The 57,671-nt window shown below is 47.2% G+C and carries 55 protein-coding genes (2 of these 55 only partly in view); 42 read left to right on the forward strand and 13 right to left on the reverse strand.

All coding sequences use genetic code 11. The annotated features are described in order from the left end of the window. Positions 1 to 48: the beginning of a bifunctional tRNA (5-methylaminomethyl-2-thiouridine)(34)-methyltransferase MnmC2/FAD-dependent 5-carboxymethylaminomethyl-2-thiouridine(34) oxidoreductase MnmC1 gene (mnmC, locus tag R4537_RS09405; protein WP_071177867.1), read on the reverse strand. The gene continues 1,968 nt to the left of window position 1, outside the view; the window shows 48 of its 2,016 coding nt (coding positions 1–48); it begins with the start codon at positions 46 to 48; its stop codon lies beyond the left edge, outside the window. A 126-nt stretch (positions 49 to 174) separates the two neighbouring features. On the opposite strand from mnmC, the gene fabB reads away from it, so the two are divergent. From fabB to R4537_RS09420, 3 genes are all read left to right on the forward strand, one after another. Further along, positions 175 to 1,386: a beta-ketoacyl-ACP synthase I gene (gene fabB / locus R4537_RS09410; protein ID WP_000832701.1), complete on the forward strand. Its 1,212-nt coding sequence runs from the start codon at positions 175 to 177 to the stop codon at positions 1,384 to 1,386. 203 nt (positions 1,387 to 1,589) lie between these two features. Continuing rightward, the gene (locus tag R4537_RS09415; RefSeq protein ID WP_000697490.1) at positions 1,590 to 2,735 is read left to right on the forward strand and encodes a 4-phosphoerythronate dehydrogenase; all 1,146 of its coding nucleotides are present in this window, start codon (positions 1,590 to 1,592) and stop codon (positions 2,733 to 2,735) included. Beyond that, positions 2,719 to 3,732, forward strand: a complete 1,014-nt coding sequence (locus R4537_RS09420; protein WP_000082624.1) for an aspartate-semialdehyde dehydrogenase — start codon at positions 2,719 to 2,721, stop codon at positions 3,730 to 3,732. Before R4537_RS09415 ends, R4537_RS09420 begins: the two co-directional genes overlap by 17 nt. Before the next feature lie 81 nt (positions 3,733 to 3,813). Here the strand turns inward: R4537_RS09420 and fcrX are convergent, their stop codons facing one another. Beyond that, positions 3,814 to 4,266, reverse strand: coding sequence for a ferric iron uptake transcriptional regulator FcrX (gene fcrX / locus R4537_RS09425; protein ID WP_001282827.1), 453 nt, complete (start codon positions 4,264 to 4,266; stop codon positions 3,814 to 3,816). A 365-nt stretch (positions 4,267 to 4,631) separates the two neighbouring features. On the opposite strand from fcrX, the gene R4537_RS09430 reads away from it, so the two are divergent. Further along, on the forward strand, positions 4,632 to 5,132 hold the full coding sequence (locus R4537_RS09430; RefSeq protein ID WP_071177866.1) for a DUF4442 domain-containing protein: 501 nt from the start codon (positions 4,632 to 4,634) through the stop codon (positions 5,130 to 5,132). 3 nt (positions 5,133 to 5,135) lie between these two features. Here the strand turns inward: R4537_RS09430 and R4537_RS09435 are convergent, their stop codons facing one another. Further along, on the reverse strand, positions 5,136 to 6,014 hold the full coding sequence (locus tag R4537_RS09435) for a LysR family transcriptional regulator (RefSeq protein ID WP_002156896.1): 879 nt from the start codon (positions 6,012 to 6,014) through the stop codon (positions 5,136 to 5,138). 115 nt (positions 6,015 to 6,129) lie between these two features. Between R4537_RS09435 and R4537_RS09440 the strand changes: the two genes are divergently transcribed. Both R4537_RS09440 and R4537_RS09445 read left to right on the forward strand, forming a co-directional pair. After that, the gene (locus tag R4537_RS09440) at positions 6,130 to 6,570 is read left to right on the forward strand and encodes a CidA/LrgA family protein (protein WP_060780298.1); all 441 of its coding nucleotides are present in this window, start codon (positions 6,130 to 6,132) and stop codon (positions 6,568 to 6,570) included. 5 nt (positions 6,571 to 6,575) lie between these two features. Next, positions 6,576 to 7,265, forward strand: a complete 690-nt coding sequence (locus R4537_RS09445; protein ID WP_071177865.1) for an LrgB family protein — start codon at positions 6,576 to 6,578, stop codon at positions 7,263 to 7,265. A 73-nt stretch (positions 7,266 to 7,338) separates the two neighbouring features. On the opposite strand, the gene fldA is transcribed toward R4537_RS09445, so the two are convergent. The 3 genes from fldA to R4537_RS09460 form a co-directional block, all read right to left on the reverse strand. Beyond that, positions 7,339 to 7,866 (reverse strand): flavodoxin FldA, encoded by a 528-nt coding sequence (gene fldA, locus R4537_RS09450; RefSeq protein ID WP_000179037.1) that lies wholly within the window; start codon positions 7,864 to 7,866, stop codon positions 7,339 to 7,341. Positions 7,867 to 7,914: 48 nt separating this feature from the next. After that, the gene (locus R4537_RS09455) at positions 7,915 to 8,136 is read right to left on the reverse strand and encodes a DUF2788 domain-containing protein (protein WP_000965050.1); all 222 of its coding nucleotides are present in this window, start codon (positions 8,134 to 8,136) and stop codon (positions 7,915 to 7,917) included. Positions 8,137 to 8,231: 95 nt separating this feature from the next. Further along, the gene (locus tag R4537_RS09460; protein ID WP_071177864.1) at positions 8,232 to 9,005 is read right to left on the reverse strand and encodes an alpha/beta fold hydrolase; all 774 of its coding nucleotides are present in this window, start codon (positions 9,003 to 9,005) and stop codon (positions 8,232 to 8,234) included. Between the two features lie 92 nt (positions 9,006 to 9,097). Between R4537_RS09460 and seqA the strand changes: the two genes are divergently transcribed. Both seqA and pgm read left to right on the forward strand, forming a co-directional pair. Continuing rightward, positions 9,098 to 9,631, forward strand: a complete 534-nt coding sequence (gene seqA / locus R4537_RS09465) for a replication initiation negative regulator SeqA (RefSeq protein ID WP_000848402.1) — start codon at positions 9,098 to 9,100, stop codon at positions 9,629 to 9,631. A 108-nt stretch (positions 9,632 to 9,739) separates the two neighbouring features. Continuing rightward, positions 9,740 to 11,386, forward strand: a complete 1,647-nt coding sequence (pgm, locus tag R4537_RS09470; protein ID WP_001240731.1) for a phosphoglucomutase (alpha-D-glucose-1,6-bisphosphate-dependent) — start codon at positions 9,740 to 9,742, stop codon at positions 11,384 to 11,386. 49 nt (positions 11,387 to 11,435) lie between these two features. On the opposite strand, the gene R4537_RS09475 is transcribed toward pgm, so the two are convergent. Further along, a complete protein-coding gene (locus R4537_RS09475; RefSeq protein WP_029627414.1) occupies positions 11,436 to 12,209 on the reverse strand; it encodes a DUF1853 family protein in 774 nt (257 codons plus the stop codon). Between the two features lie 64 nt (positions 12,210 to 12,273). On the opposite strand from R4537_RS09475, the gene R4537_RS09480 reads away from it, so the two are divergent. Next, positions 12,274 to 13,032 carry a Nif3-like dinuclear metal center hexameric protein gene (locus tag R4537_RS09480; RefSeq protein ID WP_057643397.1) on the forward strand — a complete coding sequence of 253 codons (759 nt, stop codon included), beginning with the start codon at positions 12,274 to 12,276 and terminating at the stop codon, positions 13,030 to 13,032. Between the two features lie 51 nt (positions 13,033 to 13,083). Here R4537_RS09480 and R4537_RS09485 read toward each other — a convergent pair whose 3' ends face one another. Continuing rightward, the gene (locus R4537_RS09485; RefSeq protein ID WP_000763927.1) at positions 13,084 to 14,373 is read right to left on the reverse strand and encodes a citrate synthase; all 1,290 of its coding nucleotides are present in this window, start codon (positions 14,371 to 14,373) and stop codon (positions 13,084 to 13,086) included. Between the two features lie 395 nt (positions 14,374 to 14,768). On the opposite strand from R4537_RS09485, the gene sdhC reads away from it, so the two are divergent. The 8 genes from sdhC (at position 14,769) to sucD (ending at position 24,339) form a co-directional block, all read left to right on the forward strand. After that, the gene (gene sdhC / locus R4537_RS09490; protein WP_000043019.1) at positions 14,769 to 15,161 is read left to right on the forward strand and encodes a succinate dehydrogenase cytochrome b556 subunit; all 393 of its coding nucleotides are present in this window, start codon (positions 14,769 to 14,771) and stop codon (positions 15,159 to 15,161) included. After that, complete coding sequence (sdhD, locus tag R4537_RS09495; RefSeq protein WP_000238620.1) at positions 15,155 to 15,499, forward strand: succinate dehydrogenase, hydrophobic membrane anchor protein; 345 nt, start codon at positions 15,155 to 15,157, stop codon at positions 15,497 to 15,499. Before sdhC ends, sdhD begins: the two co-directional genes overlap by 7 nt. After that, positions 15,500 to 17,266: a succinate dehydrogenase flavoprotein subunit gene (sdhA, locus tag R4537_RS09500; RefSeq protein ID WP_071177863.1), complete on the forward strand. Its 1,767-nt coding sequence runs from the start codon at positions 15,500 to 15,502 to the stop codon at positions 17,264 to 17,266. It abuts the gene before it with no gap. Positions 17,267 to 17,280: 14 nt separating this feature from the next. Then, positions 17,281 to 17,991, forward strand: a complete 711-nt coding sequence (locus tag R4537_RS09505) for a succinate dehydrogenase iron-sulfur subunit (protein WP_000772966.1) — start codon at positions 17,281 to 17,283, stop codon at positions 17,989 to 17,991. 88 nt (positions 17,992 to 18,079) lie between these two features. After that, entirely contained in the window at positions 18,080 to 20,890 is a 2,811-nt protein-coding gene (sucA, locus tag R4537_RS09510; RefSeq protein WP_071177862.1) for a 2-oxoglutarate dehydrogenase E1 component, read from the forward strand. Positions 20,891 to 20,918: 28 nt separating this feature from the next. Next, complete coding sequence (gene odhB / locus R4537_RS09515; protein WP_000151226.1) at positions 20,919 to 22,133, forward strand: 2-oxoglutarate dehydrogenase complex dihydrolipoyllysine-residue succinyltransferase; 1,215 nt, start codon at positions 20,919 to 20,921, stop codon at positions 22,131 to 22,133. Between the two features lie 167 nt (positions 22,134 to 22,300). Next, the gene (gene sucC / locus R4537_RS09520) at positions 22,301 to 23,467 is read left to right on the forward strand and encodes an ADP-forming succinate--CoA ligase subunit beta (protein WP_001048578.1); all 1,167 of its coding nucleotides are present in this window, start codon (positions 22,301 to 22,303) and stop codon (positions 23,465 to 23,467) included. Then, positions 23,467 to 24,339: a succinate--CoA ligase subunit alpha gene (gene sucD / locus R4537_RS09525; protein ID WP_071177861.1), complete on the forward strand. Its 873-nt coding sequence runs from the start codon at positions 23,467 to 23,469 to the stop codon at positions 24,337 to 24,339. The genes sucC and sucD overlap by 1 nt, the downstream gene beginning before the upstream one ends. Before the next feature lie 103 nt (positions 24,340 to 24,442). Here the strand turns inward: sucD and znuB are convergent, their stop codons facing one another. Both znuB and znuC read right to left on the reverse strand, forming a co-directional pair. Continuing rightward, complete coding sequence (gene znuB, locus R4537_RS09530; RefSeq protein ID WP_000571527.1) at positions 24,443 to 25,225, reverse strand: zinc ABC transporter permease subunit ZnuB; 783 nt, start codon at positions 25,223 to 25,225, stop codon at positions 24,443 to 24,445. After that, positions 25,218 to 26,006, reverse strand: coding sequence for a zinc ABC transporter ATP-binding protein ZnuC (gene znuC, locus R4537_RS09535; protein WP_000996146.1), 789 nt, complete (start codon positions 26,004 to 26,006; stop codon positions 25,218 to 25,220). Before znuC ends, znuB begins: the two co-directional genes overlap by 8 nt. Before the next feature lie 83 nt (positions 26,007 to 26,089). Here znuC and znuA point away from each other — a divergent pair, with 83 nt between their 5' ends. From znuA to R4537_RS09560, 5 genes are all read left to right on the forward strand, one after another. Next, the gene (znuA, locus tag R4537_RS09540; RefSeq protein WP_071177860.1) at positions 26,090 to 26,974 is read left to right on the forward strand and encodes a zinc ABC transporter substrate-binding protein ZnuA; all 885 of its coding nucleotides are present in this window, start codon (positions 26,090 to 26,092) and stop codon (positions 26,972 to 26,974) included. Between the two features lie 202 nt (positions 26,975 to 27,176). Beyond that, entirely contained in the window at positions 27,177 to 30,524 is a 3,348-nt protein-coding gene (locus R4537_RS09545) for an AraC family transcriptional regulator (RefSeq protein ID WP_071177859.1), read from the forward strand. A gap of 774 nt (positions 30,525 to 31,298) precedes the next feature. Further along, positions 31,299 to 31,529 (forward strand): FeoA family protein, encoded by a 231-nt coding sequence (locus tag R4537_RS09550; protein WP_000777870.1) that lies wholly within the window; start codon positions 31,299 to 31,301, stop codon positions 31,527 to 31,529. Next, the gene (gene feoB / locus R4537_RS09555) at positions 31,526 to 33,802 is read left to right on the forward strand and encodes a Fe(2+) transporter permease subunit FeoB (RefSeq protein WP_071177858.1); all 2,277 of its coding nucleotides are present in this window, start codon (positions 31,526 to 31,528) and stop codon (positions 33,800 to 33,802) included. The genes R4537_RS09550 and feoB overlap by 4 nt, the downstream gene beginning before the upstream one ends. Continuing rightward, positions 33,799 to 34,029: a FeoC-like transcriptional regulator gene (locus R4537_RS09560; RefSeq protein ID WP_000602537.1), complete on the forward strand. Its 231-nt coding sequence runs from the start codon at positions 33,799 to 33,801 to the stop codon at positions 34,027 to 34,029. The genes feoB and R4537_RS09560 overlap by 4 nt, the downstream gene beginning before the upstream one ends. Positions 34,030 to 34,290: 261 nt before the next feature. Here the strand turns inward: R4537_RS09560 and R4537_RS09565 are convergent, their stop codons facing one another. Further along, entirely contained in the window at positions 34,291 to 34,719 is a 429-nt protein-coding gene (locus R4537_RS09565) for an HIT family protein (protein ID WP_002044396.1), read from the reverse strand. 123 nt (positions 34,720 to 34,842) lie between these two features. Then, on the reverse strand, positions 34,843 to 36,576 hold the full coding sequence (gene argS, locus R4537_RS09570) for an arginine--tRNA ligase (RefSeq protein WP_071177857.1): 1,734 nt from the start codon (positions 36,574 to 36,576) through the stop codon (positions 34,843 to 34,845). A 199-nt stretch (positions 36,577 to 36,775) separates the two neighbouring features. Between argS and R4537_RS09575 the strand changes: the two genes are divergently transcribed. Continuing rightward, the gene (locus R4537_RS09575) at positions 36,776 to 37,372 is read left to right on the forward strand and encodes a VOC family protein (protein WP_071177856.1); all 597 of its coding nucleotides are present in this window, start codon (positions 36,776 to 36,778) and stop codon (positions 37,370 to 37,372) included. On the opposite strand, the gene R4537_RS09580 is transcribed toward R4537_RS09575, so the two are convergent. Beyond that, a complete protein-coding gene (locus R4537_RS09580) occupies positions 37,369 to 40,140 on the reverse strand; it encodes an insulinase family protein (protein WP_071177855.1) in 2,772 nt (923 codons plus the stop codon). The two genes, R4537_RS09575 and R4537_RS09580, sit on opposite strands and share 4 nt — an antisense overlap. A gap of 197 nt (positions 40,141 to 40,337) precedes the next feature. Between R4537_RS09580 and sixA the strand changes: the two genes are divergently transcribed. The 19 genes from sixA to R4537_RS09675 form a co-directional block, all read left to right on the forward strand. Further along, positions 40,338 to 40,805 carry a phosphohistidine phosphatase SixA gene (sixA, locus tag R4537_RS09585; protein ID WP_071177854.1) on the forward strand — a complete coding sequence of 156 codons (468 nt, stop codon included), beginning with the start codon at positions 40,338 to 40,340 and terminating at the stop codon, positions 40,803 to 40,805. 332 nt (positions 40,806 to 41,137) lie between these two features. Next, a complete protein-coding gene (flhA, locus tag R4537_RS09590) occupies positions 41,138 to 43,231 on the forward strand; it encodes a flagellar biosynthesis protein FlhA (RefSeq protein ID WP_071177853.1) in 2,094 nt (697 codons plus the stop codon). Between the two features lie 34 nt (positions 43,232 to 43,265). Next, positions 43,266 to 44,753 carry a flagellar biosynthesis GTPase FlhF gene (flhF, locus tag R4537_RS09595; protein WP_071177852.1) on the forward strand — a complete coding sequence of 496 codons (1,488 nt, stop codon included), beginning with the start codon at positions 43,266 to 43,268 and terminating at the stop codon, positions 44,751 to 44,753. 13 nt (positions 44,754 to 44,766) lie between these two features. Further along, positions 44,767 to 45,654: a MinD/ParA family protein gene (locus tag R4537_RS09600; RefSeq protein WP_000182546.1), complete on the forward strand. Its 888-nt coding sequence runs from the start codon at positions 44,767 to 44,769 to the stop codon at positions 45,652 to 45,654. Continuing rightward, positions 45,647 to 46,381: an RNA polymerase sigma factor FliA gene (locus R4537_RS09605; RefSeq protein WP_071177851.1), complete on the forward strand. Its 735-nt coding sequence runs from the start codon at positions 45,647 to 45,649 to the stop codon at positions 46,379 to 46,381. The genes R4537_RS09600 and R4537_RS09605 overlap by 8 nt, the downstream gene beginning before the upstream one ends. A gap of 45 nt (positions 46,382 to 46,426) precedes the next feature. After that, positions 46,427 to 46,795, forward strand: coding sequence for a chemotaxis response regulator CheY (cheY, locus tag R4537_RS09610; RefSeq protein WP_033197405.1), 369 nt, complete (start codon positions 46,427 to 46,429; stop codon positions 46,793 to 46,795). Positions 46,796 to 46,850: 55 nt separating this feature from the next. Further along, positions 46,851 to 47,570 (forward strand): protein phosphatase CheZ, encoded by a 720-nt coding sequence (locus R4537_RS09615; protein ID WP_071177850.1) that lies wholly within the window; start codon positions 46,851 to 46,853, stop codon positions 47,568 to 47,570. 9 nt (positions 47,571 to 47,579) lie between these two features. Continuing rightward, on the forward strand, positions 47,580 to 49,943 hold the full coding sequence (locus tag R4537_RS09620; protein WP_071177849.1) for a chemotaxis protein CheA: 2,364 nt from the start codon (positions 47,580 to 47,582) through the stop codon (positions 49,941 to 49,943). Positions 49,944 to 49,968: 25 nt separating this feature from the next. Further along, positions 49,969 to 51,102, forward strand: coding sequence for a protein-glutamate methylesterase/protein-glutamine glutaminase (locus tag R4537_RS09625; RefSeq protein WP_071177848.1), 1,134 nt, complete (start codon positions 49,969 to 49,971; stop codon positions 51,100 to 51,102). Between the two features lie 9 nt (positions 51,103 to 51,111). Then, positions 51,112 to 51,888, forward strand: coding sequence for a ParA family protein (locus R4537_RS09630; RefSeq protein ID WP_032476421.1), 777 nt, complete (start codon positions 51,112 to 51,114; stop codon positions 51,886 to 51,888). Next, entirely contained in the window at positions 51,881 to 52,897 is a 1,017-nt protein-coding gene (locus tag R4537_RS09635) for a chemotaxis protein CheW (RefSeq protein ID WP_071177847.1), read from the forward strand. Before R4537_RS09630 ends, R4537_RS09635 begins: the two co-directional genes overlap by 8 nt. A 38-nt stretch (positions 52,898 to 52,935) precedes the next feature. After that, a complete protein-coding gene (locus R4537_RS09640; protein WP_071177846.1) occupies positions 52,936 to 53,430 on the forward strand; it encodes a chemotaxis protein CheW in 495 nt (164 codons plus the stop codon). Further along, positions 53,406 to 53,909, forward strand: a complete 504-nt coding sequence (gene flrD, locus R4537_RS09645) for a flagellar transcriptional regulator FlrD (protein WP_080483200.1) — start codon at positions 53,406 to 53,408, stop codon at positions 53,907 to 53,909. The genes R4537_RS09640 and flrD overlap by 25 nt, the downstream gene beginning before the upstream one ends. Positions 53,910 to 54,282: 373 nt before the next feature. Further along, positions 54,283 to 54,906: a cytochrome c biogenesis heme-transporting ATPase CcmA gene (gene ccmA / locus R4537_RS09650; protein ID WP_000895173.1), complete on the forward strand. Its 624-nt coding sequence runs from the start codon at positions 54,283 to 54,285 to the stop codon at positions 54,904 to 54,906. Beyond that, the gene (gene ccmB / locus R4537_RS09655) at positions 54,903 to 55,571 is read left to right on the forward strand and encodes a heme exporter protein CcmB (RefSeq protein WP_000986584.1); all 669 of its coding nucleotides are present in this window, start codon (positions 54,903 to 54,905) and stop codon (positions 55,569 to 55,571) included. Before ccmA ends, ccmB begins: the two co-directional genes overlap by 4 nt. A gap of 90 nt (positions 55,572 to 55,661) precedes the next feature. Continuing rightward, positions 55,662 to 56,414, forward strand: coding sequence for a heme ABC transporter permease (locus R4537_RS09660; protein ID WP_071177844.1), 753 nt, complete (start codon positions 55,662 to 55,664; stop codon positions 56,412 to 56,414). Further along, the gene (ccmD, locus tag R4537_RS09665; protein ID WP_000545343.1) at positions 56,414 to 56,620 is read left to right on the forward strand and encodes a heme exporter protein CcmD; all 207 of its coding nucleotides are present in this window, start codon (positions 56,414 to 56,416) and stop codon (positions 56,618 to 56,620) included. Before R4537_RS09660 ends, ccmD begins: the two co-directional genes overlap by 1 nt. Then, entirely contained in the window at positions 56,617 to 57,099 is a 483-nt protein-coding gene (gene ccmE, locus R4537_RS09670; protein ID WP_001069622.1) for a cytochrome c maturation protein CcmE, read from the forward strand. Before ccmD ends, ccmE begins: the two co-directional genes overlap by 4 nt. Then, positions 57,096 to 57,671 carry the 5' portion of a heme lyase CcmF/NrfE family subunit gene (locus tag R4537_RS09675; protein WP_029627399.1) on the forward strand. The gene runs 1,380 nt beyond the window's last position, so 576 of the gene's 1,956 nt are visible here — the first part of the coding sequence; the start codon lies at positions 57,096 to 57,098; its stop codon lies off the right edge, out of view. The genes ccmE and R4537_RS09675 overlap by 4 nt, the downstream gene beginning before the upstream one ends.

Here is a 57,671-nt window from a genome sequence, read left to right on the forward strand (position 1 = left end):
GGTTCCTGCGTCGTTCCAGCCAAGCTGGGCGTGTGAAATGGATGACATAATGAACAAATTCTATGAAATCAGGCTGAATATGGCTCGAGATTGTACGAATTTATGGGAAAGCTGACCACTTCTGTTATCCTTCTTCGATATCATCTAGCCAAATTTACATAATAGGAATGTTACATGAAACGAGTCGTCATCACCGGTATGGGTATTATTTCGAGTATCGGTAACAACGTCGAAGAAGTTTTGGCCTCACTAAAAGCTGGCAAGTCAGGCATCACCGCCTCTGAACAGTTTAAAGAGCATGGTTTGCGTTCACAGGTTTGGGGCGATTTAAAAATCAATCCAGAAGAACATATCGATCGTAAGCAGATGCGCTTTATGGGTGATGCGGCTGCGTATGCATACCTATCTCTTGAACAAGCGATTGCTGATGCGGGTTTAACCCCTGAGCAAGTGTCGAACGACCGTACGGGTATCGTTGCTGGCTCTGGTGGCGCGTCTTCTGAAAACCAAGTTATCGCAGTCGATACTCAGCGTGAAAAAGGCGTCAAACGCGTGGGTCCTTATATGGTGCCTCGTACCATGTCTTCTACCGTTTCTGCGTGTTTGGCTACGCCATTTAAAATTCGCGGTGTGAACTACTCAATCAGCTCAGCTTGCGCGACTTCGGCGCACTGTATTGGTAACGCGGTTGAGCTTATCCAACTGGGTAAGCAAGACATCGTGTTTGCCGGTGGTGGTGAAGAGCTGTACTGGTCACAAACCATGATGTTTGATGCGATGGGCGCACTATCCACCAAATACAACGAAACACCAGAAAAAGCGTCACGCACTTACGATGCCGATCGTGATGGTTTCGTGATCTCTGGCGGCGGCGGCATGGTGGTGGTTGAAGAGTTGGAACACGCTCTGGCGCGCGGCGCAAAAATTTACGGTGAAATCGTCGGTTATGGCGCGACTTCCGATGGCTACGACATGGTTGCTCCATCGGGTGAAGGCGCAATTCGTTGTATGAAAATGGCGATGCAAGGCGTGGATAAGATTGATTACATCAACACCCACGGCACATCAACCCCTGTCGGCGATGTGAAAGAGCTGGGTGCAATCCAAGAAGTGTTTGGCGGTAATAGCCCAGCGATTTCTGCAACCAAAGCGATGACCGGTCACGCATTGGGCGCTGCGGGGGTGCATGAAGCCATTTACTCAACACTGATGCTGCACCACGGCTTTATCGCTCCAAGTATTAACATTGATACCTTGGATGAAGCGGCGCAAGGTCTGGATATTGTGACGGAACTGCGTGAGCAAGAGCTGACGACTGTGATGTCTAACAGTTTTGGTTTTGGTGGCACGAACGCCACTTTGGTTATCAAAAAATACCAAGGTTAAGCGCACCAGATCCAACACAGTTTCCAGAACAGATTAGTTTCGCTAATCGAACAGACGCAGACTCTGTCCCATGGAGAGCGGGATAGGATCCTTTTGTTCTGGATGTTTGCCCGGCGGCTTAGGTCGTCGGGTATTTTTATTCTCGACAGCCTCCGTGCTTTTCTGCACAATGCCTGCAACTTTGATTGCCGCAAATTCCCACTATGAAAATTCTGATTGATGAGAACATGCCTTACGCTCAAGCGCTGTTTAGTCAGCTTGGCGAAGTGATCTTAAAACCCGGCCGTACCTTAACCGCAGATGATCTGATTGATGTCGATGCTTTAATGATTCGCTCAGTCACTAAAGTCAATGAAGCTCTCCTTGCTAAAGCGAATCGCTTGAAGTTCGTGGGTACCGCGACTGCGGGTATGGACCATGTTGACCAAGCTCTGTTAAGAGAGCGTGGCATCTTCTTCACGGCGGCTCCTGGCTGTAACAAAGTCGGTGTTGCGGAATACGTGTTCAGCGTTCTCATGGTGCTTGCGCAGCAGCAAGGGTTCTCGGTTTTCGATAAAACGGTAGGCATCATCGGTGCTGGCCAAGTGGGTAGCTATCTTGCGAAGTGTCTTTCTGGCATTGGCATGAAAGTGCTGCTCAATGATCCGCCTAAGCAAGCGCAAGGTGATGAGCGAGAATTTACCGAGCTGGAAACCTTACTTAAACAAGCGGATGTCATCACCCTGCATACGCCGATTACCCGTGGCGGTGAGTGGCCAACCCATCATCTGATTGATGCGGCAATTCTTGAGCAACTGCGCAGTGACCAGATTTTAATTAATGCGGCGCGTGGTCCTGTGGTGGATAACGCGGCGCTGAAAGCGCGTTTACAGAAAGGCGATGGTTTTACCGCCGTGTTAGACGTGTTTGAGTTTGAACCGCAAGTGGATATGGAATTGCTACCGCTGCTCGCATTTGCCACTCCGCATATTGCAGGTTATGGCCTAGAAGGTAAGGCTCGTGGTACCACCATGATTTTCAATAGCTACTGCGAGTTTCTTGGCAGTGCACACTGTGCAAACCCTGCAAGCTTGTTACCCAAAGCGCCTGTGCCCAAAGTTTATCTAGAGCGAGCGTGGGACGAGGAAACACTGCGTACGCTAACTCAAATTATTTATGATGTGCGTAAAGATGACGCACAGTTTCGCCGCGAGATTCACCAACCCGGAGCGTTTGACTTAATGCGCAAACACTACTGGGATAGACGTGAATACAGCGCGGTGACACTAGCTGGAGGCGCTGATTGCCACTTGGCTCCTTTGGCTAAACTCGGTTTTCAAGTAGAGGTATGTGATGAGCCAACAATTTAATGTTGCCATTTTTGGCGCAACCGGCGCTGTAGGCGAAACCATGTTGGAAGTACTGCAGGAGCGTGAGTTTCCTGTGGATGAACTTTTCCTGCTGGCCAGTGAGCGCAGTGAGGGAAAAACCTATCGCTTCAACGGTAAAACCGTGCGTGTGCAAAATGTCGAAGAGTTTGACTGGTCGCAAGTACATATTGCGCTGTTTTCTGCCGGTGGTGAGCTTTCTGCCAAGTGGGCTCCGATTGCCGCAGAAGCAGGTGTCGTGGTGATCGACAACACTTCACACTTCCGTTACGACTTCGACATTCCTCTTGTGGTACCTGAAGTGAACCCAGAGGCGATTGCCGAATTTCGTAACCGCAATATTATTGCTAACCCAAACTGCTCAACCATTCAGATGCTTGTCGCGCTAAAGCCGATTTACGATGCGGTGGGGATTGAACGTATTAACGTGACGACTTATCAATCGGTCTCAGGTGCTGGGAAAGCAGGGATTGATGAGTTAGCAGGACAAACCGCTAAACTGCTCAATGGCTATCCTGCGGAAACACAAGCATTTAGTCAGCAGATCGCGTTTAACTGTATTCCACAAATCGATCAGTTTATGGACAACGGTTACACCAAAGAAGAGATGAAGATGGTGTGGGAAACCCAGAAAATCTTCAATGATCCTTCGATCATGGTCAACCCAACGTGCGTACGTGTACCGGTATTCTACGGTCATGCGGAAGCCGTACACGTGGAAACTCGCGCGCCAATTGATGCTGAGCAAGTGATGGATATGCTAGAGCAAACCGATGGTATTGAGCTGTTCCGCGGTGCGGATTTTCCAACGCAAGTGCGTGATGCCGGCGGTAAAGACCATGTGTTGGTTGGGCGTGTACGAAATGACATTAGCCACCATAGTGGAATCAACTTGTGGGTAGTGGCGGATAACGTGCGTAAAGGCGCTGCCACCAATGCGGTGCAAATTGCAGAGCTGCTCGTACGCGATTACTTCTAAGCTTTTCATTAAGTTATAAAAAACCCACCATTCGGTGGGTTTTTACTATCAGGTTCGGTTTACAGAGCGTAAAGCCTATGGTTATTTCTTCGGCTTGTGAGCGTTAGGATTGTCTTTGCAGCTACCCTCACTGCCACATTTGCCGTACAAATAGAGGCTGTGGTTAGTCAGTTGCACATTGTATTTCGCCGCGATCTCTTTTTGACGCTGTTCAATCACATCGTCAGAAAACTCGATGACTTCGCCACAATCTAAACAGACTAGGTGGTCATGGTGATGCTGAGTTGAAAGCTCAAATACTGACTTGCCGCCTTCAAAATGGTGACGAGTCACGATACCAGCATCATCAAATTGGTTGAGAACACGGTACACTGTGGCAAGACCAATCTCTTCGCCGAGATCAATCAACTTTTTGTACAGCTCTTCAGCACTAATATGTTGGCACTCTGGCTGTTGTAAAACTTCTAAAATCTTAAGCCGTGGGAGGGTAACTTTAAGACCAGCATCCTTTAGCGCTTGGTTATTGTCTGACATATACTTTCCTGTTGATGTTCTGCAGTGATACATCCGTTCTACATGAAATGGCAATCGTATTGGCTGCGTTGTCAAACCCACCTCAACCGTTGCTGTAGTGGGGATCACTCACTTGCCGTCTACCTGCATCTCAATTCGTTTGGGTATAACAGAAGTCAATGTTGCTTTGCATTATAGGTGAGTCACCGCGAACAATAAACCACGAACTTCAAGAGGTTAATGGGAAACCTGCAAAGTCGAGGCAAATCACTGAACAAAGTGCTCTTACCAGTTACAATAATTTAACAACGATAGCATCATTATTAGGCAGCAACCATGATGCATTGATTACTGCTGCCTTACACGAAGTCTAGGGCACTCAGGGTATGAATAAAACACTCTCTAAGCTTTATCAACCGAATATTGTGAAGTGGGCACTAAACTCTTGGCCTCCATTTTGGGGTGCTGGGATCCATATCGAATCGATCAGTGCGGATTTTCGCGAAGTTCGCATCCGCTTGAAATTGCGCTGGTGGAATAAAAACGCCAACCGGACTCAATACGGAGGCAGCATTTTCTCACTGACGGATCCCGTTTATGCCTTGATACTGATGGGCATATTGGGGCAGCGTTATTACGTATGGGATAAAGAAGCGAGCGTTAACTTCATTAAACCGGGCGATACGGATCTCTTCGCCGAATTTCGTATCACCCAAGAGATGCTGGATTGGATCTTAGCGTCCACAGCGGAAGGCGATAAATGCTTCCCTGAATTTATTGTGCATGTCAAAAACGCTCGTGGCGAAGTGGTTTCGGAGGTGCAGCGCAAGCTTTACGTGCGTAAAAAACCGCAATACCGCGAAAGTGTCAGCGAGTGTATTGAGTAACCTTTATCGGTTTTGGCGTCGGCACAACGCAATCCAAGCTTCGGCGGTTTTTGAAACATAACGTTCGCGATGCCAAACCACGCCCAAACGCCAGTCTATAGCCGGTGTGATGGGGTAGATTAATACGCCATCCCCTTGAATCCTTTGACAAAGTGGAGCTGGAAGAAAGCACACGCCAACCCCGCTTTTGACTAATGCCACCAAAAAATCCCACTGGCTACTGCGCGCGGCGACTTGTGGCGTATAGCCCGCCGCTTGGCAGCAGGTATGAATGTGGTCACTTAGAGTAAATTCATGGGTAAACAGATAGAAAGGCTCTTGGCTGATCTGCGCCCAAGTGAGTGTGGTGAGTGATCGCCAGCGAGGAATATCGGGGACCACGGCAAAAATTGGATAGTGATCGAGGGCAACCGTATTGAGATCGGGATGCTGATTAGGGGAAAGCATGGTCACGGCCACATCAATATCACCGTCTAAGATCGCTTGTTCTATCTTACGTCCGCCGTACTCCACCACCGTTAATTCGACGTTAGGGTACGTTTGACGATATTGACGAAATAACCGTGCGTAAACATGCCCCACCATGGGCGGGATGCCTAAACGCAAATGGCCGCGCTGCAGTTGGTTTAAATCCGTGAGTTCCGCTTCCAGTTGCTGCATTTGGGTTAAGATCTGCTGTGCTCTTTGATAGACAATCTCTCCAGCTTCAGTCAGCCAGAAGCGTCGTCCTTCACGATGTAGAAGGGGCTGTTCTAACTCCTGCTCCAAATTACGGATCATCTTGCTGATGGTTGGCTGAGTCACAAACAGGCGCTCAGAGGCTTTGGTAAAACTCTGCTGGTTAACCAGTTCAACGAAGTAGCGTAGGGCGCGGATATCCATCAAAAGTCTCTTTGTATGCCTAAATGGCATGAATTAAATAAATTTAAGTCATTTTATGCTGGTAATCGCCCGGAATACAATGTGACCCAGTTCCCACTTTGTCTAGGCAACCTTAATGCAAAACGTTACGCGTACTTTTCAGTTCAAGCATAGCCTACTGATTGCCGTTCAAGTGGCGGCACTTTCACTGATTTGGTTTTTCTCCGATTGGTTGGTCAATCAGTTTCACCTGCCGTTACCCGCCAATTTAACGGGAATGCTGATTTTGTTGTTGCTGGTCATGCTCAAAGTGGTAAATGTCGAGTGGTTTCGGCGCGGGGCGAGCTGGTTGCTGGCTGAAATGTTGCTGTTTTTTGTTCCGGCTGTCGTGGCGGTGGTGAATTACCAAGACTTAATGCGCCAAGAGGGGATTAAAATTGCTGTGGTTTTAGTGGCCAGCACCATCTTGGTGATCGCATCGACGGCTTGGGTCGTCGATAAAATGCATCGAGTTGAGCTGGTTTTAGCGAGACGTAAACGTCGCCAGATAGCGCTGGCGCGCAGTGTGGAGAAGTAGAACATATGTCGACTTCATTACTCAGCCTTTTCTGTTTCCTGCTCACGTTACTGTTTTACTATGCGAGTAAATTTCTTTATCGACGTAAACGCAGTTTGTTGCTGATGCCGCTGTTACTCGCGCCATTGCTGCTCGTCATCGTGGTGATGATGTTTCATATTCCTTACCAAGCTTATATGGCTGATGCCCATTGGCTATTGTGGTTACTGGGCCCTGCAACCGTCGCTTTTGCCGTTCCGGTTTACGATAACCGGGCGTTATTGCGTCAGCACTGGTTATCCCTATCCGTTGGTGTCGTGGTATCGGTGCTGGTGGCTATCTCAAGTACGGTGTTGTTGGCGCGTTGGCTCAACCTTCCTGAATTGCTGCAACGCAGCCTTGCCATGCGTTCTATTACCACCCCTTTTGCGGTAGAAGCGACGAAATCGATTGGTGGACAAAGTGATCTAACCGCGCTGTTTGTGGTACTGACAGGGGTCATTGGCATGGCCGTTGGTGAGATAATTCTCACCGTGCTTTCTATTCGTTCTCGCTTAGGAAAAGGAGCTAGTTTAGGGGCATCAGCTCATGGTGCTGGCACGGCTAAAGCCTATCAAATCGGTAATTCAGAGGGTGTGGTGTCCAGCGTAGTGATGATGTTGGCGGGCATGGTAACTGTGGTGATGGCCCCTTGGATTGGGCGCTGGTTTTGGTGATAGGCAGAGATTGAAACTCCCCTAATAAAAAATCCCCTGCTGGGCAGGGGATTTTTTATTTTGACTCTGCAAATTAGTCTTCAAGTTCAGCGAGACACATCTCTTCATAAACTTGGTTAACCCATTTGGTCACGCGTTGCTCAGTTAGCTCTGGCTGGCGATCTTCATCGATACACAGACCGACGAAGTGATTTTCATCCACTAGGGCTTTAGAAGCTTCAAATTCGTAACCTTCCGTTGGCCAGTGGCCGACAATGGTTGCGCCTTTCGCTTGAATGATGTCACGTACGGTGCCCATCGCATCGCAGAAGTACTCTGCGTAATCTTCTTGGTCACCACAACCAAAAATGGCAACAAGCTTAGTTGAAAAATCAATGGCTTCTAGCTCAGGGAAAAAGTCGTCCCAGTCGCACTGTGCTTCACCGTAGTACCAAGTCGGGATACCCAGCAACAGCAGGTCGAAGTTATTGATGTCTTCTTTGCTGCTTTTGGCAATATCTTGTACGTGAACCAGTTTTTTACCGAGTTGTTTTTGAATCATCTTTGCAATAGCTTCGGTGTTGCCGGTGTCGCTGCCAAAGAAGATACCTACACTTGCCATAGAATCATTACCTTTAGAATGTTAAAGAGTCGCGAAGCCTTGCGGAGCTTAACCTAGTCCACTGCCTTCCCAAGTCAATTGAATTATGCCTTTGGCGACAAAGCCTGCGCACCCTAAAAAGAGAACCAACCACACAATACGACGCCCGAAAGGGGGAACATTACCTTGTTTCAACACATCTTTAATCGCCATGCCGATCAAGAAGAAGATTGAGGCAAACAGCAGATCGAGTCCTACAGACTCCAACATGTTCATGTAGTCGTAAAGCATGATATTCCTTTATGCCAAATTGCTTGCGCGCACTATACCACTGTTATCTGACAAAGTTAATGTGCGTAGTGTTTCTCAATTCACACTTGATTGCCTTAAACGGGCACATCAATAAATTTACGGATTGCACGTAAAACTTCAGCGGGTTTTTCCGCGTGCAGCCAGTGTCCCGTGTTTGCGATCACATGAGCTTTGGCTTGGCTAAACTGGGCTTGAACCATGGGCTGATGTTGTGTGGTCAGATAATCCGAATCTGCCCCTTTAATAAATAAGGTTGGAATCCGGCATTTGGCGATAATATCCCAGCCTAAAATCTCTGCATAATGTGCTTTGAGTGCCGCAACATTGAAGCGCCATGTCATCACGTTCTGTTCCGACATTAAAGATTTGCCGAGAAATTGTCTAACGCCTTCTTGCTCAATATGTTGCGCTAAAATTGCCATTACTTCACTGCGTGAGGTGGGCTTTTGCGCTAACACCGCTTCGAGTCCAGCAAACACATTGTCGTGACGCCGTTGGCTATACGCGACAGGTGACATGTCCAGCACCACTAATTGACGGATTTTTTCTGCGGCAATATCGGCTAATTTCATGGCCACTTTACCACCCATCGAGTGACCGATCACCACTACCGAAGTGAGGTTGAGGTGTTCAAGCAACTGGTTTACGTCTTGTGCCATCAACGCGTAATTGTGCTCATCACTGTGGAAAGAGAGCCCGTGGTTACGCAGATCCAAGCTCAGTACTTGGTGATCGTTTTTCAGATCGCGCGCAAGCAAGCCAAGATTATCCAAGCTACCAAATAAGCCATGGATCAAAACAACGGTCTCACCGCTGCCTTCAAGTTTGTAGTTAAGAAGTGCTGACATTTTATCTTATTAGTGATTGGTTTAACGTAGAGTCTCAGTCAAGATCTCGCTATAATCCCCGAAAGTTTAAACATAGAGATTGTGAAAAGCGAATGAAAACAATTGAGGTTGATGAGGATCTATACCGTTACATTGCGAGTCAGACTTTGCATATTGGTGAAAGTGCCTCCGATATTTTGCGTCGTCTTCTCAATGTAGATGGTGAATTAGCCACTGCTGCGCCTGCTGCTGAGCCGAAAGGGATAGTTGTAAGCAAAGATGCCGCTTTCGATACCAAAATTGATGGTGTTAAAGCGATGCGTTCACTGCTGATTTCCGATGAATTTGCCGGGCTAAAAAATGCGATCGATCGCTTCATGCTGATTCTGTCTACTCTTCATCGCATCGACTCTGCGAGCTTTTCTGAAGCGACTATGGTCAAAGGTCGTAAGCGCGTTTACTTTGCTGATAACGAACAAACGTTGCTTGCCAGCGGGCAAACAACCAAACCTAAGGCGATCCCAAATACGCCGTTTTGGGTGATCACCAACAACAACACTAGCCGCAAGCAACAGATGGTTGAACAGGTGATGGTGCGCATGGGCTTCCCAAGCGACATTATTGAGAAAGTTACCCATTCCATTTGATTTTTGCTGATTACAGCCCAAAATTCTGATTCAAGCCTCATAATGCGTAGTGCTACACCGCTATTATGAGGTTTTATTTTATGTGAAATTTAAAGAAAGGATGTCACTATGGCTATGCACCCTCGTGCTGGACAAAAGGCGCGACAAGAGGATCTCCATAATATCCCTGCGCTAGTTGCAAATTACTACCTACTCCAGCCTGAAGCTGGCAATACGGCGCATAAAGTTGAATTTGGTACGTCGGGACACCGAGGTACGGCCGATAAAACTACCTTTAATGAGCATCATATTCTTGCGATTGCGCAAGCGGTAGCGGATGTGCGCCATGAGCATGGTGTGACTGGCCCAATCTTTATTGGCAAAGATACTCATGCGCTGTCTGAACCTGCATTCAGTAGTGTTCTGGAAGTGTTGATTGCCAATGGCATTGAAGTGATTGTGCAAGAAAACAACGGCTACACTCCCACCCCTGGCATTTCACACGCCATTTTAACGTACAACCTGAAGCATACAGATAAAGCGGACGGTATTGTGATTACCCCTTCGCACAACCCACCACAAGATGGTGGCATCAAATACAACCCACCACACGGTGGTCCTGCAGAAGGTGAGCTAACCCAAGCGATTGAAGATCGTGCCAATGCTTACATCAGTCAGCAGCTTGCTGGTGTAAAACGCATGCCGATTGCGTTGGCTAAACAATCCGAGTTGCTCAAGCAAGTCGATTTGGTTAAGCCTTACGTTGATGATCTGGTCAATGTGGTTGACATGGCGGCGATCCAAAAGGCCAAGCTCAAAATTGGGGTCGATCCTCTGGGTGGCAGCGGCATTGATTACTGGCGTCAAATTGGCAACGCTTACCAACTCGATTTAACGCTGGTCAGCGAAGCCATTGATCCAAGCTTCCAATTCATGTCATTAGATAAAGATGGCGTGATCCGTATGGATTGCTCTTCCCCATATGCCATGGCGGGTTTGCTGGCCCTGAAAGATGAATACGACTTGGCTTTTGGTAACGATCCTGACTATGACCGTCACGGCATTGTGACCCCTAAAGGCTTGATGAATCCGAATCACTTCCTCGCGGTGTGCATTGATTATCTGTACCGCCATCGTCAAGGTTGGGCGGGTCATGTTGCCGTCGGTAAAACGCTGGTTTCCAGTGCGATGATTGATAAAGTGGTTGCCGATCTTGGCCGCGAACTGTGTGAAGTTCCAGTGGGCTTCAAATGGTTTGTTGATGGACTCTACTCTGGCCGCTTTGGTTTTGGCGGTGAAGAGAGTGCTGGTGCCTCTTTCCTGCGTCAAGACGGCACGCCTTGGTCTACCGACAAAGATGGGATCATTTTGTGCTTACTGGCAGCGGAAATTACCGCTGTGACCGGCAAAAATCCGCAACAGTATTATGATGAATTAGCAGCTAAACACGGTGATTCTTATTACAGCCGTATTCAAGCCGTGGCGAATGGTCCACAGAAGAATGTGCTGAAGAAACTGTCTCCTGAAATGGTGTCGGCTCAAACGCTAGCGGGAGATGCAATTACGGCTCGCTTGACTCATGCTCCGGGTAATGGCGCAGCCATTGGCGGCCTCAAAGTGACTACGGATTATGGTTGGTTTGCGGCTCGTCCATCTGGCACAGAAGATATCTATAAGATTTATTGTGAGAGCTTCAAAGGAGCTGAGCACTTAAAACAAATTGAATCTGAAGCGCAGCAGATCGTAAACCAAGTGTTTAAAGACGCAGGTTTATAATGTGATGAAATGAATCAGGGGCGATGAGATCGCCCCTTTTTTATGTCTCTTAACGCTGTGGCCACTGGTTTGGCACAATAAACCAGAATTTCCCAGATTCAGATTGGCAATGCACAAACCCATCTGCGTGTTCTGTATAAGGTTCAGAGTCTGCTTTCCGTCCCGTCAACCAATCTGACTTTTCAAGCTGATATAAAGGTTCATCGATTAAGTGCTGCTCACGCTGGAAACACCAATAGCCTTGAATCTGGCTAGTGTTCAGCGGGTAGCCAAGGCAATCGGTCGGGATTGGCTCATCTGAAAATGGATTGGTATAAAGACGACCCTGCATTAATAAATGCTGTGATGCACCAGCCCAGAGTGGATGTTGTTCAATAAACAGCGGATGTTGTGATAGCGGCAGTTGGTGGTTGAGCATATGGTCAAGTTTGATATCCAAACGATCTTCGGCATTGGGGCCGTACCAACATCCTTGGTGGAGCAGATAAAATTTGACTGCCACTTCCCAATGTTCATAGTGTTCAGTTTTACGGTTTTTAGCTAAAAAATCCAATGAACCGACGGTTTTTCCTTCATTAACGAGCTGAATTTCTTCTGAAACCGCATTGTAAAATGGCGTTTCGGTGAATAATTGAGCGCAAAGATGTTGATAGAGAAAGCCTAATCGTGGATTGCCCTGATAGTCTGGCCACTGTTCTCGTGTTGTTTTGCTAAATGGCGCTTTGCTGACCAAAGGCGCTTTGGCTTGAAATAGGGCAGGGGTGCGAATCACCCAATCCATTAAGTGTTTTAACTCCATCTGATCACCACCACTTTTTGACATATTTCGACATTCTAGCCTGAAATTGTTATAACCACGCCATCTCTGTTGCTCAATGGATTACAAGATGAACAATTTACAGCTAGAAGCGTTGTTAAATGAGACATTGTCCCCACAGTTAATTAAAGATTATTGTCCTAATGGTTTACAAGTCGAAGGTAAAGCGGAAGTCAAACGAATTGTCACCGGTGTGACCGCGAGTTTAGCGCTGATTGACGCTGCGATTGAGCTCAAAGCCGATGCATTATTGGTGCATCACGGTTATTTTTGGAAAAATGAACCCGAGGCCATTCGAGGTATGAAAGGTCGCCGGATACGTACGCTTATACAAAATGATCTTAATCTGTATGCCTACCATCTGCCTTTGGATATTCATCCACAGTTGGGCAACAATGCTCAGCTTGCGCAGCGACTCGGGATCTGCGTTGATGGTGGGTTGGAAGGGCATCCTCAATCAGTTGCGATGTTTGGGCACTTTTTACAACCGTTAACCGGAGAAGAATTAGCTCATCGGATTGGCCAAGTCCTGAATCGTACACCTTTGCATATTGCTCCCGAACAAGCCGATAAGTTGATTGAAACTGTCGGTTGGTGTACTGGTGGTGGGCAAGACTATATTGAACTCGCGGTTAGCCGAGGTTTAGATGCTTTTATTTCTGGAGAAATCTCGGAGCGTACAACCTATTCGGCACGTGAGCAGTCGGTCCATTACTTTTCCGCAGGTCACCATGCTACCGAGCGCTACGGAATTAAAGCGCTAGGGGAATGGCTCGCGGAAAACCACGGCTTTGATGTGACCTTCATTGATATTGACAATCCAGTTTAGAACAATAAAAAAGAGCGAGAAAATCTCGCTCTTTTGCTTTTGAATCAATGATTAACTGCGTTCATGTAAGGGTGTGAAATCGCGCAGTTTTTGACCTGTGTACAACTGACGTGGACGACCAATACGGTTGTCCGGATCGCTGTGCATTTCATTCCAGTGAGCAATCCAACCGATAGTACGAGACATCGCAAAGATCACCGTGAACATAGACACAGGAATACCAATGGCTTTCAGAATGATGCCTGAGTAGAAATCGACGTTAGGATAGAGTTTCTTCTCAATAAAGTACTCATCAGACAGCGCAATACGCTCAAGCTCCATCGCGACATCGAGCAGTGGATCTTGAATGCTTAGCTCTTTAAGCACTTCATGACACGCTTCACGCATTACCGTGGCACGTGGGTCGTAGTTTTTGTACACGCGGTGACCAAAGCCCATTAGACGGAATGGGTCATCTTTGTCTTTTGCACGTCTTACGTATTCAGGAATCTTATCAACAGAGCCGATCTCTTCAAGCATACGTAAACAAGCTTCGTTTGCGCCACCATGTGCAGGCCCCCAAAGAGAAGCGATACCTGCTGCGATACACGCAAATGGGTTAGCACCCGATGAACCTGCCAGACGTACAGTCGATGTCGATGCGTTTTGTTCATGATCCGCATGTAGAGTGAAAATTTTATCCATGGCACGAGCCACGATAGGATTCACTTCATACTCCTCACAAGGTGTGGCAAACATCATGTGCAGGAAGTTTTCTGCGTAGCTCAAATCGTTACGTGGGTAAATAAACGGTTGACCAACCGAGTATTTGTAACACATCGCAGCCAAGGTCGGCATTTTGGAAAGCAGACGATAAGCCGCAATTTCTCGGTGGGTGTCGTTATTGATATCGAGTGAATCGTGATAGAAAGCAGCTAACGCACCCACCACACCACACATCACAGCCATCGGGTGAGCATCACGGCGGAAACCGTGGAAAAAGCTCGCGATCTGTTCATGAACCATAGTGTGACGAGTAACGATTTTCTTGAACTCTTCATATTGCTTACGATTAGGGGCTTCACCGTAAAGAAGGATGTAACACACTTCCAAGTAATCAGCGTTATTGGCTAACTGATCGATAGGGTAACCGCGGTGCAACAGAATGCCCTTAGCGCCATCGATATAAGTAATTTGAGATTCACAGGATGCAGTGGCAAGAAAACCCGGGTCAAAAGTAAAGTAACCGTTTGAGCCTAAAGAACGAACGTCAATTACTTGTGGACCAAGCGATCCATCCATAATTGGCAGTTCGATTGGCGCTTTACCTTCGATGTGAAGGGTCGCTTTCTTATCCGCCATAACCATCTCCTTTGTTTATAATTTAATCCGTCCAGGATGTTTTGTGTGTGATTCTTGTACGTCCGATCTTAATCAAAGTCAATTATTCTCCTCTGATGTGTGCACTTACTTTGATTTTTTATACGTATAAAGTTAAAAATCTGTTCTGTGTAGCAAAAATTGTTACAGCAATTGTATTAGAATGTTGCAGTCCGTATAGTGACACAGAAAATTCTGTGAGAGACCTTATAAATTCAAGGCTAGAAAGAAATTTAACTTATAGATTTTAGACTTGGGTGTAACATTTAAACTACAATTAAGTCGCCGATTTGGCGGTTGAAATGTTGAGTAAATGTTAAATTATGTGCATTTTCGACCAGAATTCATCCATAACTATAAATGCTCAATGGAGCTGAGTGAGCAAGCCCGTGAAAGAAAGAAAGTCAAGACCTGTTAATTTAGATTTGCAGACCATTCGCTTTCCGATCTCAGCAATCGCATCCATCCTCCACCGTGTGTCGGGGGTGATTACGTTTGTTGCGGTTGGGATTTTGCTTTGGTTGTTATCCCTCTCTCTCTCCTCACCTGTCGGATTTATGGAAGCGAGCAACATTGTTGATAGCTTTTTCGTGAAATTCGTGTTGTGGGGAATTCTAACTGCTCTGGCCTACCATATTGCTGGTGGGATTCGTCATTTATTGATGGATCTTGGTCACTTTGAAGAGCTGGAATCCGGTGCCGCGAGCGCCAAAGTAGCTTTTGCCGCTACGGTTGTATTGTCTCTACTGGCGGGGGTTCTGGTATGGTAAAACATGTCTCTTCCTTTGGTCGTAATGGTGTCCACGATTACTTATTGATCCGCGCTTCAGCGATCATCTTAGTTTTGTACACTATTTATATCGTAAGTTTTTGCGCGTTCACGGACATCTCTTATGTTGCGTGGACTCAATTCTTTGGTAGTACGTTCACCAAAGTCTTCACAATGTTGGCATTAGTTTCAGTATTGATTCATGGCTGGATTGGTCTATGGCAAGTACTGACGGATTACATTAAGTGCTCCAAATTGCGAGCGGGGCTGCAACTTGTGGTCATCGCCGTTCTACTTGGATACTTCTTCTCTGGCCTATTTGTATTGTGGGGTGCCTAAGTGACTATTCCAGTTCGTTCTTTTGACGCCGTAGTAATCGGCGCAGGTGGTGCAGGCATGCGTGCTGCACTACAAATTTCTGAGCAAGGCCTAACTTGCGCACTGCTTTCAAAAGTGTTCCCAACTCGTTCTCATACGGTATCCGCTCAAGGTGGTATTACTGTGGCTTTGGGTAACTCACATAAAGATGATTGGCAGTGGCATATGTATGACACGGTAAAAGGTTCCGACTATATCGGCGACCAAAATGCCATCGAATATATGTGTAAAAATGGCCCGGAATCCGTGATTGAACTTGAGCGCATGGGGCTACCTTTTTCTCGTTTTGAGAACGGCACGATTTATCAGCGTCCTTTTGGCGGTCAGTCAAAAGAGTTCGGTGGCGAACAAGCTGCTCGTACGGCAGCAGCAGCAGACCGTACTGGTCATGCTCTATTACACACGCTTTACCAACAAAACGTTAAACATAAAACCACCATTTTCTCGGAATGGTATGCGCTGGATCTGGTGAAAAACCAAGATGGTGCGGTGCTCGGTTGTACCGCGATCTGCATGGAAACAGGCGAAATGTGCTACTTCAAAGCCAAAGCAACAGTGCTTGCGACAGGTGGTGCAGGTCGTATTTACGCTTCAACCACCAACGCACACATTAACACAGGCGATGGTGTCGGTATGGCTTTGCGTGCTGGCGTACCAATGCAAGATATGGAAATGTGGCAATTCCACCCAACGGGTATTGCAGGTGCTGGCGTTCTGGTTACAGAAGGCTGTCGTGGTGAAGGTGGCTATCTGCTGAATAAAGATGGTGAACGTTTCATGGAACGCTACGCGCCGAATGCCAAAGACTTGGCCGGTCGTGACGTGGTTGCACGTTCAATGATGATCGAAATCCGTGAAGGTCGTGGCTGTGACGGTCCTTGGGGTCCACACATCAAACTGAAACTGGATCACTTAGGTCGTGATGTATTGGAATCTCGCCTACCGGGTATCTGTGAACTATCACGTACCTTTGCTCACGTGGACCCAGTGAAAGAACCCATTCCTGTTATCCCAACCTGTCACTACATGATGGGTGGTGTACCAACACAAGTGTCTGGTCAAGCGATCAAACAAGACTGCCATGGTAAAGATGTCGAAGTTCAAGGCTTGTTTGCTTGTGGTGAAATCGCTTCTGTATCGGTACATGGTGCCAACCGTTTAGGCGGCAACTCACTGCTTGATCTCGTGGTATTTGGCCGCGCAACGGGTCTACATCTTGGTGAAACTCTGCGTGCTCAAGCTGAGGCTCGCCCTGCGACTGTATCGGATATCGAAGCTTCGCTGGCTCGCACTATGCGTTGGGAAAACAGCAAAGGTGGCGAAGACCCAGTTGTTATCCGTAAAGATCTGCAACGCTGCATGCAAAACAACTTCTCGGTATTCCGTGAAGGTAAGGCAATGGCTGAGGGGCTGGAAGAGCTCAAAGTCATTCGCGAACGTTTGAAAAATGCCCATCTGGCGGACAAATCAACCGAATTTAACACTCAACGTATTGAGTGTTTAGAGTTGGACAACCTGATGGAAACGGCATTTTCGACCGCAGTAGCGGCAAACTACCGTACTGAAAGCCGTGGCGCACATGCGCGTTTTGACTATCCAGAGCGTGATGATGAGAACTGGTTGTGCCACTCAATCTACAATCCGGAAACGGAACAGATGAGTAAGCGTGAGGTCAACATGACTCCGGTTTACCGTGACCCGTTCCCGCCTAAAGTGCGTACATATTAAGGGAGGTACTCAATATGAAACTCAACTTCTCTTTATATCGCTATAATCCGGATGTCGATAACAAACCCTACATGAAAGACTACATTCTTGAGGTAGAAGAAGGGTCTGACATGATGGTGTTGGATGCTTTGATTCTGCTCAAAGAGCAAGATCCAAGTATCGCTTTCCGCCGCTCATGCCGCGAAGGGGTTTGTGGCTCGGACGGTCTGAATATGAATGGTAAGAATGGCCTAGCTTGTATCACGCCTTTGTCTGCGTTAAAAGGTGACAAAATTGTGATTCGTCCACTGCCAGGATTACCTGTGGTTCGTGACTTGATTGTCGACATGACTCAGTTTTACGATAACTATGCGAAAGTTAAGCCTTTCTTGATTGCAGATGATGCATTACCCCCTTCAAGAGAGAACTTGCAATCCCCTGAAGAACGGGCGCATTTAGATGGTCTGTACGAGTGTATTATGTGCGCTTGCTGTACGACTTCTTGCCCTTCATTCTGGTGGAATCCGGATAAATTTATCGGACCTGCAGGTTTGTTGGCTGCTTATCGTTGGTTGATTGATAGCCGTGATACTGCGACAGATGAACGCTTATCGAATCTTGATGATGCGTTTAGCGTTTTTCGTTGCCACGGCATCATGAACTGTGTCAGTGTTTGTCCGAAAGGATTAAACCCAACGAAAGCCATTGGACACATTAAGTCCATGTTGATCAATCGTTCAGTTTAAATTGAAAATTGCAGGCCTTCGGGCCTGCCTTTTATAGCTCGGCGATAAGACCGCAGCAAACGTGAAAACTACTGGTTAAGGGAAAAAAATGCACAACGGCGTGATGAAGGCATGGCTCGAGTCTTCACACTTGGCTGGCGCCAATGCAACTTACGTAGAAGATCTCTACGAACTGTATCTAAGTGATCCCGATCTGGTAAGTGAGGAGTGGAAACGTGTTTTTGATGGGTTGCCTGCGCACCCAACGAATGTGGTTGAACAACCGCACTCACGCGTCCGTGACTACTTCCGACGACTCGCTCAAGAGACTAAGCATTACAATGTCCAAGTTAGTGATCCTGAAGTCGATGCAAAACAAGTAAAAGTACTGCAGCTAATTAACGCATACCGTTTCCGCGGTCATGAAGCTGCCAAGCTTGACCCTCTCGGTTTATGGAACCGCCCTGAAGTGGCGGAGCTGAATCCCTCATTCCATAATTTGACCCAAGAAGATATGGAAGAGACCTTCAACGTGGGCTCCTTTGCGATTGGCAAAGACACGATGAAGCTGAAAGATATCTATCAATCCCTACAAAAAATCTACTGTGGCTCTGTCGGTGCAGAATACATGCACATCACCGACACTGAGCAGAAGCGTTGGATTCAACAGCGCCTCGAACCAGTTGTGGGTACCCCTGTATTCAGTAAAGAAGAAAAGCGTACTTTCCTTGAAGAGCTGACTGCCGCTGAAGGTTTAGAGCGCTATCTTGGTGCGAAATTCCCTGGTGCTAAACGTTTCTCTCTCGAAGGGGGGGATGCCTTAGTTCCGATGACCAAAGAGATGATCCGTCACGCGGGTGCCAGTGGCATGCGTGAAGTGGTGATTGGGATGGCGCACCGCGGTCGCTTGAACATGCTGGTCAACGTTCTGGGTAAAAAACCGCAAGATCTGTTTGATGAGTTTGCCGGTAAACATGGCGAAGGCTGGGGCACAGGTGATGTGAAATATCACCAAGGTTTCTCCGCTGACTTTGCGACACCGGGCGGTGATGTTCACTTAGCACTGGCTTTCAACCCATCGCATCTTGAGATTGTGAACCCTGTTGTGATGGGTTCAGTTCGCGCGCGTCAAGACCGCCTGGGTGATGAAGATGGCAGTAAAGTGCTACCTATCACTATCCATGGTGACTCTGCGATTGCAGGACAAGGTGTGGTGGCTGAAACCTTCAACATGTCTCAAGCTCGTGGCTTCTGCGTTGGTGGTACAGTACGTATCGTGGTCAATAACCAAGTGGGCTTCACGACATCAAATCCACGCGATACTCGCTCAACCATGTACTGTACCGATATTGCCAAGATGGTACAGGCACCGATTTTTCACGTGAATTCAGACGACCCTGAAGCTGTAGCCTTTGTAACTCGTCTAGCGCTTGATTACCGTAATGAATTCAAACGCGATGTGGTGATTGATCTGGTGTGTTATCGCCGTCATGGTCATAACGAAGCGGATGAGCCAAACGCAACTCAGCCGTTGATGTACCAAAAAATCAAGAAGCATCCAACACCTCGCAAGCTGTATGCAGATGTGTTAACTGAGCGTGGTGAGTGCGATCTCGAAACCGCGACTCAACTGGTGAATGAATATCGCGACGCCCTAGATCACGGTGAAGTAGTGGTCAAAGAGTGGCGTCCAATGGCGATGCACTCTGTGGACTGGTCACCGTATTTAGGCCACGACTGGCATATTCCTTGGAATAGCGAATATGCGATGGAGCGTTTACAAGATCTTGCTCGCCGAGTTTGCCAATACCCGGAAAGCCATGTTCTTCATAGCCGTGTAGAAAAAATCTACCAAGATCGTCTCTCTATGATCTCTGGCGAGAAGATGCTGGATTGGGGTATGGCCGAAACGCTCGCGTATGCCACATTGCTTGATGATGGCAAGCGCATTCGTATCTCGGGTCAGGACTCTGGTCGTGGAACATTCTTCCACCGTCATGCCGTTCTGCATAACCAAAACGATGCGAGTACTTATATTCCTCTCTCTCAGATCCATGCTGGCCAAGGCCCGTTTGAAGTCTTTGACTCAGTATTGTCAGAAGAGGCGGTATTGGCGTTCGAATACGGTTATGCGACAGCGGAGCCTAGCGGTTTGACTTTGTGGGAAGCACAGTTTGGTGATTTTGCTAACGGTGCGCAGGTGGTTATTGACCAGTTTATCTCCTCTGGTGAACAGAAGTGGGGTCGTCTATGTGGCCTGACTATGCTGTTGCCCCACGGTTATGAAGGCCAAGGCCCTGAGCACTCCTCTGCACGCTTAGAGCGTTACTTACAGCTGTGTGCTGAGCAAAACATGCAGGTGGTTGTTCCGTCTACCCCTGCTCAGGTTTACCACATGATTCGTCGTCAAGTGGTTCGCCCAATGCGCCGCCCTCTGGTGGTGATGTCTCCTAAGTCGCTGCTGCGTCATCCGCTGTGTGTCTCCAGTATGGAAGATCTTGCCAACGGTACTTTCCAGCCGGCGATTGGTGAAATTGATGCGCTGAATCCGTCGCAAGTAAAACGCGTTGTGTTCTGTTCTGGTAAGGTTTATTACGATCTCCTTGAACAGCGCCGAGCCAATGAACAACAAGACGTGGCGATTGTTCGTATCGAACAGTTGTACCCATTCCCTCTGGAAGAAGTACAAGCGGCCATTGCAAATTACACCAATGTGGTGGATTACGTCTGGTGTCAGGAAGAACCGCAAAACCAAGGTGCTTGGTACAGTAGCCAACATAACTTCCGCGCTGCGATTCCAGCGGGTGCTGATCTGAAATACGCAGGTCGTCCCGCTTCGGCATCTCCTGCGGTCGGCTATATGTCGGTGCACATGAAACAACAAAAAGCGTTGATTGAAGACGCTCTGACCCTAGCGTAAGAACGAGAAGTATAAGGAAGATACCATTATGACCATTGAAATTCTGGTTCCAGATTTGCCTGAATCAGTTGCGGATGCCACGGTTGCGACGTGGCATAAAAAGCCGGGTGACATGGTTGCTCGCGATGAAGTGATCGTTGAAATTGAAACTGACAAAGTGGTGCTGGAAGTTCCAGCACCCGATGCAGGTGTTCTGGAAGCTATTTTGGAACAAGAAGGTGCGACAGTGCTTTCTAAACAACTGCTGGCGCGTTTGAAGCCAGGCGCTGTGGCGGGTGAGCCAACCCAAGATACTCCAGATGCAACAGAGCCATCACCAGATAAACGCCACAAAGCATCACTAACTGAAGAAAGCAATGATGCGCTAAGCCCTGCAGTTCGTCGCCTGCTTGCAGAACATAACTTGGAAGCAAGCCAAGTTAAAGGTTCTGGTGTAGGTGGTCGTATTACCCGTGAAGACATCGATGCACATTTAGCCACGAACAAAGCCAAACCGGCTGCGAAAGCTGAAGCCCCTGTCGCAGCACTGGCTCCTGTAGCCGGTCGCAGTGAAAAACGCGTGCCAATGACACGTCTGCGTAAGCGTATCGCTGAGCGTCTGTTGGAAGCGAAAAATAACACGGCTATGCTGACGACGTTTAATGAAGTGAACATGAAACCTATCATGGATATGCGTAAGCAATACCAAGATGTGTTCGAAAAACGTCATGGCATCCGTCTGGGCTTTATGTCGTTCTACGTGAAAGCCGTCACCGAAGCGCTGAAGCGTTACCCAGAAGTGAATGCGTCTATCGATGGTGATGATCTGGTTTACCACAACTACTTTGATGTGAGCATTGCCGTATCAACCCCACGTGGTCTGGTTACTCCAGTACTGAAAAACTGCGATACCTTGAGTTTGGCGCAAATTGAAAAAGGCATTAAAGAGCTAGCAGAAAAAGGTCGTGACGGTAAATTGACCGTAGACGAACTGACTGGCGGTAACTTTACCATCACCAACGGTGGTGTGTTTGGTTCACTGATGTCAACGCCTATCATTAACCCGCCACAAGCGGCGATTCTGGGTATGCATAAGATCCAAGACCGCGCCATGGTGGTGGATGGCAAGATTGAAATCCTGCCAATGATGTATCTAGCGCTTTCTTATGACCACCGTTCAATCGATGGTCGTGAGTCGGTCGGTTTCCTAGTGACCGTTAAAGAGTTGCTAGAAGATCCAGCCCGTCTGCTGCTCGATGTTTAAACTGTCTATTGCTCAGATTTCTGAGTAATGGAGAAAAGGGTCGGACATGCTCAACGTCCGACCTGGCTTTGGCCAAAGATTGGCTACTCGCTCAAGAGTGACCCTACAAACGTAAAGTTCAGCTCAATGGACTCTATGGAAGAACAATAAACAAATGGAACAACACAATGAATTTGCATGAATATCAAGCTAAACAGCTGTTTGCAGAATTCGGTTTGCCTGTACCGGAAGGTTATGCTTGTGATACGCCACAAGAAGCGTTTGAAGCTGCAGGACGCATCAGCACAGCCAAGAAAGTCGTAAAATGCCAAGTTCACGCAGGTGGACGTGGTAAAGCAGGTGGCGTTGAACTGCATGACACTAAAGAAGGCGTAAAAGCGTTTGCACAAAAATGGCTAGGTAAAAACCTAGTGACTTATCAAACGGATGCAAATGGCCAACCGGTTTCAAAAATTTTGGTTGAAGAAGCATCAAATATCGCCAATGAGCTTTATCTTGGTGCGGTAGTTGACCGTTCTACACGTCGTATTGTTTTCATGGCATCGACTGAAGGTGGCGTGGAAATTGAGAAAGTGGCAGAAGAAACCCCAGAGCTGATCCACAAAGCGGCAATTGATCCACTGGTTGGCCCACAAGCCTACCAAGGTCGTGAGTTGGCATTCAAGCTAGGCCTGCAAGGTGATCAAATCAAACAGTTCGTGAAAATCTTCATGGGCTTGGGTGAAATGTTTGCTCAATATGATCTCGCACTGCTGGAAATCAACCCGCTAGTGATTACTGCAGAAGGTAACTTGCTGTGCCTTGATGGCAAAATCAACATCGACTCCAATGCTATGTATCGTCAACCCAAACTGCGTCAAATGCACGATGCTTCTCAAGAAGATGCGCGCGAAGCACACGCAGCAAAATGGGAACTGAACTACGTCGCGCTGGATGGCAACGTAGGTTGTATGGTTAACGGTGCCGGCCTTGCGATGGGTACGATGGACATTGTTAACTTGCACGGCGGAAAACCAGCAAACTTCCTTGACGTAGGTGGTGGCGCGACCAAAGAGCGTGTTGCAGAAGCCTTCAAAATCATCCTGTCTGATACCAATGTAAAAGCCGTACTGGTGAACATCTTTGGTGGCATTGTGCGCTGCGACATGATTGCAGAAGGCATTATCGGTGCAGTTAAGGAAGTTGGTGTAAGCGTTCCAGTGGTTGTGCGTCTTGAAGGTACAAACGCAGAACTTGGACGTAAAGTGCTGGCAGAATCAGGTCTAGATATTATTGCAGCTGTATCTTTGACAGACGCAGCGCAAAAAGTAGTTGCCGCGGCGGAGGGCAAATAATGTCGATTCTTATCAATAAAGACACTAAAGTCATTTGTCAGGGTTTCACCGGTGGTCAAGGTACTTTCCACTCAGAACAGGCGATTGCTTATGGCACACAAATGGTTGGTGGTGTATCGCCAGGTAAAGGCGGTACAACTCATCTAGGTTTGCCTGTATTTAATACCGTTCGTGAAGCGGTTGAAGAGACTGGCGCAACCGCAACCGTTATCTACGTACCTGCACCATTTTGTAAAGATGCGATTCTGGAAGCGATCGATGCTGGCATCAAGCTTATCGTGACGATCACTGAAGGCATTCCTACCACTGACATGATTGATGTCAAAGTGAAACTGGAACAGACTGGCGTTCGTATGATTGGCCCTAACTGCCCAGGTGTGATCACACCGGATGAGTGTAAGATTGGCATCATGCCAGGACACATTCATAAGAAAGGTAAAGTGGGTATCGTTTCTCGCTCTGGTACTTTGACTTATGAAGCGGTTAAACAAACCACAGACGAAGGTTTCGGCCAGTCAACCTGTGTAGGCATCGGTGGCGATCCAATTCCGGGGTCAAACTTCATCGACATCCTGAAGATGTTCCAAGAAGATCCAGCGACTGAAGCGATTGTGATGATCGGTGAAATCGGTGGGACAGCGGAAGAAGAAGCGGCTGCTTTCATCAAAGCTAATGTCACAAAACCGGTTGTTTCTTATATCGCGGGTGTCACGGCTCCTCCGGGCAAACGCATGGGTCATGCTGGTGCGATCATCTCTGGTGGTAAAGGTACCGCGGAAGAGAAATTTGCAGCACTTGAGTCTGCGGGCGTGAAGACAGTAAAAAGTCTTGCCGATATTGGCAAAGCGCTGCGTGAAGTGACTGGCTGGTAATCTCTTAATTACTGATTCAGATGATAAAAACCCCGAACACTGTTTCGGGGTTTCTTTTTACTAAAAGCCAATTCTTTTTACTAAAGGCTAATGTGATACAGCGTTAAGCGATCCGTTTAAACTGGGTGAGTACAAACAATACCGCAGCAGAAACCACCACCGACGGACCTGCAGGTGTGTCAAAGTGCCAAGATAGCGCCAACCCACCGATCACACTTAATACACCCAGTCCAATTGCCCAAAACGCCATGGCTTCTGGGGTGCGTGAAAGACGGCGAGCAGTAGCCGCGGGGATGATTAACAGCGAGCCCATAATCAAAGCCCCGACAAATTTCATCCCGACGGCAATCACCAAACCGATAAGTAGCATCAAGATTAAACGCATCAGGTCAGTGTTGGTTCCTTCAACAAAGGCCAACTCTTCATTCACGCTAGTCGAGAGAAGGGGTTGCCAGAGGAGATAGACAATCAAACTGACAGTGACGACACCGAACCAGATAAAGGTAAGATCGGATGGGCTAATCGCGAGCAAATCACCAAACAGATAGCTCATCAAATCGATGCGGACATTATCAAGAAAGCTCACCGCAATCATACCGAGCGATAGCGCACTGTGCGCCATAATCCCAAGTAGGGTATCGGTCGCGATGAGTTTTTGCTTTTGCATCGCCACTAAAATGGCCGCCATCCCCAAACAGCAGACCAATAGTGCCAGATACAGATTGATGTCGAGTAAAAAACCGAGCGCCAGACCCAGTAGTGAGGCGTGAGCAAGGGTATCACCAAAATAAGCCATTCTGCGCCAAACCACGAAAGATCCGAGAGGGCCAGCAATAATGGCAATTCCGAGACCAGCAAGAAGAGAAGGTAGAAGAAGTTCAATCATGTTTGTGGTGACCATGTGAATGATGTGAGCAAACACTCGCTTTCCCTTTGACCGGTAAGCCAGATAAATCGTGGTGGTGGTGCTCGTGGTGGTGTTGATAAAAAGCCAGCGTGTCTCGGCTTCGATGGCCAAACATCGCTAAATAACTCGGGTGTTTGGCGATGCTCTCCGGCGAGCCAGAGCAACAAACATGGTGTTGTAAGCAGATCACTTCGTCGGTTTTGGCCATCACCAAATGTAAATCGTGAGAAACCATCAACACAGCGCAGCCAAAGCGGTTACGCAAGGTGTGGATCAGGTCGTATAAGTCAATTTGTCCTTGTACATCAACCCCTTGAGCAGGCTCGTCGAGCACAAGCAAGTCGGGCCTTTGTAATAAAGCTCTGGCGAGCAATACACGCTGTGTTTCACCGCCGGAGAGTTTATGCATATCACTACTTTGAAGATGCTCACCTCCCACTAGGCGTAAGGCTTCCGATAGCTCTTGAGTACTAAAACGGCCAGCCAGTTTTAAAAAGCGGTTCACCGTCAGCGGTAATGTGTCATTGAGTTTGAGTTTTTGCGGAACATAGCCGATACGAATTCCCGATTGGCGAATGATTTTTCCTGAACTCAATGATTGTAATCCTAAAATGACTTTCACTAAGGTTGATTTTCCTGCACCGTTGGGGCCGATAAGCGTTGTAATATTGCCTTTGGTGAGAGTTAACCGGATATTGTCAAGCACACGTCTTTGTTCAAAGTCGACGCATATGTCTTGCAATTCAATCAGAATAGCCATGGAATAGAACTCATTTGCAAAATGGTTATGTTATAAAGTAACATTCATGCCCAATAAAAGCCACTAACTGGAGTTTGGCGATCATGTTATCGAGATATTTTTTACTTACTGTCGCAGCACTGTTTGCTCAATCAGCCAGCGCAATCGAAGTTCTGACCAGCATCAAGCCGATACAGATGATCACTTACGAGTTGATGCTGGGGACGGGGACTCCCGATGTACTTTTACCTTCTGGAGCATCGCCGCACGATTATGCGCTACGCCCTTCAGATGTAAAGCGGATTCAACAAGCAGATTTGGTTATTTGGTTTGGTCTGGATCTTGAACCCTTCATGAGTAAACTGCTGGAAGGTCGTACGTCAGCACTAACATTAAGCCAAGTACCCAATTTAGCACTGCGAGAATATGGCGAGGAGGAGCAGCATGAGCATGATGGGCATCATCACGGGCATTATGATCCTCATTTCTGGTTAGGGATTGGGCCTGTAGGACAAGTTGCAAGTGCAATTACGGCAAAACTGATTGAGCTCGATGCGGATCAGCAGCAGCAGTATCAAGATAATCTTGTTCGCTTTTTAGCGAACCTTGCCGAGCAAGACAACGCGATAGGTGAAAAGCTCAAACCTGTCACGACCGTACCTTATTACGTTTTTCATGACGCTTATGGCTATTTCGAACAGCATTTTGCATTAAATAATCTAGGCCACTTCACGGTGAGTCCTGAGCGAAAGCCAGGAGCTAAGACACTGATTGCGATTAAAAAAGCGCTAAATGATCAACGTGCTAAGTGTGTGTTTTCAGAACCGCAATTTGAGCCAGCGATTATCGAAACCGTTGTTAGAGGTACGCCAGCGAAAATTGGTGTGCTTGATCCACTTGGCAGCTCAATTGAACTCAAAGCGGGTAGCTATTTTTCCTTCCTAAATAGTTTGGCAGAGAGCTACTACGCTTGTTTGTCTCAATCTTAAGTAGACCTAGTTATCTGTCGTTTCTCTAAATGCGGCTTAAGCCGCATTTTTTTGTATCCAAATCCTAAAAAATTGGTCTTTCTAAACCTTTCAAACTGCACACAAGCTAGGTATTCGTTAGAATGCATGAGAATTTGTACTCATCTAGAATACCTAAAGCAATAAAGTACGAATTCTTGAATTGTCGCTGACAGGGGAACTCGTGTTTCGCATATTTTTGTATGGCTGCTTGCTCAATATCCTGATCCCATCTTTGGTATTGGCATTAGATAAATCTGTATCTATTTTCTATCCCCTGCCGATTCAAGAGCAGGGGAAGGTCATCGTTGCGCATAACCTTTACCTTGGCAGTGATGGTGGTATTTGGGTGCATGATGTTCACGGTAAAGTGATGTACTTTGATGGGCAGAATGTTTTGCCTCGACGTGGCTCTGTTCTACCACAATTGTCCACTCATATCGTTTATGCGAACAGTGCATTTTGGGCTTTTGAGCAACACGAGCTGTTCAGAACCTATCCCGGGGGAGAAAGAGAGCTGATGTTGAGCTTAACTCCGGGAACGCAGATTATTCAGATGGGGGCCTCTAACGGCATGATCTGGATGGTCGATGGGGGAAACTTTTATAGTTATGAGATCCGAAGTGGTCGCGTCGAATCGCTTTCTTTACACGAACTTTATCAGCTCAATAGTGCCAGTAAGGTCGTGATTAACGATGCACAGTTTTTAGTCTCGAAATGGGCTTTAGCGACCAATGCCGGGGTGTACTTATCTGACGAACAAGGTTTTTCTCATGTTAAAAAATCAGGTAAAAACTTTATCCAAAAACTCTATTTTTCCCATAAACGTCGAGAGCTGTTAGTTGGGTCTAAACGTGGTGCATTAGTCATTGATATTGAAGATAAACGCCCACCACTGGATAGAATTGGTTCCTCTCATGTCCTCTCTATTGCGGAAACCGAGAAAGAGTACTGGATCGGTACAGAAGATGGGCTCTTTGTTTACTCTTTTATCACCGGGAAAATCGTGCAACTTGAAAGTAACCATCAAGATGACTACGCCTTACTGGGCAAGAAAATCTACGCCATGGTGAATGACTTCCAAGGTGGGATGTGGATAGGAACTGACAAGGGGATTTTTTACTACTCCCTGTTTGGTCAGCAGTTTACTCGGTATCCGGCGCAAGCGTTATCTAACGACGGAAGTAAAACACCGATAGGTAAAATGGTACCACTCAACTCCGACGGAGATTATTTGGCGATAACTGCACAAGGTCTGTATAACTTCAATTTTTCGGGTGAGTTACGTAAACATCTCATTTATCCAGGTAAAGTGAATGACTTTGTGATTGACGACCAAGAGCATATTTGGATCGCGACAGGGAAAGGTTTGGTTCGTTACAATCTCAGTCGTCGTAGTATTGATACGCCTAATTTACCGCTCCCTTTGCTACAAACGGCTATTCAACATCTTAGCTTAGATAATGATGGTAACTTATGGGGGACAAGTGATTACCAAATTTGGTCATACTCACTCTCTGAAAAAAACTATCGAGATTATGGTTCTGAATGGATGGTGAAAGCTTTTTCTCCATCACAGATTACTCTGCTTGCCGCAGTACGAGACGGCATAGTGATCGGGACGGAACATGGCACGTATTCCCTGTTTGAAAAACAGATCCGCTTTGATTTTGCGAGCCATCGTTATGGTGAGATAGTACAAGTTGTTGAAGATACTGCAGGCCATATTTGGGTTGTTGGCTCTTATGGGGTTTTTCAGTGGCGTAAAGATCAGCCCGAAGCTGTCACCGTCGAGTTAATCGAAGAAAATATCCAACCTTTGTGTATTGCCGAGTCCAAGCAGGGGATGTGGCTCATCTCTACAAAAGGGATCAGCTATTACCGTAATCAAGAGCTTACGAAACATTTTGGGGCTCCTTATGGTTTGATCAGTAATGAATTCTTGCCGGCATCGTGTACGGTAGGTGAGGAGCAAGATACCTCATCGTTGATCATAGGATCGCAATTTGGTGTGGTGAAAACCAATACAGAAGAATTAGCGGTGTCTAATTTGCCTAATATTCAGGTGACGTTTAGCCAAGTTAGCGTAAATCATACGACTAAGCTTTTGGGATATCGTATGTCCGAGCCAGTGAAAATTGCTTATGGTGACTCGATCAGTTTTCAGTTTGGTGCTTTACCATCCTCACGTAGTCAGTCTTTAGAATACAAACTTAACGATGAACAACAGTGGCAGCGTTTTGATGGGGCGCTGCTCAATTTTGATCAACTTTTACCAGGTAAATATCGTTTGAAAGTCCGCAGTGCGAACCCAATGCAGCGATACCGAACTGAAGCCCTGTTTGATTTTGAAGTTTCAGAGCCTTGGTATATGACTTCCATGGCACTTGTCGGATATGTCCTTAGCCTGCTTGGTTTGTTAGCACTCGCTTTATGGTGGCGAACACGAATGATATTGGCAGCTAACCGCAAACTTAAAGCGCAAGTGGAGCTCAAAACTAGCCAGTTACGTCATCAAAGTAAAATTGTACTGAGCAACAACCACCAACTTCGAAAGCAACTGCAGCTCCACCATACAATTCTTGGTAACGTGTTAGACAATATTGATGCCTCATTGCGGCACTTATCGTCCTACGCCAAAGTACGTTCATGGAGTGAATTCGAAGCACCTTTCAACAAAGTGAAGCAAGAGTTGGCTCAACTGCATTTTATGCATCGCGGCGATGAAGATGAAAGCAAATATCATGATTTACATCTTTTGATTGAATCTGCGTTGAAGAGTTGGCACGAAGAGTACAGCAAAGCCTTGATTAAACTGACTTACAGCGGTGAGCCTCGCTTTGTGGAAGTCCGACAATTCAATCTTGATGTGCTATTTAATGCAGTGTTAACGGATGCGATAAAACGGCTGTATAAGCACCAAGAATTAACCATACAACTTGAAGTGAGAAATGCGCAGGCGGTTATCGTATTTTCGGATTTTGGCGCGCCAATCCAAAACATAAACAAAACTATGGTGACTTTATCTGGAAGTAGTTATCCGCTTGAAGAGTTAGTTATTCGCAGCGGTGGTGAATTGCATGTGCTCGCATTGAAAGAGCGTAATGTGATTGAGTTAGCTTGGCCATTGGCAACCTTACCCGAGTTAGAGGCCGTCCATAAACAAGAAGAAAGCGAACTGGGGGCTAAGGTTAGCATTGATGAGGTGGAGAAAGAGTGGCTAAGTAAAGTCGAGAAACTGATAGAGCTGCATTATAGCGATCCCAATTTCACCACATCTACTGCAGCGCAGGCGCTTTATGTCTCTGAACGCAGTTTACAGCGTCGCTTTAAAGCCGCGACAGGAAAAACCTTCAAAGAGTCGTTAAATGAAGTTCGCTTAGAAAAAGCGTGTCAAAGCTTATTGAGTGGGGCGAAAATCGCGCAAGTTGCTTTTGATTGCGGATTTAATGACCCCTCTTATTTCAGTCAGCGTTTCAAACATCATTTTGGATTATCACCAAGCCAATTCATCGAAGATCAAGAAAACTAATAGAACCCACCTCTATTTCATCTTGTTGTTCTCAAATCGCTTAGTTCTGCAGTTAGCCAGCAACGGTATTGATCTCCGTGAGCACAGGCGGATTTGTGTGATTGGGGAAAATGAAGCCAACCAATGCTTCTTCAGTTTTAATAAATAGAAAAGGTACTCGTGAGAACTTAGCTCGGGAGTCGATAACTGTGCGCTACAAGTGTGATGAATTTTGTTTAGGTAAACAGAAGCTCGCAAGCTTGTCGCTGAACAGGCTCAAGAAACAAATGCTATTGAAGTGAGTGATAGTAATAGAGGTAAAACAGTAGGAAAAAAATATCGTGGTATAGCCGGGGGGACTATACCACGGGTGTCAACGACACCTTCGCTTGCTGCCGGAGTGGTATGACATGGTCATACCACCTCTGGAATTCTTGTCTCTAGGAGGGATGTCCTTTCAACGAAATCACTATAATCCTATCGACTTATTTTACTTATAAAATTAACGACAACTTTACATAGAAAAACGACAGCAGCTTAATCATGTTTTTAAGTTGTTGATTTTAAATATGTAAATGTAATTTGTCGTTTTTTCTATCATGTTGATTTTATGCAGGAGACTTTTCTGACTTGGTCTTTGACGTTTTTGACGAGAAGTTTTTGACAGAATTGACGTTGACTATTACCTAAGCAAACATTGTTTTCGCGCAAGAAAACCTTACCCTGCGTATGGTAAGTTCGTTTAACATTAATAGTAATATTTCTTATTAACACTTCCTTTTCAAAGTTACCTCTATGAAATTGTCACAAATGCAAGCAGGCGAGCGTGGAATCATCCTCGCATTGGATGGACTTTCTGATACGGTCAGAAAGAAACTGATGGTGATGGGCGTTCTCCCCAATACCGAAGTCGTATTAATTCGCCGAGCTCCAATGGGTGATCCGCTTCAAGTTGAAGTACGCGGTGTGTCGATCGCGTTGCGCGAAAATATTGCGGCAAATATTGATGTGGAGAGAGCACAATGAAGTATCAAGTACTCACCGTAGGCAACCCGAATAGTGGAAAAACAACCTTATTCAATGGTCTCACTGGGGCAAAACAGCAAGTCGGTAACTGGGCGGGGGTCACTGTTGAGAAAAAAACGGGTAGTTTTGTTCATGCAAGCGATGAATTTGCACTCACCGATCTGCCCGGAATTTATGCTTTAGACAGCGGTAATGACAGTAACAGTATTGATGAATCGATCGCATCGCGTGCGGTGTTGACGCATCCTGCGGATGTGATCATTAATGTGGTTGATGCGACGTGCCTTGAGCGCAGCTTATATATGACGCTGCAACTGCGTGAATTGCGCCGTCCAATGATTGTCGTACTTAACAAAATGGATGCGCTTAAGCGTGAACGTGTTCATCTCGACCTCAAACAACTAGAAGCGTTTTTGGGGTGCCCTGTGTTGGCGCTTTCTGCCAACAATAAAGAGCAAGTTCGCCGCTTTAAAGAAAAATTGCATAAACTGCTGGTACAAGGGATTGCGTTAAAGCAGATTGAACTTCACTACGGTGCTGAATTTGAGTCATTGATTCATGAGCTAGAACCAATGTTTGCTGAGCAAGCGGTTTCAGCGCGCGCGCTGGCGATTCGAGCCTTAGAAAACGATCGTTTAGTGATTAACGGATTAAAAGAAGCGGAGCGCCAAAACGTAGAGCAACGTCAACATGAGTGTCAGGTTGATATTGATCTTCTCGTGGCCAACGTACGTTATACGTATTTACATGAGCTGTGTACCCACGTGCGACGCACCGAGGGCAAACTGAGCCATAAATTCACCGAAAAAGCCGATCGCGTTATCCTCAACAAGTGGGTTGGTATCCCGTTCTTTTTTGCTGTGATGTACCTGATGTTCATGTTTTCAATCAACATCGGCAGTGCTTTTATCGATTTCTTTGATATTGGTGTTGGCGCATTGTTGGTTGATGGCGGACACCATTTACTGGATGACCATCTCCCCGTTTGGTTAGTGACCTTAATCGCTGATGGTGTTGGTGGCGGTATCCAAACCGTTGCAACCTTTATTCCTGTCATCGCTTGCCTGTATTTATTCTTAGCGGTATTAGAAAGCTCCGGTTACATGTCTCGTGCTGCATTTGTTCTGGATAAAGTGATGCAGAAAATCGGTTTGCCCGGTAAAGCGTTTGTCCCGCTGGTCCTTGGCTTCGGGTGTAACGTACCTTCTATTATGGCAACACGCACGCTGGATCAAGAGCGTGAACGTAAGCTGGCGGCCTCCATGGCTCCGTTTATGTCTTGTGGTGCTCGTTTACCGGTTTATGCGTTGTTTGCGGCGGCATTTTTCCCGCAAAGTGGCCAAAATGTGGTGTTTGCCCTCTATTTATTAGGGATTGTTGCGGCGGTATTTACGGGGTTGGTACTGAAAAAGACCCTCTATCCAGGTGTCAGCGAGAGCTTAATCATGGAGATGCCGGACTATGAAATCCCAACCTTACAAAACGTGGTGATCAAAACATGGCAGAAGCTGAAGCGTTTTGTATTGGGAGCCGGTAAAACCATTGTTGTTGTAGTGACGATTTTGAGCTTTTTAAACTCAGTCGGTACCGATGGTTCATTTGGTAACGAAAATAGTGATAAGTCCGTGCTTTCTAAAGCAGCTCAATTTGTCACTCCTATTTTTTCACCGATGGGGATCACTCAGGAAAACTGGCCTGCAACGGTTGGCATCATTACAGGTATTTTTGCCAAAGAAGCGGTTGTGGGGACCTTAAATAGTCTTTACACCACCACACCTGATGCAGAAGAGGCGGCGGAATACGATTTGCTGGCGAGTTTGCAAGAAGCCTTAATGACGATTCCTGACAATCTTGCTGGGCTCAGTTTTAGCGACCCACTAGGAATTGAAGTCGGGGATTTGACGGATACCGAGGCTGTTGCGCAAGAGCAAGAAGTAGATGGCTCGATCTTTGGTAATTTACACACCTATTTTGCCAATGCTCATGTGGCTTTTGCTTATCTGATCTTTATTTTGCTTTATACCCCTTGTGTAGCCGCGATGGGCGCTTATGTGCGCGAATTTGGTGCAGCTTACGCGCGCTTTATTGCGGTATGGACGATGGGGCTGGCTTACGGTTCTGCGGTGCTCTACTACCAAGCTACCCATATTGCTGAGCACCCAATGTATAGCTTAATTTGGATTGGTGTGATTGTGGGCATCGGATTCGCTACCTACTGGGCACTTAAACAGACAGGGCGTAAGCAAAAGATGATAGAGGTATCTGTCGCGTGATTTTAAATGAACTCAAAGCGGCGATTGAGTCGAAAAATGGCGCGACGAGACAAGAGCTCGCGCGACGTTTTGCTCTGAGCGAAGATGGCATCGATGCGATGCTCGCGGTATGGATTAAAAAAGGTGTCCTATCGCGTCAACAGTACATCAACGCTGAGGATGAGGTGGTGCGAGTGCGCTACGTCATGAATCAGGCAGGATCGCTTGCTGTGAATGTGACTATGTAAAACCTTCCTACTTGAAGGTGCCGCGGTGTTGGCAACGTTTGTTCATCCCAATCGCATAGTGTATCTATGCTCATGGGGATGAATTCTCTTGCTGCCTGCCTGCAACTCCAAGTAGTTTGGGTATAGTTGCTTGTGGTATCACCGACTCATAAAAAAGCCGCGTAATGCGGTTTTTTTATGGTCATTCCTAAACCACTCTGCTTTTAGCAGCGATGCTTGATGCCCAGTGCTTCATCTAAGCTGGCGGTGATGACGCAGACGCTATGCCGTAAACAGGGCATGTTTTGCGAGGACATCTCTTAACTGGGTCAGTAATGCCGCTTGCTCTTGCTGAGTACGAAACACGCCTTGTGTTCTGCCCCAAACAGGGCCCGGCCATGCCATATCATGGGTAAAGCGCGCAATATGATGGATGTGCAGTTGTGGCACCATATTGCCTAGAGCACCTAAGTTGAGTTTGTCTGGGGAAAATAGAGTTTCCAGAGTTTGGCAAACCAGCTGCGATTCGACTAAAAACTGCTGCTGCTCATCCATTGGCAGATGGTGTAGTTCACGTAAATCCGCTCTTTGCGGGACTAAAATAACCCAAGGCACGGCAGAATCTTTATGTAACAGAGCAACACAGAGCGGGAAATGGCCGATCACATCGGTGTCTTTTTGCAATTGGGGATGCAGTTCAAAATGCGCCATCAGATACGCCTCCAAATCGATTTTTTATTCTTGGTTGAAGACTGGTTGAAGCCAGATAAGTGATAAAGACAGATAAGTGATAAAGAAAAGGTTGGCGATTGGCCAACCTTTTCTCTACTTCAATTACATTCTCTCTAGAGTGTCAATGCCCAGTAGAGCAAGACCTTGCTTGATGGTTTTCGCTGTCAGTGCAGCGAGTTTCAAACGACTCTGCTTAATGCTTTCTTGCTCTGCGACCAAGATTGGGCAAGCTTCGTAGAAGCTAGAGAAAATGCCAGCCAGTTCAAACAGGTAGCTACACATGATGTGCGGTTGACCTTCACGCGCGACCGATTGTACCGCCTCTTCAAACTGCAGCAGTTTGGCGATCAAGGCTTTCTCTTTATCTTCAGTAATTTGGATATGACCTGTTAGCTCATTCATATCCACGCCCGCTTTCGCAAAAACAGAAGCAACACGAGTATAAGCATACTGCATGTAAGGCGCGGTATTGCCTTCAAATGCCAGCATGTTGTCCCAATCGAACACATAGTCTGTAGTGCGGTGTTTAGAAAGATCCGCGTACTTCACGGCCGCCATTGCAACCGTATTGGCGATGTTGGTTTTTTCTTCTGCGGATAACTCTGGGTTTTTCGATTCGATCAGAGCCTTGGCACGCTCTTGTGCTTCATCCAGCAAATCCGCCAAACGTACAGTGCCGCCTGCACGAGTCTTGAATGGACGACCATCTTTACCCAGCATCATGCCGAATGCGTGGTGCTCTAAGCTGACGTTTTCTGGGATATAACCCGCTTTGCGTACGATAGTCCACGCTTGCATCAAGTGTTGGTGTTGACGTGAGTCGATGAAGTACAACACACGATCTGCGCCCAGTGTTTCATAGCGGTATTTAGCACAGGCGATATCCGTCGTTGTGTACAGGAAGCCGCCATCACGCTTTTGAATGATAACGCCCATAGGCTCGCCGTCTTTATTCTTGAATTCCTCCAAGAACACCACTTGCGCGCCATCATCTTCCACTGCCAAGCCTTTGGCTTTCAGGTCGCTGACAATTTGTGGCAGCATGTCGTTGTACATGCTTTCGCCCATGACGTTTTCGCGAGTGAGGGAGACATTCAGGCGGTCGTAGTTACGTTGGTTTTGAATCATGGTCACGTCAACCAACTTCTTCCACATCTCTAGACAGAATGGGTCGCCACCTTGCAGTTTCACTACGTAGTTACGTGCTGTTTCTGCAAACTGCTCATCTTCGTCATACAGTTTTTTCGATTCACGATAGAAAGCTTCAAGATCCGAAAGCTCCATCGAAACCTCACCCGATGCTTTTTGCACGCGCTCAAGGTTAGCAATCAACATACCGAACTGAGTGCCCCAGTCACCGATGTGGTTAGCTCGGATCACTTTATGGCCTAAGAATTCCAGAGTGCGTACGACAGCATCACCGATGATGGTTGAACGCAGATGGCCTACGTGCATCTCTTTGGCAACGTTAGGCGCTGAGTAGTCAGCCACGATGGTTTTTGGGGCTTCTTGTGCCACGCCAAGGCGTGCATCCGCCAGAGCCGCTTCGGCTTGCGCAGCCAAAAACTCTTCGCTTAAGAAAATATTGATAAAACCCGGACCTGCGATTTCGGTTTTGCTCGCGATACCGTCAAGATTGAGAACATCCAAGACTTTTTGTGCAAATTCTCGAGGATTGGTACCTAACTGCTTGGCTGCGCCCATAATGCCGTTGGCTTGGTAGTCACCAAATTGTGCTTTTGCTGATTGGCGAACCAGTGCCGGAGTGCCTGCTGGTGCGCCTGCGGCTTCAATAGCCTGAGAAACTCGATCATTGATCAGTGCTTGGATATTCACACGTTTACCCTTCAATTCAAGGAAATAGGGGAGGAATGCCATCATTTTTGAAGTGAGGCATATCACAATAATATGGTTTAATTGGCGGTCATGATAACAATATTCAGCCTAACCACCTAGGGTGAAACACAGGAAATTTTCACCTTTTTCCGTCAATCTTGGTAGTATCGCGTCCAAACTGGCATTTTGAGGCGAACAGATGCAACAACAACTTTATGCGACAGGGCTTGCTCCACAACAACTGCTCGAAAAACTCGACGCATTCATTGCCAAAATTGAGCAGTTGCTTGATCTTTTAGGCTTAGATCTGCGAGCCAATCAGCTAGACCATATTGCGTTGCGAATCAACGATCCGCAATTGGCGCAAGTCGCTCATCAAGCTTGGCTCGCTTATGGTGAAGAGATCTCTTGTGCGCAGATTCATGGCCGCCCGATCATCGTGATTCGTTTTAACCAGCCACTGCAAGTGAGTCATTGGCAAATTGAGTGTCTTGAACTGCCGTATCCTGCGCAAGGGAAAACCTATCCTGAGCAGAGTTGGGAGCATGTAGAATTTGTGATCCCTTCACAAGCTCTGAGTGCGGAGGCTTTTTGTGAGGAGTTGAAAGGCGGTTACCCCTCACTGGCGGAAAAATGGCATCAGCTTAACGAACTCGGCATCAAAGTGAAACTGTCTAGCCCACAAGGTGAAGGGGAGCGTTTGGCGAACCCAACCGTTGCATTCCAGTGGCAAGGGGTGTGTATTAAGCTTCATCCACACCCGTTGCAAACCATTGTGGAATCCGAAAGGGCCTAACCCACATCATAAGCTTTAGGGCGCAGTTGAAACTCTTCCACTGAGCCAATTTCTTGGCCGAGTTGTAAGGCAGGGGCATCGTGATGGGCTCGGCCTTGAGTATGCATAATTAAGCGATGTGCCGTACGTGGTTTCAGTTCATTGACCACGAAGCGTATCATGTCAGCACGGCTGAGATTTTTAAGCTCTTCCAGCACTTTTTCTCGCTGATCGAAACTGAGATCTTTATTGCCAATCGCAACCCATAAACGCTGGGCTCGAATCCGGAGTGTCGGGTCGGGCGCGGAAATTTGGTTCCACAATCCCCGTTTACTGCTATGCCATTGATATTCATTGAGTTCAAGCAGAACCATGTACAAGGCATTTAAAAACTCATCAATAGAGCGGATCAATTCACTTGGCGGAGCCGATGGTGATTGAACGTATAAGATTAAACCCGGATGGCGGTTTAATGGCATATTGCCCGTACCAACCATATAACCGAGTTGCTGTTTGGTGCGAATTTCGTGGAAGAAGGTGGCCGACATCAGATGATTGGCCAGCGAGTAAAGCGCAATACTGCGTGGGCTGACTTCATGAGATTGGTAATACACCACAATCGCGGAATCATCTTGTTGGCACTGTACTTCACGTTGAAACGTTCCGCTCTTTCCGAGCATAACCAATGGGCGAAGCGACTCTTCATAAGTTTGCCCTTGAACGCGTAGCGCGTCTTTGAGCACTTCCGCCATATTGTGGGCTTCGGCGGCAGGCCAGTCACCATAGACAAACATTTCGACGTGCAACTGTGACAGAATTGTGTCGACAAAATGGGCTAACTCTTCCACTTGTACATCATCAATCGCGGCTAATAACTCGGCATAAGGTGGGTTATTGGGTTGCAATAACCCGGTCATCGCATTAAACAGTTGAGAGATGGGTTTATCGTGGGCGGCATTGCGCCAATTACGAGTCATTTGCTGCTTGATGGTGGCAAAGCGCTTAGGCTGGAAATCGCGCTGCGCAAATTTACGTAAAATCACTTCCATCAATTGCGGTAGTTTTTGGCTAAAACCTGACAACGTGAGCGTCACGCCACCTTGGTGGGCATAGAGGTTGTAGCCCATCCCCGCTATTTCGGCTTGGTATGTTTCTTTGGCTAACGCATCCAAAAACATCTCCACACACAAACGGGTCATCACGATATTACGACAGTTAGCCACGGCATGCGGGCTGTCGATCGCAATATAAATCACGCCTTTAGGTACTCTGAATTCGGTGTCTTGCTGATGCCAAAGTTTGAATCCGGGTAAGTCCTGCAACACTTGCGGCAGAGTGTGGCTCTCCTTGACCTCTGACGGGTCGAGGTCATAACAGATAAATGGGTTGGGTTCAGGCAGGGAGATGGGTAAATCCAACGGCTGGCAGAATCTGTGCAGTTGTTCAGTAGTGAAAGGACGAACCGAATAAGGGGTAAAGTACCATTGCGCTTTTTTATCGTACTCGCCCCCTTTTGCAATCAAGGTGGCACGCAGGTTCTCTGGGGTGAGATAACTTAAAATATGCAGCAACAAGGCTTCATCGTAGCCTGACATCATATAGTCCCCGTAAGCCGTATCTTCGGGGGCATAATGCTGCATGTTGACCACCAAATGGCTGACCATATCCAGTGGGCGCTGGGTTTCTTGAAAGCGGAAAGCCGACTCAAGCACAGCTCGCTTTTCTTGATAACGCCACGCTTGTAAGCCTTGAGTCGCAATCAAATTCAGCGTTTGGAATAGACTTTGAATAATCTCATCAACATGATCTAATCCTTCCTGAGTCAGCACACAACTGACGGCAAACTCGCGGTAGTTACTGCCACTTACCCCTCCGCCAGCAGAAAGAGTAGTGATCCAACCTTTCTCTTTCAACGCTTCCAGCAAGCTGCCTTCACCCTCATAGCCAATTAAATGAGCAAAATAAGAGAGCGGTTTTTTCTGATAGTAGCTTTCAGTGCTGGGCATAGGAAAAGCGAGGATCAGCTTACGAATCTCTTTGAGAGGCTCAATCTGAATCAAAATTCCCGTATGTTCGCGATCAACAAAAGGAGGTAGGGGTTTGATATCGCGTTGCGGGTTTGGGATCGCGGCAAAATAACGCTCAGCCCATGCTTCGAGTTCGTCAAAACTTTGCGAACCAATCAGGGACAACGTCATCAACTTGGCGGAATAATGAGACCGATAAAACTCAATAATTTCATCTCGAATAGAGCTGTTTTCGCGATCGCCTAAGGTGTGCTGATTGCCGACTGAGAACTTGCTAAACGGGTGCTGCGGATTAATGGTTTCTTTTTGTACTTGGTAGAGGCGGCGTGACTCATCTTTAATTTTCAGTTTGTATTCTGAGTCGACGGCTTGACGCTCTTTATCCAAAGCCTCGGCATTAAACAGCGGTGCGATAAAAAACTGACTGAAACGGTCAAGCGCTTTAGCAAAAGCGTTCGGCAAAACATCAAAGAAGAAACAGGTATGTTCTGTGCCAGTCCATGCATTATTCGAACCGCCATGCTGACTGATAAAAGTTTGAAAATCGCCAACTTTCGGGTATTTTTCTGTGCCCAAAAACAGCATGTGTTCGAGATAGTGAGCCAAACCTTGGCGTTCGATCGGATCGTCAAAGTGCCCGACGTTGACCGCTAACGCCGCGGCGCATTTTTGAACATCAGGGCTTTGGATGAGTAACGTCCGTAAGCCATTGCTCAGCGTAATATATCGGTACTGATGAGTATCATTGGGGCTGATATGCACAGCATTTCTCCGGATTGGTAGGGTCAAAGACGAGTCACAGAACACCAAACTGACACATCGTACTATTATTATTCCTGTCAGTTTAGTCTGTCGCTTGGCTTTTTAATAGACTGTTAACGAAGTCGAAGTCTTTGCTCAGACTGCTGTTATAATCAAAAAACCAAGCAGCCAGAGACTGCATAGCGTAGGTAGTGTACATGAAGATTTATATTATGCGTCACGGTGAAGCACAGCAGTTTGCCCCTAGTGATGCACAAAGAGCATTAACCGACCGAGGCCGTCATGAATCCGAAGCTGTCGCGCGCGCATGCGTCAATCAACGGGGCGTGAAGAGTTTCGATCTTGTGTTGGTTAGTCCTTACTTACGGGCTCAACAGACGTGGGAACTGCTCACGGATCATTTCTCTGCCAAAAGAGTGGAAACTTGCGATGGCATCACGCCCTACGGCCAGTCGGATCGAGTATTTGATTACCTATCGGCCTTGATTGAGGTTGAACAGCTCGAATCCTTGTTGCTGGTTTCACATTTACCGCTAGTGGGGTATCTGGTATCTGAATTTGTGGCCGATATGATTCCACCCATGTTCCCGACTTCAGGAATGATTTGTATCGATTACGACCCCATAGCGCAGAATGGACAGCCTTTGTGGAATGTGCATCCGTAACCCTATTTCCCCATCATTTATCGTGCACATCGAGAGCCTCCTGCGGCTCTCGTTGTTTTTAAGGCTTTGTTTTTTCAGGCGAGATGCCTTAACTGAGATAGCCATAAAATTGACGTAGGGAATGGACTGAAAATTGCATCAACGCGATATACGTTTTCTACTTGAAGCTGCAACTGCGCTGGTTACGCTCGTTCACCCAAGCATAGAGTGAGTCTATACTCATGGGGTTTTTCCTACGGCGGCCGAACTGCAACTCCAAGTCGTTTGGTTATAGCATCGCTACGGCGCAGCCTTGATGTTCCGATTAACCCTTCAGTGACAGCCAGAAATTTATGAAATTTACACTGCCATTTGCGGACAAATTGCCTTCAATTCCACAGCGTAGCATGCCTGCGATCGGTGCTCCGGTCATGGTATTGGCTGCATTGGCGATGGTTGTCCTCCCAATGCCAGCCTTTCTGCTCGACTTGTTCTTCACTTTCAACATCGCTCTGTCGTTAGTGGTGCTTCTGGTCACCGTGTATACCCGTAGGCCATTAGATTTTGCGGCGTTTCCAACGGTACTGCTGATCGCGACCTTGCTACGTTTGGCACTGAACGTTGCGTCAACGCGAGTCGTTTTGCTGTACGGTCATGAAGGTCCAGGTGCGGCGGGTAACGTTATCGAAGCGTTTGGTAACGTGGTGATTGGTGGGAACTACGCGGTTGGTTTGGTGGTGTTCCTTATTCTGATGATCATCAACTTTATGGTAGTGACCAAAGGGGCGGGACGAATTTCCGAAGTAAGTGCCCGCTTTACCTTGGATGCCTTGCCCGGTAAGCAGATGGCGATTGATGCTGACTTAAACGCGGGCTTGATTGACCAAGAACAAGCACGTGTGCGCCGTTTTGAAGTCACTAAAGAAGCGGACTTCTACGGTTCGATGGATGGTGCGTCAAAATTTGTGAAGGGTGATGCGATCGCCGGTATTTTGATTCTTTTTATCAACATCATCGGTGGCCTGAGTATCGGGATGATCCAGTATAATTTGGGTTTCAAAGAAGCGATCGAAATCTACATCCTGTTGACCATTGGTGATGGCTTAGTCGCCCAAATTCCATCACTGCTTTTATCGATTGGCGCTGCGATTATGGTTACGCGTCAAAATACCGATGAGGACATGGGGCAGCAGGTTATCTTCCAACTGTTTGATAACCCGAAAGCTCTCACCATTACCGCGGGTATCCTGTTCGTTATGGGGATTGTCCCTGGGATGCCACATTTTGCCTTCCTGTTTTTAGCGCTACTGGCCAGTGGCGCAGCGTATTGGCTGCACCGTAAACAGAAAACCAAAGCGGAGAATAAAAATCTGCCCGCCAAGAGCGATGTGGAAACTCCGACCCAACGTGAACTGTCATGGGATGATGTACAGCCGGTTGACGTGATTGGTTTGGAAGTGGGGTATCGCTTGATCCCCCTAGTGGATAAAGATCAAGGTGGCGAGCTGCTTGAACGCGTTAAAGGGGTGCGTAAAAAGCTGTCGCAGGACTTTGGCTTCCTTATTCCGCCGGTACATATTCGTGACAACCTAGAATTAACGCCCAATAGTTACCGCATCACCTTGATGGGCGTAGCCGTGGGTGAAGCAGAAATTCGGCCAGATCAAGAGTTGGCGATTAACCCGGGACAAGTGTACGGCATGATTGATGGTGAGCGCACTCGCGACCCAGCTTTTGGTCTGGATGCAGTGTGGATACGGGAAGATCAGCGTGAGCATGCGCAAGCTTTGGGCTATACCGTGGTCGATTCTTCCACTGTGCTCGCCACTCATCTTAGTCAACTATTGACCAACAATGCCGCACAGCTGCTTGGCCATGAAGAAGTTCAGAATCTGCTGGAAATGCTCTCGCGCTCCGCGCCCAAACTGGTGGAAAACTTTGTACCAGATCAGCTTTCTCTGGGGGTCGTGGTCAAAGTTCTACAGAACTTGCTGCATGAAGCGATCCCTATCCGCGATATTCGCACCATAGTGCAAACCCTTTCGGAATACGCGAGTAAGAGTCAAGAACCCGACATTTTAACTGCAGCGGTGCGCATCTCACTCAAACGACTTATTGTCCAAGAAATCAATGGGGTAGAGCCTGAATTGCCTGTAATTACCTTAATTCCGGAGCTGGAACAAATTTTGCATCAAACTATGCAAGCTTCGGGTGGTGAATCAGCAGGTATTGAGCCGGGACTGGCGGAAAGACTGCAAATGGCGCTAAGCCACGCCACTCAAGAGCAGGAGTTGAAAGGGGAACCCGCAGTATTGCTGACATCTGGCGTATTGCGTTCAACGCTAGCGAAGTTTGTGAAAAACACCATTCCCAACCTTCGCGTGCTCTCCTATCAGGAGATCCCCGATGAGAAACAAATTCGAATTGTGCAGGCCGTGGGTAATTAATCGTCCGCACGTTTTTTAAAGACGGAAATCTGCTTTGAAAATAAAACGATTTTTTGCCAAGGATATGAAAACTGCGCTGCTTCAGGTCAAAGAAGAGCTGGGCGTGGATGCTGTGATCATGTCGAATAAAAAAGTCGCGGGTGGGGTCGAAATTGTGGCAGCGGTTGATGGCGATACTGCGCCCGCACCAGCCAAGCGTTACAACTCGCAGCCTAGACATGGTTATAACCAAGTCTCACCCTCGGTCGCTCCGACCAAGAGCAGAGAGCTGGTGGATGATCGTGTCAGTTTGCAATCGAGTGCCGACTCTGGCCGTTCCATGACTCAACGCTTTGCTAATATGCTCAAGCAATACAGCTCGGCAGATGAGCAAGAGCATCGTGCGGAAAACGAAGATTCGCTCTCTGCGCTGCTCAAGCGCCAGTCAGAAAATCGTGCGCCACAACGCAATCAGACACAACGTAATCAGAGCAGTGCAGAGCGTCAACGCCCTGACTCTGCGCTCGGTAAGTTGCTGCAAGAAGATGCCGATGCACGCCGTAAGCCTAGGCTGGATCCGACTCGTTATGATCGAAAAGTGCCCGAAGAGCCGATGGTCGCCGTCAGTGAATTAGAATCGATGCGTGAAGAGATGACCTCGATTCGCCGTTTGCTTGAGCATCAAGTTTCCGGATTAATGTGGCAAGAAGTTGAGCGCCGTGAGCCACTGCGTGCCATGTTGATTAAACGCTTAGAGCGCATGGGTGTCTCTTTGGAAATGGCAGATCAATTGGCTTGCTACATTCCAGAGGAAACACCTCCTCCTAAAGCATGGAAAGCATTGTTAGGTTTAGTCTCCGACCAAATCCCAGTCGTCAAACACGATATTTTAAAACGTGGTGGCGTGGTTGCCTTACTTGGGCCAACCGGTGTAGGGAAAACCACAACCGTGGCTAAACTGGCGGCTCGTGCAGCGATGGAGTACGGCTCGGACAACGTCGCATTGGTGACCACAGACACTTACCGTATTGGTGCCCATGAGCAATTGTCGATTTATGGCAGAATTATGGGATGTCCTGTAAGAGTTGCTAAAGATTCCAACGAGTTAGCCGATGTAATCTATCAGCTACGTAATCGTCGCCTGATTTTGGTCGATACTGCTGGGATGGGACAACGCGATGTTCGGTTGTCAGAACAGCTAGATACCTTGATGCAAGAGAGCGGAGAGACCATCCACAGCTATCTTGTTTTGCCTGCAACCGCGCAGCGCAAGGTCTTACAAGAAACCATTGAGCATTTCAGAAGGATACCGCTTTCTGGATGCATTATGACCAAACTCGACGAATGTTTGAGCCTAGGCGAATTCGTTAGCGTGGTTGTACAAAATGCGTTGCCCGTCGCTTACATCGCGAACGGACAACGAGTGCCCGAAGATATCGTAATCGCGCAACCCAAATACATGGTCGCAAAGGCAAACGAATTGCTAGAGAAGTCGACTGAAGATGAACCTCATTACTGGACCAGTGATTCAGAGAGATTCTAGGCGGCGGACAGGTATGACAAACAAAATGATATATGACCAAGCAAGCGGCCTACGTCGCTTAACCCAACCTTCAGTGACCAAAGTGATTTCGGTCACTGGTGGCAAAGGTGGTGTCGGGAAATCGAATGTCACCTTAGGTATGGCTATCTGTATGGCAAAACAGGGCAAAAAAGTCATGGTGCTCGACGCCGACTTAGGCCTTGCTAATGTTGACGTAATGCTCGGTATTCGCCCTAAGCGTAACCTAGGCCATGTTTTAGCCGGAGAGTGTGAGCTCAAAGACGCCATTGTCGAAGGTCCACATGGTATTCGGATCATTCCAGCGACGTCAGGAACGCAATCCATGACCGAGCTCTCTCATGCTCAGCACGTGGGACTGATTCGGGCATTTGGCACGTTAGAAGATGAGATGGATATTTTGCTCATCGATACCGCGGCAGGTATCTCAGATATGGTGGTGAGCTTCTCACGCGCCGCGCAAGATGTAGTGGTTGTGGTGTGTGATGAACCGACCTCAATCACGGATGCGTATGCCCTGATCAAGCTACTGAGCAAAGAACATCAAGTTCAACGATTTAAAATTGTTGCTAATATGGTGAGAAGTTATCGTGAAGGCCGTGAATTATTTGCTAAATTAACATTAGTGACAGAACGGTTTTTAAATGTGAGCTTAGAACTTGTCGCCTGCATCCCACTCGACGACAATGTACGCCAAGCGGTGAAGCGACAAAAAATCGTGGTTGATGCGTATCCACGCTCACCAGCCGCATTGGCGATAAGCTCATTGGCAAACAAAGCGTTGACTTGGCCGATACCGAGAACACCAAGTGGACATTTGGAGTTTTTCGTTGAACGCTTACTTAATCGGTCAGAAACAGTAGGGGAACCTTTCGGTGAATAAAGCGCTTACATACGATCAATACGGAAATCTTAATAGCCAGCAGCTATTTCTTGAGAAGTACTCTGTATTGGTTAAGCGTATCGCTCATCATTTGATTGGCCGTCTCCCGCCCAGTGTTCTGATCGAAGACCTCATTCAAGCTGGCATGGTTGGTTTGCTTGAGGCACAAAAAAATTATGATGGAAGTAAAGGCGCGAGCTTTGAAACCTATGCCGGAATTCGGATTCGTGGGGCTATGCTCGACGATATCCGACGTGGTGACTGGGTTCCGCGATCTGTGCACAAACATAATCGTGAATTCAGTCAAGCGATTGCACTGCTCGAGGGAGAACTCAATCGCGATCCAACGGATGCTGAAGTGGCGAAGTTTTTAAACATGTCACTAGAGCAGTATCACAGCGTGCTGATGGACATTAACTGTTCACGCATTGTTGGGATAGAGGATCTCGGTGTTTCTGATGACGCGATTTCACCGTTTGAAGAGGGGGAAGATAACTCGCCTTTTCACGGTGTCGCTGAAGAATCTTTCCGTAAAGCACTCGTTGAATCAATAAAATCGCTCCCGGAGCGTGAAGCTTTGGTACTTTCGCTCTATTATGATGAAGAGCTAAACTTAAAAGAAATTGGTGAGGTACTTGGAGTTAGTGAATCTCGCGTCAGCCAGATACTCAGCCAATCTATGCAGCGGCTAAGAACAAAGTTAAGTTCTTGGACTCGGAATGACTAAATATCACTGACCTAAAATTCAGTGGAGGCTATTTTGAATAAAAACATGAAGATCCTTATTGTTGATGACTTTTCAACAATGCGCCGAATCGTTAAAAACCTACTTCGAGATCTGGGGTTCAATAATACGCAGGAAGCCGATGATGGTCTCACTGCATTGCCTATGCTCAAAAAGGGGGATTTTGAGTTTGTTGTTACAGACTGGAATATGCCTGGAATGCAAGGGATTGACTTGCTTAAAAATATCCGTGCCGATGCAGAGTTAAAACATTTGCCTGTGCTGATGATTACTGCGGAAGCTAAGCGCGAGCAAATCATTGAAGCTGCCCAAGCAGGCGTGAATGGTTACATCGTAAAACCATTTACCGCTGCTACGCTTAAAGAAAAATTAGACAAAATTTTTGAGCGTTTATAAGGCTTTTGCTGCGGCAAAAGGTGCTCTATTCACACGCGCAAAAGGCTGATTCAGGATGATTTCATTAGAACAGGCTAAAGAACTCGTGCAACTTTTGGAACAGGGACAGCAAAGTGAAGCTAATAGGCTGCTGACGGATGTCTATGAGTCCACCAACAATCCTATGCTCAAAGAGATAGGGATGTTAACGAGGGATTTGCATGAATCGCTGAAAAATTTTCATATTGATGATCGTTTCAGTGAGATCGCGACGGATGAAATTCCAGACGCACGAGAAAGACTGCAATACGTTATACAGAAAACGGAAGTCGCGGCGAACAAAACCATGGATGCAGTGGATCGCTGTATGCCGATAGCCGACAAACTACATGAAAGCTTGCTGTTGATTCGCCCTGAGTGGAATGGCTTGATGAATGGCCGGATTGAACTGATGCATTTCAAGTCACTTTGCCACCGGATTGATGACTTGCTCTCGCAAGTAGAAGGCGACAGCAGTGAATTGCGTGGTGAATTGACTGAGATCCTGATGGCTCAAGACTTTCAAGACCTGACAGGACAAATCATTAAACGTGTGATTAATGTGGTCAATGAGGTTGAAAAACGTTTAGTTGAAATACTGACGGTTTTTGGCGCGGCGCAAAAAGAACAAAAAGCAGACAAGGCGACAGTTTCATCAATAGAACCAGAGGGACCGATTCTCAATCCTCACGAACGAATTGATGCTGTCTCATCTCAAGACGACGTTGACGACTTGTTATCGAGTCTTGGATTTTAGGGGTAATCTATGAGTTACGAATTAGACGACGACATCCTGCAGGACTTTTTGGTAGAAGCCAGCGAAATATTGGAGTTGCTTTCCGAGCAGCTCGTTGAACTGGAAAATAATCCAGAAGACCGAGATCTATTGAACGCCATATTTCGTGGTTTTCATACCGTAAAAGGTGGTGCTGGTTTCTTGGCGCTCTCCGAGCTAGTGGAAACTTGTCACGGTGCGGAAAACGTGTTCGACATTTTACGTAATGGTCAGCGACATGTTTCTCCCAGCTTGATGGATACTATGCTTAAAGCGTTGGATACCGTTAACGAACAGTTTCGTGCGGTACAAGAGCGTGAACCACTGCAACCTGCCGACCCTGAATTGCTCGATGAGTTACATCGTTTAAGTAGACCTGCCTCTGAAGATGAAGATGAGGCTACAGAAACGCATTTTGATGAACCAGTAGAAGAGCTGGTTGAAGAGATCATCGAAGAAGTCGTTGAGGACGTTGTTGAAGAGGCTGCGCCCGATGTTGAGGTCGAGGTTACAGCAGGCTCATCCAGTGGCGTGATTGATAAAGGCTCTATCGACGATATCAACGAAGATGAGTTCGAAAAGCTACTTGATCAACTGCATGGTAAGGGCAAGGCTCCGGGGGCTCAGTCTCCGCCAGCTCCCGCTTCTTCGCCAGCGAAAGCCGCATCGGTAGCCAGTTCTGATCTCAACGGTGATATCACAGACGATGAGTTTGAAAAGCTACTCGATCAACTGCATGGTAAAGGCAAAGCCCCATCGATTGAGACTGTAGCGCCTGCTGCACCAGTAACATCATCGACACCTAAAGCGACCGAGACACCGAAACCTGCAGCTGCAAAATCAGCGCCCGGTGGCGATGACTTAATGACGGATGCAGAGTTTGAAAAACTGCTGGATGAGCTACATGGTTCAGGCAAAGGCCCATCGGTAGAAGAGCTTGAAATGGCGAATCGTCAAGTGGCATCTTGCCCTGCCTCTGCTGACACCAAGGCATCCGCCGAGGCGAGTGCTTCTACAACTAAGCCAGCAGCAAAACCTGCCGCTCCAGCTAAACCTGTAGCGGCAAAACCTGCTGTAGCTAAAGAAGCACCAGCAAAAGCTCCGGCTCCGCCTGTGGTAAAAGATTCTGATGAATCTCGCGAAGTCGCAGCCGGCGGCGGAGCTAAGAAAGCCCAAGCTGAATCAACTGTTCGGGTCGATACCTCAACACTTGATATCATCATGAACATGGTGGGTGAGTTGGTTCTGGTACGTAACCGACTCTTGAGCCTTGGCCTGAATAGTAACGACGAAGAGATGTCTAAAGCGGTGGCTAACCTAGATGTGGTTACTGCCGACTTGCAAGGCGCGGTGATGAAAACGCGTATGCAACCGATAAAAAAAGTGTTCGGGCGTTTCCCTCGCGTGGTTCGTGACTTGGCGCGTAGCTTAAATAAAGAAATTGATCTTGAGTTACGTGGTGAAGAAACCGATCTCGATAAAAACCTTGTTGAAGCGCTAGCCGATCCTTTGATCCACTTGGTACGTAACTCAGTTGATCACGGTATCGAAATGCCTGATGAGCGCGCTAAAAATGGCAAGTCTCGTACAGGCAAAGTGATTTTGTCTGCTTCACAAGAGGGAGATCACATACAGTTAGCTATCGTAGATGACGGTGCAGGTATGGATCCCGACAAGCTGCGTGGTATCGCCGTTAAACGGGGAATAATGGATGAAGATGCCGCGAACCGACTTACCAATAAAGAATGCTTTAACCTAATTTTTATGCCGGGGTTCTCTAGTAAAGAGAAGATCACCGATATTTCTGGGCGTGGTGTAGGGATGGATGTGGTAAAAACGGCGATAAATACGCTTAACGGTGCAATTGATATCGATTCAACAATGGGCAAAGGTACGAGAATCACTATCAAAGTACCACTGACACTGGCCATTTTGCCCACTTTAATGGTTGGTGTTGCTGATCATCCATTTGCACTACCGCTAGCAAGCGTAAATGAAATATTCCACTTAGATCTGCGTCGTACGAATGTGGTTGATGGACAACTGACAATCATAGTGCGAGAGAAATCAATACCTCTTTTCTACTTACAAAATTGGTTATCACCGAAGAAAGGCAAAATACACCCTCGCCAAGGACATGGACACGTAGTGATTGTACAAATTGGCAGTCAGCGTGTTGGTCTGGTTGTGGATACCTTAATTGGCCAAGAAGAAGTCGTAATTAAACCACTTGATAAATTGCTACAGGGCACTCCAGGTATGTCTGGTGCAACCATTACTAGTGACGGCCATATTGCCTTAATCTTGGATGTGCCAAATTTGCTTGAGAGCTATGCCGCAGGGTCTCGAGTCTGACCGGTAAAAAATGATAAGGATAAACATGGCGATTAAAGTATTAGTTGTTGATGATTCGAGTTTTTTCCGTCGTCGCGTGAGTGAAATCATCAACTCCGAATCGCGCTTAGAAGTCATTGATGTTGCTGTAAATGGGAAAGAGGCAGTAGAAAAGGCCACTCGACTCAAGCCAGATGTGATCACTATGGATATTGAAATGCCCGTCATGGACGGGATTTCTGCTGTCCGAGAGATCATGGCAAACAATCCAGTGCCCATTTTGATGTTCTCTTCATTGACCCATGATGGCGCAAAAGCCACATTGGATGCACTGGATGCTGGCGCGTTAGACTTTTTACCTAAGAAGTTTGAAGATATCGCGCGCAACCGAGATGAAGCCGTCACACTGTTACAGCAGCGTGTGCTTTCTATTGCGTCGAAAAAGATGTTTTTACGTCGTCCAGCGGTCGCTCGTCCTGCTCCAACCTCGGTCACAACAACCACTCCTTCACTCAACCAAGAACGAGCGAGCACAGCTGCCCCTGTGGGAAATCGCCCCACAATGTCGATTGCGGCAGCGACTCGTTTTAAGGCTTCGGGTAAAAAATACCAGTTGACCGCAATAGGAACCTCAACCGGTGGACCTGTAGCCTTGCAGAAAATATTAACTAAGCTGCCTGCTAACTACCCGCATCCCATAGTGTTGATTCAACATATGCCTGCGACGTTTACGGCTGCTTTTGCTAGCCGTCTCAATTCGCTATGCAAAATTGAAGTTAAAGAAGCGGAAGATGGAGATATGCTGCGTCCGGGTGTCGCTTATTTAGCCCCTGGCGGTAAGCAGATGATGCTGGATGGTCGACCCGGTTCAGCTCGCCTACGCATTGTCGACGGTGGCGAGCGCATGAACTATAAACCGTGTGTGGATGTTACTTTTGGCTCCGCGGCAAAAATCTTTGGTGACAAAGTACTCTCCATGATTTTGACCGGAATGGGTGCGGATGGACGTGAAGGTGCGCGGATGCTGAAACAAGCAGGAGCCACCATTTGGGCACAAGATGAAGACAGTTGTGTCGTGTATGGCATGCCACAAGCTGTCGCTAAAGCAGGAATTTCAACGGAAGATCTACCGCTGGAGAGAATCGCAGAGCGTATGTTGGTAGAAGTCGGGCTCGCCTAAGGAACCTCAATGATCGTTTGGAGTGTAGCAAACCAAAAAGGTGGGGTAGGAAAGACCACCACAACGATTACATTGGCGGGCTTATTAAGCCAGCAAGGTAAGCGTGTCCTGCTGGTCGATACTGATCCACATGCCTCACTGACCACCTATCTAGGATATGATTCTGATGGTGTGCCAGCCAGTTTATTCGACCTGTTCCAGTTACGAGAATACAACGAAGCTTCCGTTAAATCTCTGATTTTAAATACTGATATTCAAGGTATTGATCTGATCCCTGCCCATATGTCTCTTGCGACACTGGATCGCGTTATGGGAAATCGCAGTGGGATGGGGCTGATTTTAAAACGTGCACTGCTCGCGCTGCGTCATGTTTATGACTATGTACTGATTGATTGTCCACCTATTCTGGGGGTCATGATGGTTAACGCTCTGGCTGCCAGCGATCGTATCCTTATTCCTGTGCAAACCGAATTTCTAGCGATGAAAGGTCTGGAACGTATGGTGCGCACATTGGCAATTATGCAGAAATCGCGCAGTCGTGAGTTTAAAGTGACTATCGTGCCAACCATGTACGATAAGAGAACGCGCGCTTCGTTGCAGACATTGAATCAACTGAAAAAGGACTATCCAGACAAAGTTTGGACCTCTGCAGTACCGATTGATACCAAATTTCGTGATGCCAGTTTACAGCGACTCCCCGCTTCGCATTTTGCAGAGGGGAGCCGTGGCGTTTTCGCTTATAAGCAGCTTCTGCTTTTCTTAGAGAGGCTCGCTATCGATGAGTAGTGCATTGATATCCAGCGAACAAGCGCTGAACGATTATTTTACGGCGTTACTGGATGAAGAAACGGCCGAATTTGAGTCCACTCTCAAGCCTGAACCGGTGTGGGAGATGGCTCCTGCCATCCAGTCTGTGCCAAATAAAAGTTATTTTGATGCCGAAATTGAAGAGCTTGAGCTGCCTAATCTTGAAGATGTGCAGCGTTTGCTCAGCCAGTTGGAATCGAGTAATCCAGTAGCCGATCTGGATCTGGAGCAGATTCTCGAAGAAAACACGGCTAAAATCGCTAAAATCGACCCCGTTGTTCAGCCCTGTAGCGTTGTTGAAGAGATCCAAGAGTGGGAAATCGAAACCAGCTATGTTGAGCCGGACATCGAGACGCCAGAGATTGTTATTGAATACGATTTCGAACCAGAGTCTGTGGATACTGAGGCAGAGCGTGAAATTGCGATAGAAACCAGCATCGAGGAACCTGTATCTGAGGTACCTGTTGTTGAGGCGCAAGCCGTTCCAGAAACACAAGCTGGGCGCAATAAACTGGGCACTTGGACCAACACGATCCGTGAAAAAGATTTCCAAGTCCTCTATTTTGATGTCAATGGTGTCACTTTCGCAGTGCCACTCGATGAGTTAGGTGGGATTCATCGTATGACCACACTTAACCATTTAATTGGTCGTCCGGCTTGGTATTTAGGCTTACAAACCAATCGAGATTCACAACTTGATGTGGTTGATACAGCAAAATGGGTAATGGCTGAGAAGCTGCATGATGAGAGTTATAAGCAAGCTTATCAGTATATTGTGATGTTGGGAGAAAGTGCGTGGGGACTTGCCAGCACTCAACTCATGGGCACAGAGTTACTCAGTACAGAAAAAGTGCGATGGCGTGAGCAAGTCGGTAAACGGCCTTGGCTCGCGGGCATGGTGAAAGAAAAAATGTGCGCTTTGATCCATGTTCAAGCATTGATAGCTATGCTTAATGCAGGGCTTGATGTAAAAGCACTGGAAAATTAAAACATTGGGTGTCGGAAACGACTCAGAGAGGGAAAGGTATGTCTCAGGCGAATGAAGTGAAAGTCAGAAAAGAAAAGTCGAACGATGAAGTACTTCAATGGGTGACGTTCCAATTGGAAGAAGAAACGTACGGCATTAACGTAATGCAGGTACGTGAAGTACTGCGCTACACCGAAATTGCTCCTGTACCGGGAGCGCCTGACTATGTATTAGGTATTATCAACCTGCGTGGTAGCGTCGTGACGGTTATCGACACTCGTTCACGTTTTGGTTTGATGCAAGGCGAAATTACTGACAATACCCGCATCATTGTGATTGAGTCAGAACGCCAAGTCATCGGTATTCTGGTAGATAGCGTGGCCGAAGTGGTTTACCTACGTTCATCAGAAATTGACTCAACCCCAAGTGTGGGCACCGATGAAAGCTCGAAATTTATCCAAGGTGTGAGCAATCGTGATGGCAAACTACTGATTCTGGTGGATCTGAACAAGTTCCTGACCGATGAAGAATGGGACGAAATGGCTCATATGTAATGGTTGATTTGATTTGGTTAACCCCTCCTGTGATCGCAGGAGGGTCGGTTTTTGTTGTTTTGTGCATCATGCTGGCATTGTGGCGTCTTAAACGTGGTCAGCATCGTCAAAGTGAAACCTTGCGCCAACAAATTCGCAATCTGGATCGTGAGCTGCAGAAATCCAACAAACAACTGCTTGAAGTGCGTTCGGTGATGGTCGGGCTCGGACAAAAAGTCAGTGAGCAACGAGATATCATTCGCCATCTCAATGAGCGTTTACTTGAGCTGGAAAATACTGACGCGGATGCGCGTTTGTACACTCGTGCCAGTAAGATGGTGCAACTCGGTGCCGATCTCAATGAACTCATCCAAGAGTGCGAACTGCCCAAAGCCGAAGCGGAATTGATGATGTCTTTGCAAAATAAACTGGCAGGTAAAGAATCTATCCCGCCGTTGGAAAGCCATCCTGAAGCTCGAACAAAAAAAGCCAAATTATAGTATTGCCAATTTTATTGAAGCCTGCTGGTCGCCAACACGAATACGGCTTCAATTAGGGAAAAGATAGTCATTTGGATATGGCTCATGACTGAATGAGTTTTTGAAGGAAGCGTAGGCTTCCTTTTTTTATTCTTCATCGACAGGAACGGATGAACCGTTGAGATGAGGGGTTAGCGCGTTTGATATTGTGATATCACGCATGTTTCTCGTTATGGATGGATTATAGTTGTAACTACAAAGGGTTAGATGCGAACAAAACGCGTGAATTTTTAATAGATTCTTACTTAGTTTCGTGATTAGTAATAGAGTTCGCGTCTTTAGTCTCCCCCTCGCTGTGTTAATATAGCCGTCCCAACGCTCTTAGTAGATAAGCATGTTAGAAGTTAAAAATCTCACCGCCATACGTGATGAACGGATTTTATTCGAATCACTCTCTTTTGAGATCCATGCAGGCGAGCTCGTTCAAATCGAAGGTCGTAATGGCACAGGCAAAACGACCTTGTTACGTATTATTGCGGGTCTTGGAGAGTGTGAGTGTGGGGAAATCCTCTGGCAACGGAGCAAAATTCAAAGTGACCGCGAAAGTTATCATCAAGACTTGCTGTTTTTAGGCCATCAAACCGGCATCAAGCGAGAACTCACCGCACTGGAAAATTTACGTTTTTATCTGGCGGTTCATCAACAAACGGTGGATGAACCCGCGATTTTTCAAGCGCTAGCCAAAGTTGGATTAGCTGGGCGTGAAGATGTGCCGGTTGCACAGTTGTCGGCAGGGCAACAGCGTCGAGTTGCCTTGGCAAGATTATGGTTAAGTAAAAAGCCACTGTGGATTTTGGATGAACCGCTCACCGCCATCGATAAGCAAGGAGTGAGCGTGCTTGAGGCGCTCTTTTTAAGCCATGCGCAGCAAGGGGGGATTGTGATACTGACGACTCACCAAGACATGTTTGCCGATAACCCTAAACTGCGCAAAATTCGCTTGGGTGATCCGAAATGATGTCTGCTTTTATTCAGTTTATTCATCGTGAACTTTTAATTGCTTTTCGCCGTCAGGCGGATGTGTTTAACCCTCTGTGGTTTTTTATCATCGTGATTACCCTGTTCCCGCTCAGTGTGGGACCAGAGCCTGCTTTGTTAGCACGAATTGCGCCTGGGATTGTTTGGGTGGCCGCTTTATTAGCGGCATTGCTCTCATTGGAGCGTTTATTTCGTGATGATTTTCAAGATGGTGCATTAGAGCAAGCGATGCTGACACCATTACCGCTCTCAGTGGTGGTACTGGCTAAGGTGACGGCTCATTGGCTACTGACAGGCTTACCGCTGATTTTAATTAGCCCACTACTGGCGATCTTGCTTTCATTTGATAGCTCAACCTGGCTTGCGGTTGTGCTGACTCTGTTGCTGGGGACTCCAACACTGAGTTTTATTGGGGCAATTGGGGTGGCGCTCACCGTGGGTTTGCAAAAGGGTGGGGTGCTATTGAGCTTATTGGTTTTGCCGCTCTTCATCCCAGTTTTGATATTTGCGACCTCGGCGATTGATGCGGCGGCATTGGGAATGCCGTATAACGGCCAGCTTGCGATTTTAGCGGCTATGCTCATGGGTTCGATGACTCTAACGCCATTTGCGATCAGCGCGGCGTTACGAGTAAGTGTGCATTGATTGTTTTCGATCAAGCACGAAAATACTGCGTTAGATAAATTATAACAACTTAGTTAAAACTCAATAATTTGAAAGCAAAGTGAGATAAACATGTGGAAATGGCTTCATCCCTATGCCAAACCTGATGCCGCTTACCAGCTGTGTGGTAAGTTGTTGCCTTGGTTTGCCAGTTTAGGATTCCTGTTTCTTGCGGTAGGAACGGTGCTCGGTTTGGCCTATGCACCTGCGGATTACCAACAAGGGGACAGTTTTCGAATCATTTATATCCATGTTCCCGCAGCGATATGGTCGATGGGCGTTTACATGTCGATGGCCATCGCTGCATTTATCGGGATAGTCTGGCAACTGCGCATTTCGGATATGGCCGCGTTAGCCATGGCACCCATCGGCGCGGTGTACACCTTTATTGCCCTTATCACGGGTGCTATTTGGGGCAAACCGATGTGGGGAGCATGGTGGGTGTGGGATGCGCGTCTCACTTCTGAGCTTGTTCTGCTGTTTCTCTATTTAGGGGTTATTGCGCTTTATCATGCGTTTGATGACCAAAAAACTGCGGCAAAAGCGGCGGGTATATTAGCCATCGTCGGAGTGATTAACCTGCCTATCATTCACTTCTCCGTTGAGTGGTGGAACACCTTGCACCAAGGTGCCACGATCACTAAGTTTGCCAAACCATCGATCGCACCAGAAATGTTATGGCCACTGCTCGCTTGTGTCTTGGGTTTTGCGTTCTTTTTTGCTGCATTGACCATGATCCGCTTACGCAATGAAATTTTGAGCCGAGAAAGCCACCGTCCTTGGGTGAGTGAGCTTGCCAACCAAACCGTGCGAGGAAATCGGTAATGCATTTTGACTCTTTCAGTGATTTTTTAGCGATGGGCGGTTATGCCGCTTACGTTTGGAGTGCTTTCGGTTTGACTTATCTTTCCATGGCGATGTTGTGGATCGTCAGCGTTCGACGCAAAATCAAGTTACTCAACCAAGTGCGCGATAAATTGGCGCGTCAGGCGCGTATTGATGCTGCGAAACATATGGAGAACACACTATGAACCCAAGACGTAAAAAGCGGCTCGGTGTTGTTTTGGCCATTCTATTTGGCCTTAGCGCGACCATTGGGCTCATCATCTATGCCTTGAATCAGAATATGGATCTCTTCTATACCCCGACTGAGCTCGTGTATGGCAAAGAGGGGAAAAAGCCGGAAATCGGCCAGCGTTTACGTATTGGCGGTATGGTGGTGGAAGGTTCGGTAAAACGTGATCCGAACTCATTGAAAGTCAGCTTTGATCTACACGATGTGGGACCAAGTATTACCGTGACCTATGACGGTATTTTGCCCGATCTGTTCCGAGAAGGTCAGGGTATCGTAGCACAAGGGGTGTTAGTGGAGCCGACCAAAATTGAAGCGTTTGAAGTGCTGGCAAAGCATGATGAAAACTATATGCCACCAGAAATTGCAGAGGCGATGAAAAAGACCCACGCTCCACTGCAATACTCGCAAGAACAGAAACAAGGAAGCGACCAATGATTGCTGAAATTGGCCACTTTGCACTGATTGTATCGCTCAGCTTAGCGATATTACTCAGTGTGCTGCCATTAGTTGGGGCGTCACGCAACAACACACTATTGATGAACACGGCTCGCCCTTTGTCATGGGGTATGTTCTTTTTGCTGTCGATCTCGTTTGCGGTTTTGCTGTGGGCATTCTATATCAATGATTTTACAGTGCAATATGTGGCAAGTAACTCCAATAGTGAGCTGCCTTGGTACTATCGCCTCACTGCTGTATGGGGCGCGCATGAAGGTTCATTACTGCTTTGGGTGCTTATCCAAGCGGCTTGGACTGTGGCTGTCGCGAGTTTTAGCCGCGGTATGCCACAAGAATCGGTAGCGCGTGTGCTTGCGGTGATGGGGATGATTACTGTTGGGTTCTTACTCTTCATCATTCTGACGTCTAACCCGTTTTTACGCACCTTGCCTTATTTTCCGATTGACGGCCGTGATTTAAATCCGCTGCTGCAAGACCCCGGGTTAATCATTCACCCGCCTATGTTGTACATGGGATATGTGGGATTCTCAGTGGCTTTCTCGTTTGCGATT

Origin of the sequence: Vibrio paracholerae (assembly GCF_037672085.1) — a bacterium.
Classification (GTDB): Bacteria; Pseudomonadota; Gammaproteobacteria; order Enterobacterales; family Vibrionaceae; genus Vibrio; species Vibrio cholerae.

Excerpts from the sequence above, each read along its gene's own strand:
- fabB (WP_000832701.1), top strand. The coding sequence starts at position 175 with ATGAAACGAGTCGTCATCACCGGTATGGGTATTATTTCGAGTATCGGT.
- R4537_RS09415 (WP_000697490.1), top strand. The coding sequence starts at position 1,590 with ATGAAAATTCTGATTGATGAGAACATGCCTTACGCTCAAGCGCTGTTT.
- R4537_RS09420 (WP_000082624.1), top strand. The coding sequence starts at position 2,719 with ATGAGCCAACAATTTAATGTTGCCATTTTTGGCGCAACCGGCGCTGTA.
- fcrX (WP_001282827.1), bottom strand. The coding sequence starts at position 4,266 with ATGTCAGACAATAACCAAGCGCTAAAGGATGCTGGTCTTAAAGTTACC.
- R4537_RS09430 (WP_071177866.1), top strand. The coding sequence starts at position 4,632 with ATGAATAAAACACTCTCTAAGCTTTATCAACCGAATATTGTGAAGTGG.
- R4537_RS09435 (WP_002156896.1), bottom strand. The coding sequence starts at position 6,014 with ATGGATATCCGCGCCCTACGCTACTTCGTTGAACTGGTTAACCAGCAG.
- R4537_RS09440 (WP_060780298.1), top strand. The coding sequence starts at position 6,130 with ATGCAAAACGTTACGCGTACTTTTCAGTTCAAGCATAGCCTACTGATT.
- R4537_RS09445 (WP_071177865.1), top strand. The coding sequence starts at position 6,576 with ATGTCGACTTCATTACTCAGCCTTTTCTGTTTCCTGCTCACGTTACTG.
- fldA (WP_000179037.1), bottom strand. The coding sequence starts at position 7,866 with ATGGCAAGTGTAGGTATCTTCTTTGGCAGCGACACCGGCAACACCGAA.
- R4537_RS09455 (WP_000965050.1), bottom strand. The coding sequence starts at position 8,136 with ATGCTTTACGACTACATGAACATGTTGGAGTCTGTAGGACTCGATCTG.
- R4537_RS09460 (WP_071177864.1), bottom strand. The coding sequence starts at position 9,005 with ATGTCAGCACTTCTTAACTACAAACTTGAAGGCAGCGGTGAGACCGTT.
- seqA (WP_000848402.1), top strand. The coding sequence starts at position 9,098 with ATGAAAACAATTGAGGTTGATGAGGATCTATACCGTTACATTGCGAGT.
- pgm (WP_001240731.1), top strand. The coding sequence starts at position 9,740 with ATGGCTATGCACCCTCGTGCTGGACAAAAGGCGCGACAAGAGGATCTC.
- R4537_RS09475 (WP_029627414.1), bottom strand. The coding sequence starts at position 12,209 with ATGTCAAAAAGTGGTGGTGATCAGATGGAGTTAAAACACTTAATGGAT.
- R4537_RS09480 (WP_057643397.1), top strand. The coding sequence starts at position 12,274 with ATGAACAATTTACAGCTAGAAGCGTTGTTAAATGAGACATTGTCCCCA.
- R4537_RS09485 (WP_000763927.1), bottom strand. The coding sequence starts at position 14,373 with ATGGCGGATAAGAAAGCGACCCTTCACATCGAAGGTAAAGCGCCAATC.
- sdhD (WP_000238620.1), top strand. The coding sequence starts at position 15,155 with ATGGTAAAACATGTCTCTTCCTTTGGTCGTAATGGTGTCCACGATTAC.
- R4537_RS09505 (WP_000772966.1), top strand. The coding sequence starts at position 17,281 with ATGAAACTCAACTTCTCTTTATATCGCTATAATCCGGATGTCGATAAC.
- sucA (WP_071177862.1), top strand. The coding sequence starts at position 18,080 with ATGCACAACGGCGTGATGAAGGCATGGCTCGAGTCTTCACACTTGGCT.
- odhB (WP_000151226.1), top strand. The coding sequence starts at position 20,919 with ATGACCATTGAAATTCTGGTTCCAGATTTGCCTGAATCAGTTGCGGAT.
- sucC (WP_001048578.1), top strand. The coding sequence starts at position 22,301 with ATGAATTTGCATGAATATCAAGCTAAACAGCTGTTTGCAGAATTCGGT.
- sucD (WP_071177861.1), top strand. The coding sequence starts at position 23,467 with ATGTCGATTCTTATCAATAAAGACACTAAAGTCATTTGTCAGGGTTTC.
- znuB (WP_000571527.1), bottom strand. The coding sequence starts at position 25,225 with ATGATTGAACTTCTTCTACCTTCTCTTCTTGCTGGTCTCGGAATTGCC.
- znuC (WP_000996146.1), bottom strand. The coding sequence starts at position 26,006 with ATGGCTATTCTGATTGAATTGCAAGACATATGCGTCGACTTTGAACAA.
- znuA (WP_071177860.1), top strand. The coding sequence starts at position 26,090 with ATGTTATCGAGATATTTTTTACTTACTGTCGCAGCACTGTTTGCTCAA.
- R4537_RS09550 (WP_000777870.1), top strand. The coding sequence starts at position 31,299 with ATGAAATTGTCACAAATGCAAGCAGGCGAGCGTGGAATCATCCTCGCA.
- feoB (WP_071177858.1), top strand. The coding sequence starts at position 31,526 with ATGAAGTATCAAGTACTCACCGTAGGCAACCCGAATAGTGGAAAAACA.
- R4537_RS09565 (WP_002044396.1), bottom strand. The coding sequence starts at position 34,719 with ATGGCGCATTTTGAACTGCATCCCCAATTGCAAAAAGACACCGATGTG.
- R4537_RS09575 (WP_071177856.1), top strand. The coding sequence starts at position 36,776 with ATGCAACAACAACTTTATGCGACAGGGCTTGCTCCACAACAACTGCTC.
- sixA (WP_071177854.1), top strand. The coding sequence starts at position 40,338 with ATGAAGATTTATATTATGCGTCACGGTGAAGCACAGCAGTTTGCCCCT.
- flhA (WP_071177853.1), top strand. The coding sequence starts at position 41,138 with ATGAAATTTACACTGCCATTTGCGGACAAATTGCCTTCAATTCCACAG.
- R4537_RS09600 (WP_000182546.1), top strand. The coding sequence starts at position 44,767 with ATGACAAACAAAATGATATATGACCAAGCAAGCGGCCTACGTCGCTTA.
- cheY (WP_033197405.1), top strand. The coding sequence starts at position 46,427 with ATGAAGATCCTTATTGTTGATGACTTTTCAACAATGCGCCGAATCGTT.
- R4537_RS09615 (WP_071177850.1), top strand. The coding sequence starts at position 46,851 with ATGATTTCATTAGAACAGGCTAAAGAACTCGTGCAACTTTTGGAACAG.
- R4537_RS09620 (WP_071177849.1), top strand. The coding sequence starts at position 47,580 with ATGAGTTACGAATTAGACGACGACATCCTGCAGGACTTTTTGGTAGAA.
- R4537_RS09625 (WP_071177848.1), top strand. The coding sequence starts at position 49,969 with ATGGCGATTAAAGTATTAGTTGTTGATGATTCGAGTTTTTTCCGTCGT.
- R4537_RS09630 (WP_032476421.1), top strand. The coding sequence starts at position 51,112 with ATGATCGTTTGGAGTGTAGCAAACCAAAAAGGTGGGGTAGGAAAGACC.
- R4537_RS09635 (WP_071177847.1), top strand. The coding sequence starts at position 51,881 with ATGAGTAGTGCATTGATATCCAGCGAACAAGCGCTGAACGATTATTTT.
- R4537_RS09640 (WP_071177846.1), top strand. The coding sequence starts at position 52,936 with ATGTCTCAGGCGAATGAAGTGAAAGTCAGAAAAGAAAAGTCGAACGAT.
- flrD (WP_080483200.1), top strand. The coding sequence starts at position 53,406 with ATGGGACGAAATGGCTCATATGTAATGGTTGATTTGATTTGGTTAACC.
- ccmA (WP_000895173.1), top strand. The coding sequence starts at position 54,283 with ATGTTAGAAGTTAAAAATCTCACCGCCATACGTGATGAACGGATTTTA.
- ccmB (WP_000986584.1), top strand. The coding sequence starts at position 54,903 with ATGATGTCTGCTTTTATTCAGTTTATTCATCGTGAACTTTTAATTGCT.
- R4537_RS09660 (WP_071177844.1), top strand. The coding sequence starts at position 55,662 with ATGTGGAAATGGCTTCATCCCTATGCCAAACCTGATGCCGCTTACCAG.
- ccmD (WP_000545343.1), top strand. The coding sequence starts at position 56,414 with ATGCATTTTGACTCTTTCAGTGATTTTTTAGCGATGGGCGGTTATGCC.
- ccmE (WP_001069622.1), top strand. The coding sequence starts at position 56,617 with ATGAACCCAAGACGTAAAAAGCGGCTCGGTGTTGTTTTGGCCATTCTA.